47 protein-coding genes and 1 tRNA gene (2 of these 48 only partly in view) are annotated in these 57,671 nt (G+C 59.9%); 20 read left to right on the top strand and 28 right to left on the bottom strand.

What is annotated here, in order from left to right:
* Positions 1-90 carry the final stretch of a hypothetical protein gene (locus IE166_RS05305; protein ID WP_189502254.1) on the top strand. It extends 153 nt beyond the left edge of the window, so only the last 90 of its 243 coding nucleotides appear in the window; the start codon falls outside the window, past its left edge; the stop codon is at positions 88-90.
* A gap of 67 nt (positions 91-157) precedes the next feature.
* Here IE166_RS05305 and IE166_RS05300 read toward each other — a convergent pair whose 3' ends face one another.
* The 5 genes from IE166_RS05300 to IE166_RS05280 form a co-directional block, all read right to left on the bottom strand.
* Positions 158-451: a DUF1971 domain-containing protein gene (locus IE166_RS05300; RefSeq protein WP_189503328.1), complete on the bottom strand. Its 294-nt coding sequence runs from the start codon at positions 449-451 to the stop codon at positions 158-160.
* A 23-nt stretch (positions 452-474) separates the two neighbouring features.
* The gene (locus IE166_RS05295) at positions 475-897 is read right to left on the bottom strand and encodes a group III truncated hemoglobin (RefSeq protein WP_189502252.1); all 423 of its coding nucleotides are present in this window, start codon (positions 895-897) and stop codon (positions 475-477) included.
* A 540-nt stretch (positions 898-1,437) separates the two neighbouring features.
* Positions 1,438-1,513 (bottom strand) — tRNA-Glu (locus tag IE166_RS05290).
* 77 nt (positions 1,514-1,590) lie between these two features.
* On the bottom strand, positions 1,591-2,754 hold the full coding sequence (locus tag IE166_RS05285) for a YcbK family protein (RefSeq protein WP_189502250.1): 1,164 nt from the start codon (positions 2,752-2,754) through the stop codon (positions 1,591-1,593).
* 312 nt (positions 2,755-3,066) lie between these two features.
* A complete protein-coding gene (locus tag IE166_RS05280; protein ID WP_189502248.1) occupies positions 3,067-4,923 on the bottom strand; it encodes a PHA/PHB synthase family protein in 1,857 nt (618 codons plus the stop codon).
* Positions 4,924-5,025: 102 nt separating this feature from the next.
* Between IE166_RS05280 and IE166_RS05275 the strand changes: the two genes are divergently transcribed.
* The 4 genes from IE166_RS05275 to IE166_RS05260 all read left to right on the top strand — a co-directional run bounded on the left by IE166_RS05275 (position 5,026) and on the right by IE166_RS05260 (position 9,061).
* Positions 5,026-5,535, top strand: a complete 510-nt coding sequence (locus tag IE166_RS05275; protein ID WP_189502246.1) for a hypothetical protein — start codon at positions 5,026-5,028, stop codon at positions 5,533-5,535.
* Positions 5,536-5,623: 88 nt separating this feature from the next.
* Positions 5,624-6,844: an LL-diaminopimelate aminotransferase gene (locus IE166_RS05270; RefSeq protein WP_189502244.1), complete on the top strand. Its 1,221-nt coding sequence runs from the start codon at positions 5,624-5,626 to the stop codon at positions 6,842-6,844.
* A 30-nt stretch (positions 6,845-6,874) separates the two neighbouring features.
* Positions 6,875-8,188, top strand: a complete 1,314-nt coding sequence (locus IE166_RS05265; RefSeq protein WP_189502242.1) for a homoserine dehydrogenase — start codon at positions 6,875-6,877, stop codon at positions 8,186-8,188.
* Between the two features lie 78 nt (positions 8,189-8,266).
* On the top strand, positions 8,267-9,061 hold the full coding sequence (locus tag IE166_RS05260; protein ID WP_189502240.1) for an ATP12 family chaperone protein: 795 nt from the start codon (positions 8,267-8,269) through the stop codon (positions 9,059-9,061).
* Positions 9,062-9,096: 35 nt separating this feature from the next.
* On the opposite strand, the gene IE166_RS05255 is transcribed toward IE166_RS05260, so the two are convergent.
* Positions 9,097-9,285 carry a DUF2735 domain-containing protein gene (locus tag IE166_RS05255; RefSeq protein ID WP_189502238.1) on the bottom strand — a complete coding sequence of 63 codons (189 nt, stop codon included), beginning with the start codon at positions 9,283-9,285 and terminating at the stop codon, positions 9,097-9,099.
* Between the two features lie 330 nt (positions 9,286-9,615).
* Here IE166_RS05255 and IE166_RS05250 point away from each other — a divergent pair, with 330 nt between their 5' ends.
* Together IE166_RS05250 and IE166_RS05245 are read left to right on the top strand one after the other, a co-directional pair.
* A complete protein-coding gene (locus IE166_RS05250; RefSeq protein ID WP_189502236.1) occupies positions 9,616-10,656 on the top strand; it encodes a glutamine synthetase beta-grasp domain-containing protein in 1,041 nt (346 codons plus the stop codon).
* Positions 10,657-10,809: 153 nt separating this feature from the next.
* Positions 10,810-11,508: a DUF899 family protein gene (locus tag IE166_RS05245; protein WP_189502234.1), complete on the top strand. Its 699-nt coding sequence runs from the start codon at positions 10,810-10,812 to the stop codon at positions 11,506-11,508.
* 55 nt (positions 11,509-11,563) lie between these two features.
* Here the strand turns inward: IE166_RS05245 and glnA are convergent, their stop codons facing one another.
* Positions 11,564-12,973 carry a type I glutamate--ammonia ligase gene (glnA, locus tag IE166_RS05240; protein ID WP_189502232.1) on the bottom strand — a complete coding sequence of 470 codons (1,410 nt, stop codon included), beginning with the start codon at positions 12,971-12,973 and terminating at the stop codon, positions 11,564-11,566.
* A gap of 41 nt (positions 12,974-13,014) precedes the next feature.
* Positions 13,015-13,353 carry a P-II family nitrogen regulator gene (locus tag IE166_RS05235; protein ID WP_189502230.1) on the bottom strand — a complete coding sequence of 113 codons (339 nt, stop codon included), beginning with the start codon at positions 13,351-13,353 and terminating at the stop codon, positions 13,015-13,017.
* A gap of 303 nt (positions 13,354-13,656) precedes the next feature.
* On the opposite strand from IE166_RS05235, the gene IE166_RS05230 reads away from it, so the two are divergent.
* The gene (locus tag IE166_RS05230) at positions 13,657-15,141 is read left to right on the top strand and encodes an NAD(P)H-hydrate dehydratase (protein ID WP_189502228.1); all 1,485 of its coding nucleotides are present in this window, start codon (positions 13,657-13,659) and stop codon (positions 15,139-15,141) included.
* Here IE166_RS05230 and IE166_RS05225 read toward each other — a convergent pair.
* Both IE166_RS05225 and uvrA read right to left on the bottom strand, forming a co-directional pair.
* Positions 15,131-15,937: a DUF72 domain-containing protein gene (locus IE166_RS05225; protein WP_189502226.1), complete on the bottom strand. Its 807-nt coding sequence runs from the start codon at positions 15,935-15,937 to the stop codon at positions 15,131-15,133. The two genes, IE166_RS05230 and IE166_RS05225, sit on opposite strands and share 11 nt — an antisense overlap.
* A 19-nt stretch (positions 15,938-15,956) precedes the next feature.
* Positions 15,957-18,881, bottom strand: a complete 2,925-nt coding sequence (uvrA, locus tag IE166_RS05220) for an excinuclease ABC subunit UvrA (RefSeq protein ID WP_189502224.1) — start codon at positions 18,879-18,881, stop codon at positions 15,957-15,959.
* Between the two features lie 709 nt (positions 18,882-19,590).
* Here uvrA and ssb point away from each other — a divergent pair.
* Positions 19,591-20,121 carry a single-stranded DNA-binding protein gene (ssb, locus tag IE166_RS05215; protein WP_280514857.1) on the top strand — a complete coding sequence of 177 codons (531 nt, stop codon included), beginning with the start codon at positions 19,591-19,593 and terminating at the stop codon, positions 20,119-20,121.
* A gap of 62 nt (positions 20,122-20,183) precedes the next feature.
* Here the strand turns inward: ssb and IE166_RS05210 are convergent, their stop codons facing one another.
* Complete coding sequence (locus tag IE166_RS05210) at positions 20,184-21,284, bottom strand: catalase family protein (RefSeq protein WP_189502222.1); 1,101 nt, start codon at positions 21,282-21,284, stop codon at positions 20,184-20,186.
* Between the two features lie 147 nt (positions 21,285-21,431).
* Here IE166_RS05210 and IE166_RS05205 point away from each other — a divergent pair, with 147 nt between their 5' ends.
* Positions 21,432-21,629 (top strand): hypothetical protein, encoded by a 198-nt coding sequence (locus IE166_RS05205; RefSeq protein WP_189502220.1) that lies wholly within the window; start codon positions 21,432-21,434, stop codon positions 21,627-21,629.
* A gap of 80 nt (positions 21,630-21,709) precedes the next feature.
* Here IE166_RS05205 and IE166_RS05200 read toward each other — a convergent pair whose 3' ends face one another.
* The 8 genes from IE166_RS05200 to IE166_RS05165 form a co-directional block, all read right to left on the bottom strand.
* Entirely contained in the window at positions 21,710-24,028 is a 2,319-nt protein-coding gene (locus IE166_RS05200) for an FdhF/YdeP family oxidoreductase (RefSeq protein WP_189502218.1), read from the bottom strand.
* Between the two features lie 36 nt (positions 24,029-24,064).
* Complete coding sequence (locus IE166_RS05195; RefSeq protein WP_189502216.1) at positions 24,065-25,183, bottom strand: acyltransferase family protein; 1,119 nt, start codon at positions 25,181-25,183, stop codon at positions 24,065-24,067.
* A gap of 140 nt (positions 25,184-25,323) precedes the next feature.
* A complete protein-coding gene (locus IE166_RS05190; protein ID WP_189502214.1) occupies positions 25,324-27,828 on the bottom strand; it encodes a cellulose synthase in 2,505 nt (834 codons plus the stop codon).
* Entirely contained in the window at positions 27,825-28,889 is a 1,065-nt protein-coding gene (locus IE166_RS05185) for a glycosyl hydrolase family 8 (protein ID WP_189502212.1), read from the bottom strand. The genes IE166_RS05190 and IE166_RS05185 overlap by 4 nt, the downstream gene beginning before the upstream one ends.
* On the bottom strand, positions 28,886-31,342 hold the full coding sequence (locus IE166_RS05180; protein WP_189502210.1) for a cellulose biosynthesis cyclic di-GMP-binding regulatory protein BcsB: 2,457 nt from the start codon (positions 31,340-31,342) through the stop codon (positions 28,886-28,888). The genes IE166_RS05185 and IE166_RS05180 overlap by 4 nt, the downstream gene beginning before the upstream one ends.
* Positions 31,339-33,528 (bottom strand): UDP-forming cellulose synthase catalytic subunit, encoded by a 2,190-nt coding sequence (gene bcsA, locus IE166_RS05175; RefSeq protein WP_189502208.1) that lies wholly within the window; start codon positions 33,526-33,528, stop codon positions 31,339-31,341. Before bcsA ends, IE166_RS05180 begins: the two co-directional genes overlap by 4 nt.
* A gap of 226 nt (positions 33,529-33,754) precedes the next feature.
* Complete coding sequence (gene bcsN / locus IE166_RS05170; RefSeq protein WP_189502206.1) at positions 33,755-34,717, bottom strand: cellulose biosynthesis protein BcsN; 963 nt, start codon at positions 34,715-34,717, stop codon at positions 33,755-33,757.
* Positions 34,718-34,964: 247 nt separating this feature from the next.
* The gene (locus IE166_RS05165; protein WP_189502204.1) at positions 34,965-35,711 is read right to left on the bottom strand and encodes a glucose 1-dehydrogenase; all 747 of its coding nucleotides are present in this window, start codon (positions 35,709-35,711) and stop codon (positions 34,965-34,967) included.
* A 296-nt stretch (positions 35,712-36,007) separates the two neighbouring features.
* On the opposite strand from IE166_RS05165, the gene IE166_RS05160 reads away from it, so the two are divergent.
* From IE166_RS05160 to mazG, 9 genes are all read left to right on the top strand, one after another.
* Positions 36,008-37,126 (top strand): septal ring lytic transglycosylase RlpA family protein, encoded by a 1,119-nt coding sequence (locus IE166_RS05160; protein ID WP_244641333.1) that lies wholly within the window; start codon positions 36,008-36,010, stop codon positions 37,124-37,126.
* 63 nt (positions 37,127-37,189) lie between these two features.
* On the top strand, positions 37,190-38,374 hold the full coding sequence (locus IE166_RS05155; RefSeq protein WP_189502200.1) for a D-alanyl-D-alanine carboxypeptidase family protein: 1,185 nt from the start codon (positions 37,190-37,192) through the stop codon (positions 38,372-38,374).
* A gap of 80 nt (positions 38,375-38,454) precedes the next feature.
* Entirely contained in the window at positions 38,455-39,123 is a 669-nt protein-coding gene (gene tmk / locus IE166_RS05150; RefSeq protein ID WP_189502198.1) for a dTMP kinase, read from the top strand.
* Complete coding sequence (locus tag IE166_RS05145; protein ID WP_189502197.1) at positions 39,116-40,156, top strand: DNA polymerase III subunit delta'; 1,041 nt, start codon at positions 39,116-39,118, stop codon at positions 40,154-40,156. Before tmk ends, IE166_RS05145 begins: the two co-directional genes overlap by 8 nt.
* Complete coding sequence (metG, locus tag IE166_RS05140) at positions 40,048-41,769, top strand: methionine--tRNA ligase (protein WP_280514865.1); 1,722 nt, start codon at positions 40,048-40,050, stop codon at positions 41,767-41,769. The genes IE166_RS05145 and metG overlap by 109 nt, the downstream gene beginning before the upstream one ends.
* 2 nt (positions 41,770-41,771) lie before the next feature.
* Positions 41,772-42,563, top strand: a complete 792-nt coding sequence (locus IE166_RS05135) for a TatD family hydrolase (RefSeq protein WP_189502193.1) — start codon at positions 41,772-41,774, stop codon at positions 42,561-42,563.
* 4 nt (positions 42,564-42,567) lie between these two features.
* Complete coding sequence (locus IE166_RS05130; RefSeq protein WP_189502192.1) at positions 42,568-43,386, top strand: MBL fold metallo-hydrolase; 819 nt, start codon at positions 42,568-42,570, stop codon at positions 43,384-43,386.
* A 132-nt stretch (positions 43,387-43,518) separates the two neighbouring features.
* Positions 43,519-44,724, top strand: a complete 1,206-nt coding sequence (locus IE166_RS05125) for an ABC transporter substrate-binding protein (RefSeq protein WP_189502190.1) — start codon at positions 43,519-43,521, stop codon at positions 44,722-44,724.
* 201 nt (positions 44,725-44,925) lie between these two features.
* Positions 44,926-45,765: a nucleoside triphosphate pyrophosphohydrolase gene (gene mazG / locus IE166_RS05120; protein WP_189502188.1), complete on the top strand. Its 840-nt coding sequence runs from the start codon at positions 44,926-44,928 to the stop codon at positions 45,763-45,765.
* On the opposite strand, the gene hflX is transcribed toward mazG, so the two are convergent.
* The 9 genes from hflX to dusB all read right to left on the bottom strand — a co-directional run bounded on the left by hflX (position 45,748) and on the right by dusB (position 57,066).
* Positions 45,748-47,103 carry a GTPase HflX gene (hflX, locus tag IE166_RS05115; RefSeq protein WP_189503248.1) on the bottom strand — a complete coding sequence of 452 codons (1,356 nt, stop codon included), beginning with the start codon at positions 47,101-47,103 and terminating at the stop codon, positions 45,748-45,750. The two genes, mazG and hflX, sit on opposite strands and share 18 nt — an antisense overlap.
* A 9-nt stretch (positions 47,104-47,112) precedes the next feature.
* Positions 47,113-47,361, bottom strand: a complete 249-nt coding sequence (gene hfq / locus IE166_RS05110; RefSeq protein WP_189502186.1) for an RNA chaperone Hfq — start codon at positions 47,359-47,361, stop codon at positions 47,113-47,115.
* A 119-nt stretch (positions 47,362-47,480) separates the two neighbouring features.
* Complete coding sequence (locus IE166_RS05105) at positions 47,481-48,341, bottom strand: D-amino-acid transaminase (RefSeq protein ID WP_189502184.1); 861 nt, start codon at positions 48,339-48,341, stop codon at positions 47,481-47,483.
* Between the two features lie 11 nt (positions 48,342-48,352).
* The gene (trkA, locus tag IE166_RS05100; RefSeq protein WP_189502182.1) at positions 48,353-49,729 is read right to left on the bottom strand and encodes a Trk system potassium transporter TrkA; all 1,377 of its coding nucleotides are present in this window, start codon (positions 49,727-49,729) and stop codon (positions 48,353-48,355) included.
* 19 nt (positions 49,730-49,748) lie between these two features.
* Complete coding sequence (gene ntrX / locus IE166_RS05095) at positions 49,749-51,113, bottom strand: nitrogen assimilation response regulator NtrX (RefSeq protein ID WP_189502180.1); 1,365 nt, start codon at positions 51,111-51,113, stop codon at positions 49,749-49,751.
* Positions 51,103-53,421: a sensor histidine kinase NtrY-like gene (locus IE166_RS05090; protein WP_385965108.1), complete on the bottom strand. Its 2,319-nt coding sequence runs from the start codon at positions 53,419-53,421 to the stop codon at positions 51,103-51,105. Before IE166_RS05090 ends, ntrX begins: the two co-directional genes overlap by 11 nt.
* Positions 53,422-53,489: 68 nt before the next feature.
* Positions 53,490-54,944 (bottom strand): nitrogen regulation protein NR(I), encoded by a 1,455-nt coding sequence (gene ntrC, locus IE166_RS05085; RefSeq protein WP_189502176.1) that lies wholly within the window; start codon positions 54,942-54,944, stop codon positions 53,490-53,492.
* Positions 54,941-56,074: a two-component system sensor histidine kinase NtrB gene (locus IE166_RS05080; RefSeq protein WP_189502174.1), complete on the bottom strand. Its 1,134-nt coding sequence runs from the start codon at positions 56,072-56,074 to the stop codon at positions 54,941-54,943. The genes ntrC and IE166_RS05080 overlap by 4 nt, the downstream gene beginning before the upstream one ends.
* Complete coding sequence (gene dusB / locus IE166_RS05075) at positions 56,071-57,066, bottom strand: tRNA dihydrouridine synthase DusB (protein ID WP_189502172.1); 996 nt, start codon at positions 57,064-57,066, stop codon at positions 56,071-56,073. Before dusB ends, IE166_RS05080 begins: the two co-directional genes overlap by 4 nt.
* Positions 57,067-57,183: 117 nt before the next feature.
* On the opposite strand from dusB, the gene IE166_RS05070 reads away from it, so the two are divergent.
* Positions 57,184-57,671: the beginning of a bifunctional 2-C-methyl-D-erythritol 4-phosphate cytidylyltransferase/2-C-methyl-D-erythritol 2,4-cyclodiphosphate synthase gene (locus IE166_RS05070; protein ID WP_189502170.1), read on the top strand. It continues 736 nt past the right edge of the window; 488 of the gene's 1,224 nt are visible here — the first part of the coding sequence; the start codon lies at positions 57,184-57,186; its stop codon lies off the right edge, out of view.

Genomic DNA, 57,671 nt, shown 5'->3' with positions numbered 1-57,671 from the left:
GCTGCAGAGGCAAAAATCGCTGCCGCCGATACCAAGCGCAAGCCGAAAACCCGCGCAAAGTCAGCTGCCTCCGCTTCGGCCGCCGCCTAGGCCATTCGATAAAGGCCTCGACAGGTCTCATCAATCTGCGAGCCGCATTAGAGATGCGGTTCGCGCTTCAGGTCCTGTCGGTCGAATTTTCCCGGTAGAACTCGACGAACATCCGAACATCTCCGAGCGGATGCACTTCATGTAGCTCCGCTGGTTTCACCACGCCCGGCGTGCCAGGTTCCAGAATCGTCTCGCTTGCCAGCTCCATCACTCGGTAGAGCAGCTTTCCTTCGAGGACGTGGATCAGCGCCCAAGTGCCTGCCTTAGTGCTGTGGTTGCGCTGGAGGGCAGGTGGAATCGTATCCTGATCGAACTCAGGAGAGCGACTATACGCGACCAGGTCCGGTGGTAATGCGCTCACAATCCATGCTCGCGGTCTGCGCCCTAGGCCGATACTGACGGACCCGCTCGTACAGGGAAATGCAAAGCCTTGGGGCCTATGTTGAGGCCAATTTGCAGGCTGTCGGCAATGCGATGTGCACGGTCGATAAACAGAGCGGCAGCCGGCCCGGCACATAGATCCCGCACCGTCGCTTCGAACAGTGCGAGCCAGCGCTGAAAATGCGCTGCTTCCAAATCGAGATTGTGATGAGCGGCATGCGGCCGACCGGCATAGCGGCCGGTTCTAAGTGCGATAGAGGACCAGAAATCCACCAGCTTCCCGAGATGCTCATCCCAACGTCCCGCCAGCCGTGCTTCGAAGATCGGACCCAGCACTTCGTCGGCGCGAACACGACCATAGAAGGTGTGAACCAACGTCTCGACCAGCGCTTCGGAAATGTCGTGAGGTAGGGTAGCGTCGTTCATCAAGTGTACCGATGAGAGCCTCTGCGATTATCCTTGACCTAAGTGGCGGCGCCATGGGTGTAAATGCGTCCTTTGGACCAGTCAGTGGGCAGGGCGGTCACTGTTTGATATGCGAGCGCAGCTCTGTGCGAGGGGGCTATAAAGCGCCAAGACGATCACCGCGTTGACAGGGCGTTGTTGAGCGCGATCTCGCTTCTGACTAGCTGACCTAGTCGGGTTCACGCGCAACGCGTGGCAAGGTGGTCAATGATTCTAACCGGCTTGTCGGTGAGCAACGGTCCAACCGGTGGATCAGAGATGATTCTTCTTGCTGAAAGTGCGGGGTCCGCCGCTCGGCACCCGCATCCAGATAGAAACCGATCGCTTAGCTGACGCGACGCCTAGCGGCACAACAATCCTCGAGAACCAAAGGGGTGAGGTAGCTGCTGTCTTCGAAGGTGGGAAACTAATGAGCTCTGCAGCACCACTTCTTACCAGAGCCTAATCCAGGCCGGAGCCCCTCAGGGTAGCTCTGCATCCCGTTTAGGATGAGAGAAGATGTGGCACGCCCAACGGGAATCGAACCCGTGTTTCCGCCGTGAAAGGGCGGCGTCCTAGACCGCTAGACGATGGGCGCGGGGAACGAGGGGGTGTATAGTCGGCGTTTTCGAAACCGGCAACCCACTCAATGCCGCTTTGAAGAAGTTTTCCCGATTATTTTCTACGGCTGCAGCGCCAGTTCCAATCACGCTCCGGTCCAACATCGATATGGACCGCATCCGTGTGACAATAGGTGCCCACTCCACCGCGTCCCGGCATCGAGCGGACATAGGATGCGAGCTCGAACTTGCTGACGCCTTCGATCTTCACGTCAGCTGCTGCGCAATACATGTGCAGGGAGTTGCGGGCGCCGCGGGCACGCTGGTTGCGAGAGGGATCGCGGTAGCCTGAGGTGATCACGGCCTTCTTGCCGTAGTGCTGCTCCACGCTCTTCAGCACGCGTACCAGCGAGGGCTTCAAGCAGGCCGTGTCCACGTCGGCCGTCTGCTTCAGCAGGCCATTAGGCGCGAGGCGGGCCATACCGGCAGCGGACGCGACACGTACGGGTGATTCGTCGCCTTCATGCACGTCCACGTCGCTGTCGTCGTTGATGCCCGATTTGCGGGTAATCTCGAACAAGGCGCTGGTACGAACGCCCGGCAGGCTACTGCCGCTGTCGTTGCGCACGGCACCGGTTGATTCGCTAGGCGAGATGGATGCGAGCTGTACCTTCGGCTCCGTTTTCGCCTGGGCAGTGCGGGATGTGAGTTCTTTCTGCGCAATCATCGGCGCACGGGCCGCTTCGCGAATGGGCGCAGGCGCGTTGCCGGACTGGGTGGCGCTGAAAAAGCCGGACAGGAAGCCGCGCTTCTCGTCGGACGGCTGCGCTGAGGCCATGACGACCGGACGTGCAGCGACAGCAGGGCTGGTGCCGTGCGCGATACCAACGCGATTTTCGATCGACGGGCTGGAAGGTGCCGTGCTGACCACTGGAGCCGCTACCGCAACCGCTTGCGCAGCAGGCTCTGCCGCTGGCGCTTGTTCAGCGGGAACTTCTACCGCCTTCGTTTGTTCTTGAACCACGGGCTTCGGCTTTGCGGCCGGCACCGTCAGGGTTGCGGAAGCCAGGCTCGGCACACCATCATTCGTCTGCGCAAAGCCGGCGATGGCCGAGCGCGACAAAGACGTTTCCTCACCTGCGAACGCGACAGTCGAGGGCAGCGCTTCATCTTGGCTCTGCGCGGCAACTGGGCTGGAAGCGGGCTTCGGTGCGGGAGCAGGAGCGGTCGACTGGATGTAAGCATCCTGTTCGCCCGCCAGCGAATTGGTCCGAGCCATCGGCTGATCGACAGACTGGTTAGCTGCGAGACCAAGCGTCGGATCACTTGAAGTGGCGCTACAGGACGCTATTAAGACGGAAAAAAGAAGTGCCGAAACACAACGAATTGGCAGAACAGCCGCGCGTGGCGTCTTAGCTGTCAAAGCGGATTCCTTTCGGTCGATTCCGGCTCGGCATCGGCATGCCCCTGAAACTATCAGCCGATTCCCCTCTCCAGAAGAACCAACCCATGGAAACAAATCCGAGCATCCGGCTATTCACGAAATAAGGCAAGATCATGGTTCAGCAAGAGCAATGTTGCTGAAGATGGATCAACCCTTTCCATGAACGTAAGTGCCGGGTGCAGCAGTTAAGACTGGTGTGCTTGTGCCGGGCTTACGGGCCTCGACGCGCTCATTATTTTGTTGCTCGATCCACGCATGCCAATGCGGCCACCAGGAGCCCGTATTCTGCGTCGCATTCGTGACCCAATCGTCGAACGCGCCGATCGGCTTTTCGCCCGTCCAGAACTGGTACTTGTTGGCGGCCGGCGGATTGATAACGCCGGCAATATGGCCTGAACCCGCCATGACGTAATCCACCGGCCCGCCGAAGAACTGCGACCCTTCGAATACCGAGCGCGCCGGCGCGATGTGATCTTCGCGCGCGGCCAGGTTGTAGACGGGGATTGTGATGTCGTGCAGCGACAGGGTTCGGCCATCCAGCTTCATCTCGCCGCGGGAGAGTCGATTATCGAGGTAGCAGTTGCGCAGATAGAACGAATGGTTCGCCGCGGTCATGCGCGTTGAATCCGAATTCCAATAAAGCAGGTCGAAGGGCAGAGGATCCTTGCCGCGCAGGTAGTTGTTGACGACGTAGGGCCAGATCAGATCGCCGGCGCGCAGCATGTTGAAGGCCGTCGCCATCTTCGAGCCATCCAGAAAGCCACGCGCGCTCATGGCCTCTTCAACGGCCTTGATCTGTTCGGGATCGACGAAGACCTTCAGGTCGCCGGCATGAGTGAAATCAACCTGCGTGGTGAAGAAGGTCGCCGCGCGAATGCGTTCGTCGCCATTCTGCGCCTGCTGAGCGAGTGCCGCAGCCAGCAGCGTGCCGCCGACACAATAGCCGATCGCGTTGACCTCGCGTTCGCCGGTTGCCTTTTCCACCTGGTCGAGGCCAAACTGGATGCCGTCGCGGATATAATGCTCCCAGCCGAGCTTGGCGTGGCGCTCGTCCGGGTTGATCCAGGAAATCACGAACACCGTATGGCCCTGGCTAATCGCCCAGCGGATGAACGACTTTTGCGGGTTGAGGTCGAGGATGTAGTACTTGTTGATCCAGGGCGGAACAATCAGCAATGGCCGCTTCAGCACCGTGTCGGTCAACGGCGCATATTGGATGATCTCGGCCAGATCGTTGCGCGCGATTACGCTGCCTTCGGTGGTGGCTATGTTCTCGCCGACACGGAACTGCTTGGCATCGGATTGCCGCAGCTTCAACTCGCCGCCGCCGGCCGCAATGTCTTCGGCCAGCATGCGCATACCGCGCACCAGGTTCTCGCCGTTGGACGCTACCGTCTCACGGAACAGTTCGGGATTGGTCAGCACGAAGTTAGACGGCGAAATCGCGCTGGCGACTTGCTTGACGTAGAAGTTCGCCTTCTGCCGCGTGGCCGGATCGAGATCAGCCGCTTGATCCACGAGGTCGGCTGCCCATTGCGAGAGGATCAGATAGGCCTGCTTGAGGAAGTCAAAAAAGGCGTGGCGACTCCAATCGGGGTCCTTAAAGCGCTTGTCGCCTTGATCGAGCGGGATAATGTCGGGCGTGGCGGCATCGTTCAGCTTCTGCAGCGAATTGGCCCAAACGCCCATGAAGCCCGCAAACAGCTTGGTTTGCGCTTCAAAGGCGCGCGACGGCTCCGCCAGCCAGTATTCCGTCACCTTGGAGAAGGTCCGAACCATGTCCGACAGCGGTTCGGCTGATGCTGCGGGGAGTTCGCCGCGTTCGCGCGGACCGGCCCAGGCAGCGGCGGCCTTGCCGGCTTCTTCCACCATGCGCGCGAGATTGAGCGCGAAACTTTCCGGGTTCTTGATGAGGAACGGCTCGACTGATGCCTTGTCGAAAGTCTTGGATCCGGCTGCACCGCCGGTGCTGCTTTCTTCGGTTCGTTCCGGCCTTTCCGTCATGACACCGTGCTCCTCCCGAGCGTGTTCTTGACACATTATCATGGGACGACCATAGCGGTCCAACCAGACCTTGCCCCTGTTGAGGGTGGATGGGGAGATTTCATGACCTTCGGCCGTTCTTTCGCATCCGTTTGTTCCACGTCAGCCGTTTCCATGGCCGTTGCTGCGATGGCGACGCTCGCTGTTGCGGGTTGCACGACCCGTGACATGACCAATGCGATGGCGCCGGTTGCCCAGCCTGCTGCCTTGCCGCAGCCCGGCTCCACCACTTTGGCACCGTCGAATACGCAGGATGTCGCGCAGGAAAGGGGCGCGCGTGACGCCCAAGCGCGCCGTGCGTCGATCAACGCCCAATCGGCTTCTCAATCGACTGGCGTGCAGAATACCGGCGCTTTTCCCAACCTGAACCAGCGCCGCGCAGCCGCGAATACACAGCTTACGCCGGAAGAAAGTGCGGCCCTCCTCGCCGATCTTCGCTCCACGCAAGGGCGCGTGAGCCGCACGAATGCCGCTGCCGCGCGCAGCGTACCGACGCCCGATGAGCTTCGTCGGATCGGAGCGAGCCATGGCGACAACACACTGCAGGCCATTTCGGCTGAATCGGCGCAATAGCTCACTTTGCCGCCTTCTTACCTCGACCCTGCGGTGAAATCGGTATAGAGCCGCAAGCATCGCTTTCTGATCGCGCGCGAGATTTGCCATGGAAGAGTTCCACAAGGTTCGGCGGCTGCCGCCTTATGTTTTCGAACAGGTCAATCGACTGAAGGCTGACGCGCGCGCCAAGGGCATCGACATTATCGATCTCGGCATGGGCAATCCTGATCTACCGACGCCACAAGCCATTGTCGACAAGCTGGTCGATACTGTGCGCGATCCGCGTACGCATCGCTATTCCTCGTCGCGCGGCATTCCGGGCCTGCGTCGTGCCCAGGCCAATTATTATGCGCGGCGTTTCGGCGTAAAGCTGAACCCGGATACGCAGATCGTCGCGACGCTCGGCTCCAAGGAAGGCTTCGCCAACATGGCGCAGGCGATCACCGCTCCAGGCGATGTCGTGATCTGCCCGAACCCGACCTATCCGATCCACGCTTTCGGCTTCATCATGTCGGGCGGCGTGATCCGTTCGATCCAGGCAGAGCCAGATGCGAGCTTCATTCCGGCGCTGGAACGCGCGGTGAAGCATTCGATCCCCAAGCCGATCGCACTGATCCTCAACTATCCGTCGAACCCGACCGCGCATGTCGCGACGCTCGACTTCTACAAGGATGTCGTTGATTTCGCGAAGAAGAACGACCTGATCCTACTGTCCGATCTGGCCTATGCCGAAATCTTCTTCGATGGCGCGCCTCCACCGTCGATCCTGCAGGTGCCGGGCGCGATCGATGTCGCTGTCGAGTTCACTTCGATGTCGAAGACCTTCTCCATGCCTGGCTGGCGCATGGGTTTTGCCGTCGGCAACGAGCGTCTGATTTCGGCTTTGACGCGGGTGAAGTCTTATCTCGATTACGGTGCATTCACGCCGATCCAGGTGGCCGCCAGTGCTGCGCTGAACGGCGACGGCTCGGACATCGAGGAAGTGCGCTCCATCTACCGCAAGCGCCGCGATGTCATGGTGGAATCGTTCGGCCGCGCCGGCTTCAACGTTCCGCCGCCGGCTGCCACGATGTTTGCTTGGGCGCCGATCCCCGAGCAGTATCGCGCCATGGGCTCCCTGGAATTCTCCAAGCTCCTCATCGAGCATGCCGATGTGGCGGTCGCGCCCGGCATCGGCTTCGGAGAACATGGCGATGATTATGTGCGCCTTGCCTTGGTGGAGAACGAGCATCGAATCCGCCAGGCTGCGCGCAACATCAAGCGCTTCCTGCAGGCGAGCGCCGAAGGCCGTTTTGACAATGTGATACCGCTCAGCGCCCGCCGCTAAGCCCAACTCTATTTCCAGGACGTTTTGATTATGACGGAAGCATTGCGCGTCGGCATCGCTGGCCTCGGTACGGTTGGTGCCTCGGTGGTGCGGGTGCTGGCGGAAAAGGCTGCCGAACTGCAGCGCCAATGCGGTCGTCCGATCAGCGTGACCGCTGTTTCAGCGCGTAACAGGGACGCCGATCGCGGTGTGGATCTGTCCGGCGCCCAGTGGTTCAACGATCCGGTCGCGCTCGCTAAAAGCGCTGAGATTGACGTCTTCGTGGAATTGATGGGCGGCGACGAGGGCCCGGCACGCGACGCCATCAAGGCCGCACTCGATGCGGGCCGCCATGTTGTGACGGCCAACAAGGCGTTGCTCGCCAAGCACGGTGTGAACCTTGCGGAAACGGCCGAGAAGAAGGGCGTGTTGCTCAACTACGAAGCAGCGGTCGCCGGCGGTATTCCTGTCATCAAGACGATGCGCGAAGCGCTCGCCGGCAACAGCGTGTCGCGTGTGTTCGGCATTCTCAACGGCACCTGCAACTATATTCTGACCCGGATGGAAGCCGAGGGCCTGTCCTTCGAGGACTGCCTCGCCGATGCGCAGCGTCTCGGCTATGCCGAAGCCGATCCGACCTTCGACATTGAGGGTAACGATACCGCGCACAAGCTGTCGATCCTGACCAGCCTAGCTTTTGGCTCGAAGATCGCGGCCGACGACATCTATCTCGAAGGTATCAGCAATATAAGCCAGGCCGATATCCGCGCTGCGGCGAGCCTTGGCTATCGCATCAAGCTGCTTGGCGTTGCCGTGCGTACCGACAGCGGCATCGAACAGCGCGTGCATCCGACCATGGTGCCGACCCAGTCGGTGATCGCGCAGGTGCATGGTGTGACGAATGCGGTGGCGATCCAGAGCGACATTCTTGGCGACCTGCTTCTGGTAGGTCCAGGCGCTGGCGGCAACGCCACGGCTTCAGCTGTGATCGGCGACATCGCGGATATCGCCAAGAGCCAGCCTGGCTTCCAGCATGGACCGGTGTTCGGTCGGCCGGCCAAGGAGTTGAAGCCCTACAAGAAAGCCAAGATGCGGTCGCATGCGGGCGGCTATTTCATCCGCTTGACCGTGCATGATCGCACCGGTGTTTTCGCAGCGATCGCCAAGCGCATGGCCGATGCCGATATTTCGTTGGAGTCGATCGTCCAGCAGGCCGACAGTGGGCTGGACGCTGATGTGAAGACAGTGGTTCTGGTTACGCATGAGACCACGGAAGCCGCTGTGCGCCGTGCAGTGGAAGGCATCACCAAGGACGGTCACCTCACAGACAAGGCGCAGGTCATCCGCATCGAGCGCGCCGAATAAAAGTCGGTCGACACAATCGCAGTAGCGAACCAGGACCCTCATTCCTATCTGTTCGGCTTTCTGTAGAGGCGAGTGACCATGCGCGACATCCTGAACGATCTTGAAGGCGGACCGGTCCACAACGATGAGGATCCGGTGAAGCGGGCGCAAAGGCTCACCAAACCGGTGATGCCGAAGCGGTTCTATAAGGACGTTGGTGTTGCGCAGTCGGATGATGGGTGGGTCATCGAGCTGGACGGCAAAGCTATCCGCACGCCTGGTCAGCGCATCATCACCTTGCCGACAGAGGCTGCTGCAGCACTTGTTGCGGAAGAGTTTCGGGCTCAGCAGGACGTGGTCAATCTCGCGACCATGCCGGCTTATCGTCTCGTCAACACCGCGGTGGATGGCGTGGCGAATGATCCGCAGGCGGTGATCGAAGACATCATGCGCTTTGCGTCGTCCGACCTGGTGTTTTACCGCGCAGATACGCCGGAAAAGCTGGTGTCACTTCAATCCGAGACTTGGGATCCGGTACTGGATTGGGCGCGCGCAACGCTTGGCGCTCGCTTCTTCCTGTCAGAAGGCGTGATGCATGTCGAGCAACCGAAGGAATCGGTGGCGGCGGTTGGGTTTCATCTCAAGCGTGATGCCGATCCATTTCGCTTGGCATCGCTCCATGTCATGACGTCGATCGCCGGCTCGGCTTTGATCGCATTGGCATTGGAGGCCGGTGAACTCAGCTTCGAGGAAGCGTGGAAGGCGGCCCATGTCGATGAAGACTGGAACATCGACCAGTGGGGCGAGGATGAGGAAGCCCAGGCACGCCGCGCGTTCCGCCGCCGCGACATGGAAGCGGCGCACTCGCTGCTGCAAACGCGGGGATCGAACTAGCCGCGCGCCATGAAGCGCTTTCTCGGCGCTTAGGCCTAGTTCTTCTGCGGAACGTCTTCCTGCGTTGCCACATCGTGGTACCAGCCGCTTTCCGGCATGATCACCGGAGCGACTGCTGGCGGCTGTGACGCCTTCTCCCAGCTGCGAAGGCCTTTAGCGCGCCCGGCGCGGCCCCCAACAGGAAACTCGTAGATTGTTGCGGAAGCAGTATGGGAAGCCGGCATTGCACTTCCTTCCAAATCGATGTGGCGTTCGAAAACGATGTAGATGAAATATAGGGGCTGCAAATGAATTGTGCAACGAAGCCTCTTTTTTGAGCGGTCTCGTGCAGAACAAGCCGGCAAACTCACCGGACAACTTCTCAACGGCGTTGCCGGACGCAGGTTCCGCCCATGCGCGGCCTTGTTTGTGCAGGAAAACTATAGCCGACTTGCTCCCGGGAGAGGTGTCCGCGCCTAACTGGCACGCCGTTTGCAAAGCTTGAACTGAAGCCGTCGGTCCCTTCACGGCCGCACCGACGTGGGCGCTTCAGGTCGTGGTTACGAGAGGCCAGAATGACAAAGTACAAGCTCGAATATATTTGGTTGGACGGTTACACTCCGGTCCCGAACCTGCGCGGCAAGACGCAGATCAAGGAGTTCGCCTCCTTCCCAACGCTTGAAGAGCTTCCGCTGTGGGGCTTCGACGGTTCGTCCACGATGCAGGCTGAAGGCCATTCGTCGGACTGCGTGCTGAAGCCCGTCGCCCTTTACGAGGATCCGGCTCGCACGAACGGCGTGCTCGTCATGTGCGAAGTCATGATGCCGGACGGTGTCACTCCGCACGTCTCCAACAAGCGCGCAACCATCCTGGACGATGACGGCGCGTGGTTCGGCTTCGAGCAGGAATACTTCTTCTACAAGGACGGTCGTCCGCTCGGTTTCCCGGAGTCTGGTTACCCAGCTCCGCAGGGCCCGTATTACACTGGCGTCGGTTTCAAGAATGTGGGCAACGTCGCTCGCGAGATCGTCGAAGAACATCTCGACCTCTGCCTTGCGGCCGGCATCAATCACGAGGGCATCAATGCCGAAGTGGCCAAGGGTCAATGGGAGTTCCAGATCTTTGGCAAGGGCTCCAAGAAGGCTGCCGACCAGATCTGGATTGCACGCTACCTGCTTCTGCGCCTGACGGAACAGTACGGCATCGACATAGAGTTCCACTGCAAGCCATTGGGTGACACCGACTGGAACGGCTCGGGCATGCATTGCAACTTCTCGACCACTTACATGCGCGAAGTGGGCGGCAAGGAGTACTTCGAGGCGCTCATGGCTGCGTTCGACAAGAACCTCGATGATCACATCGCCGTCTATGGTCCGGACAACGACAAGCGCCTGACCGGCAAGCACGAGACTGCGCCGTGGAACAAGTTCTCCTACGGTGTTGCCGATCGCGGCGCCTCGATCCGCGTGCCGCATTCCTTCGTGAACAATGGCTACAAAGGCTATCTCGAGGACCGTCGTCCGAACTCGCAGGGCGACCCCTACCAGATCGCATCCCAGGTGCTGAAGACGATTGCCGATGTCCCGGTCGAGGGCATCAAGAAGGCTGCTGCTTAAGACTGCTGATAATCCGAAGGGGAACAGCAAAGAGGCTCGGCGGGAAACTGCCGGGCCTTCTTTCTTTCCCAGTGCCCGCATCGACAATGATTGACGGCGTGTCGGTTAGCGCTTGATAGTTTCGTCCTTGTATCTGTTTGGGAGGACATAGCTGTGACTGAACTGTCAGACGCCAACCAACTTGCCACGACGCGGCGACCTGTCTTCACGGAAGAAAGTGCGGCATACGCGAAGGCCAGGATGGCCTTGCTCGCGGACGAGATTGAACTGCGCAGGCACATGACGCGTGTGGCCGAGCAGCGGCGATCGTTGCCGCCGGGGCCGATCATCATGAAGGACTACCGCTTCCTCGATGCCGACAATCGTCAGTTGCGTCTCCTTGATCTCTTCGGCGACAAGGACGCGCTCGTCACTTACTTCTGGATGTACGGGCCTCAACGCAAGCGGCCTTGCCCAATGTGCACGAACTGGTTGGGTGGTGTGAACGGCAACGCTGCCGATATCAGACAGAATGTTGCACTGAGGATCCTCGGGCGCAGTTCGGTCGAGCGGCAGCAAGCCTTTGCCCATGAGCGCGGCTGGCGCGACCTGGACTTCGTACAGACGATTGGCGATGACTACGCCAACGATCTCGGCCTGATCAATGAAGACGGGAGCGAGAATCCGGCACTGCTCGTTTTCAAGCGGGACGGCGAGGAGGTGCGACTTTTTTGGAAAAGCGAGATGACGGCCGAGATGGCTGACCCTGGTCAAGACCCGCGTGATGCGCCAGATATCGCACCACTGTGGTCGATCCTTGATCTGACGCCTGATGGCCGCCGCAGCGAATGGTATCCGAGCTTGAGCTACTGACGACAACAAAAAACCCGCCTTCGCAGGCGGGTTTTTTCGTAATCTGGCTGATGGATCAGACCGAGTAGTACATGTCGAACTCAACAGGGTGCGGCGTCATCTCGAAGCGCATGACCTCGGCCATCTTCAACTCGATGAAAGCGTCGATCTGGTCGTCATCGAACACGCCGCCAGCCTTCAGGAAGCCGCGGTCGCGGTCGAGGTTCTGCAATGCTTCGCGCAGGGAACTGGCTACGGTTGGGATCTTCTTCAGCTCTTTCGGCGGAAGGTCGTAAAGATCCTTGTCCATCGGCTGGCCCGGATGGATCTTGTTCTTGATGCCGTCAAGACCAGCCATCAGCAGCGCAGCAAAGGCGAGGTACGGGTTCGCGCCTGGGTCAGGGAAGCGGACTTCCACGCGCTTGGACTTAGGCGACGAGCCGAACGGAATGCGGCACGATGCCGAACGGTTTCGCGCCGAGTAAGCCAGCAGAACCGGCGCTTCATAGCCAGGCACCAGACGCTTGTAGGAATTCGTCAGCGGGTTAGTGAAGGCATTGATCGCCTTGGCATGCTTGATCACGCCGCCAATGAAGAACAGGCAGTTCTCCGACAGGCCAGCATATTCGTTGCCCGCAAAGGTCGGCTTGCCGTCGCGCCAGATCGACATGTGAACGTGCATGCCCGAGCCATTGTCGCCGAATACAGGCTTCGGCATGAAGGTCGCGGTCTTTCCATAGGCGTTGGCGACCTGATGCACGACATATTTGTAGATCTGCATCTTATCGGCATTGCGAACCAGCGTGTCGAACTTCAAGCCGAGTTCGTGCTGGGCGGCGGCCACTTCGTGGTGATGCTTTTCCGTGCGAACACCCATTTCGGTGAGAACGGTCAGCATTTCGGAGCGCATATCCTGCGCGGAGTCGATCGGCGGAACCGGGAAATAGCCACCCTTCACGCGGGGGCGGTGACCCATATTGCCAGTCTCGTAATCGGTGTCGTCATTCGACGGCAGCTCGGTCGAGTCCAGCTTGAAGCCGGTGTTGTAGGGATCTGCCTTGTACTTCACGTCGTCGAAGATGAAGAACTCGGCTTCCGGACCAACGAAGATCGTGTCGCCCACGCCTTCAGCCTTCATGTAGGCTTCGGCCTTCTTGGCCGTACCACGCGGATCGCGATTGTAGGACTCGCCCGAGACCGGATCGAGGATGTCGCACATCACGACCATGGTCGACTGAGCGAAGAACGGGTCCATGTGGACCGTGTCCATGTCCGGCATCAGCACCATGTCGGACTCGTTGATGGCCTTCCAGCCGCCGATGGAGGAGCCATCGAACATGACGCCGTCGGCAAACATGTCTTCGTCAACTTCCACCACATCCATCGTGACGTGGTGCATCTTGCCCTTCGGATCAGTGAAGCGCAGGTCAACGAACTTTACCTCGTTGTCCTTGATCTGCTTCATGATGTCATTGGCTGTCGTCATGTTGTCTTTCCTGTCTCCGATGGGATGGTTGCAGCCGTCGTTCAGATTGCGTCGATGCCGGTTTCGCCAGTACGAATTCGCACGACTTCTTCGATATTGGAAACGAAAATCTTGCCGTCGCCAATGCGGCCGGTTTGTGCTGCATTGCGGATAGCCTCAACCGCTGCGTCAACCGCCTCGTCATTGAGCACGACTTCGATCTTCACCTTTGGCAGGAAGTCCACGACATATTCCGCGCCGCGGTATAGCTCGGTATGGCCCTTCTGACGCCCGAAGCCCTTGGCTTCGGTGACGGTGATGCCTTGGAGGCCGACTTCCTGGAGCGCTTCCTTGACCTCGTCCAGCTTGAACGGCTTGATGATGGCTTCGATCTTCTTCATGGCGCCTGCCTCCACTGTACTGACTGCGCGTCGTTGGCCGCTCGCAATGTTGTAAGCAGGAAGCGTGCCAAAGCCTAGCCTTTCCGATCGCTTCCAACAGGCTTCGCGCGAAGCGGTTCTATACCTAACGTGTAGCGCGAAACGGATGTGCAAGATAACCGTTCTGCAAAGAAGACAAGCAAACCGCTACGTTTGTGGTGCTGCAAATACGTTTGTCGTGCTGCAAAATTGAGCGGGATGCTCGTCAAAGCAGCATCCTGGAAATGCGGAATGGGTGTTAGCCGCTTTGCCGCAGGAGGTTCGATGGAAATTTTGACGCCAGCCGAGATGGCGCAAGCAGATCGCAATGCGGACCGAGCCGGCGTCGCGACCTGGCAGCTGATGCAGGCGGCCGGTGAGGCTGTCACTTCCGAGGCTCTGAAGAGGTTTCCCGGGGCGGCTCGGATCGCGGTTCTGTGCGGGCCCGGCAACAATGGTGGAGACGGCTATGTTGCTGCGGCCTGCTTGCTTGCTGTTAGCGGCTTGCCGGTCGAGGTCTGGCGAAGCGGTGAGCCGCGTGCTGATAGCGACGCAGCGAAGGCTGCGGGCCAGTGGGTAGGCGCTGTTGGTGAGCTGGAAGAATTTTCGCCGCAGCCTGACATGCTGGTCATTGATGCGCTCTACGGTGCCGGTTTGGCGCGTGAACTCGAAGGCAACGATCGGCGGGCATTGGAGAGGGTGAGGGCCGCCGGTAGTCAGGTCTTGGCGGTTGATCTGCCGTCCGGTCTATCGGGGCTTAGCGGAGCAGTTCTTGGATACGCGCTGCAGGCGGATTGTACCGTAACGTTCTTTCGCCCGAAGCCTGGCCATCTGCTTTACCCTGGGCGAAGCTTGTGTGGCGAGCTTGTGGTGGCCGATATCGGCATTCCAGCAGGTGTTCTGTCGGACATTGGCTCTCGGCTGTGGGGGAACGCGCCTGAGCTATGGCTGCATGCCTTGCCGCGTCCGTCTGCACTTGCTCATAAGTATCAGCGTGGTCACGTGGCTGTTTTGTCCGGCAAAATGTCGGCGACTGGGGCCGCGCGGCTTTCGGCGGAAGCGGCGGCGCGGGCAGGGGCTGGCGCCGTCACCGTCTTGTCGCCGCCCGATGCGCTGGCTGCTCTTGCCACGCATCTCACTGCAACCATGCTGCATCGCTTCGATACACCTGACGATGTTCTCACCTTTGTTGAGCAGCGTAAGGTGCAGAGCTTGGTTTGTGGGCCGGGATTTGGCACTGGCGAGAAGCAGATGGCGGTCATCAGTGCGCTGCTCCAGCAGGTTGAAACGCCGCTTGTGCTTGATGCCGATGCCATCACCTTACTGGCGAAAGAACGGGAGACGTTCCTGAAGGCTCGTACGGGCGAGAAGCCGACTTTGGTTCTTACTCCGCACGAAGGCGAATTCGCACGTTTGTTTCCGGATCTTGCGGAGGGCGAGACTCTGTCGAAGGTGGAGCGAGCGCGGACGGCCGCCAAACGCGCGATGGCGGTCGTGATCTACAAAGGCGCCGACACCGTTATTGCCGCACCTGATGGCCGTGCGGTGATCAACACCAATGGCACAGTGTGGCTTGCAACCGCTGGCTCAGGAGATGTGCTTGCCGGCCTTGTCGCTGCACTGCTGGCACAAGGCATGCCACCCTTTGAAGCCGCATGCGCAGCCGTCTGGGTTCACGCCGAAGCAGGCAGGCGGGAGGGCTTCGGCATGACAGCTGAGGATCTGCCGCAAGCGGCCCGCAAGGTGTTGGCGAAATTGATCAATCGCTAAGCTTCTGCTGAAGCGCCATTGCGGCTTGAGGCGCGCGGATCTTCCCTTCGTGAATGAAGTAGACGAAGACGTCGCGCGCCATCTTCTTCGGCTCGCGATCCGGCGCGGCCAGATTCAAGCCCGCCGGCTGTTCGCCCTCAGCCCAAGCCTTGGCTCTTTCGGCCCAAGCCCCGATAGTCTGCTCCGGATAGGCAGTCGGGATTTCGTCCTCGCCCTTCTGCAGGCGGGAATAGACGAAGTCAGCCGTGACATCCGCGATCTCAGGATAATCATGATGGTCGGCGTGGCAGATCGCAGCCTTGTACTTCTCCGCCAATGCAACGAAGGCGGGGTCGATGAAGCTGGCATTGCGGACTTCAAGCACATGGCGCAGCTTCAACCCGCCGCTGTCGGACGGCAGCAGCTTTAGAAATGCCTCAAAGTCGTGGGGCTCGAACTTCTTGGTGGGTGCGAACTGCCAGATGATCGGCCCGAGCTTATTACCGAGTTCATGAACGCCGGTGTCGAAGAACTTCTTCATCGATTCTCCGGCCTCACCGAGAACCTTCTTGTTGGTGACGAAGCGGTTGCCTTTTACCGAAAAGACGAAGCCATCCGGCACATCCGCCGCCCATTTCGCGAAGGTCGCTGGCGTTTGGCCGCGATAATAGGTGCCGTTGATCTCGATGGTCCGGAGCTGTGACGAGGCGAATTCCAGCTGCCGCTTCTTTGGCAGGTCGTCGGGATAGAACGTGCCTTCCCATGGTTCGAAGGTCCAGCCGCCGATACCGGCACGGATTGTTCCGCTCTTGCTCATCCTCGCCTTCCTCCTGAGATCATTCTGCAGCTTCAGCCTGGCGTGCGCCGGGCCGGCGTTCCAGAAGCTCCTTGAGGAAGCGGCCGGTATAGCTGCGCTCCACCTTCACCACCTCTTCGGGCGTGCCGCTGGCAACCAGCTCACCGCCACCGTCACCGCCTTCAGGACCAAGATCCAGCAGCCAGTCTGCGGTCTTGATGACCTCCAGATTGTGCTCGATGACGACGACCGTGTTGCCCTGATCCACCAGCTCCTGCAAGAGTTCGAGCAGTTTGGCGACGTCGTGGAAGTGCAGACCGGTCGTTGGCTCGTCCAGGATGTAAAGCGTCTTGCCGGTGGCTTTACGCGACAATTCCTTGGCGAGCTTGATGCGCTGAGCCTCGCCGCCGGAGAGTGTCGTCGCCTGCTGGCCGACCTTTATATAGCCGAGGCCAACCTGCTTCAGCGTTTCCAGCTTGTCGCGCACTACCGGCACCGCAGCGAAGAAGTCGACGCCTTCTTCGACGGTCATGTCCAGCACATCCGCGATCGACTTGCCCTTGAACGTCACGTCGAGCGTTTCGCGATTGTAGCGCTTGCCGTGGCAAACATCGCAGGTGACATACACGTCCGGCAGGAAGTGCATCTCGATCTTGATGACGCCGTCGCCCTGGCAGGCCTCGCAGCGGCCACCCTTGATGTTGAACGAGAAACGGCCGGGCTGGTAGCCGCGCGCCTTCGCTTCCGGCAGACCCGCGAACCAATCGCGGATCGGCGTGAAGGCGCCGGTGTAGGTCGCAGGGTTGGAACGCGGGGTACGGCCGATCGGCGATTGATCGATGTCGATGACCTTGTCGATAAACTCCAGGCCCTCGATGCGATCATGCTCCGCCGGAAGCTCGCGCGAGCCCATGACGCGGCGGGACGCAGCCTTGAACAGCGTCTCGATCAGGAAGGTCGACTTACCACCGCCCGAAACACCCGTAACAGCCGTGAAGGTGCCGAGCGGAATTTCACCGGTAACATTGCGCAGGTTGTTGCCGCGCGCGCCGATGACCTTGATCGACTTGCCCTTCTTGGCTTTGCGCCGCTCCACCGGCAGGGCGACTTCCAGCGCGCCGGACAAATATTTGCCGGTCAGCGACTCGTCGCTCGCCATGATGTCGGAAGGCGTGCCCTGTGCGATGATCTGGCCGCCGTGAACGCCGGCCGCCGGCCCAATATCGACGACATAGTCGGCTGTGAGGATCGCGTCCTCATCATGCTCCACCACGATTACCGTGTTGCCGAGATCGCGCAGGTGACGCAACGTATCAAGTAAGCGCGCATTGTCGCGCTGATGCAGGCCGATTGAAGGTTCGTCCAGAACGTAGAGCACGCCGGTCAGACCGGAGCCGATCTGCGAGGCCAGGCGAATGCGCTGGCTTTCGCCACCAGACAGCGTGCCGGAATTGCGTGCCAGGGTGAGATATTCCAGCCCGACATCGTTGAGGAAGCGAAGCCGCTCGCGAATTTCCTTGAAAATGCGATAGGCGATCTCATTATGCTTGGTGCTGAGAGACTGCGGCAGGTCCTCGAACCAGCCGACTGCGTTGCGAATGGAAAGCGCCGTTGCTTCGCCGATATGCTTGCCGGCGATCTTTACGGCCAAGGCTTCCGGCTTCAGCCGATAGCCTTTGCAAGCCGGGCAAGGCGTTGCCGACATGAAGCGCTCGATCTCCTCGCGCATCCAGGCTGATTCCGTTTCCTTCCAGCGGCGCTGAAGGTTGGGGATCACCCCTTCAAAGGTCTTTGTGGTCTTGTATGCGCGCAGGCCGTCATCATAGCTGAAGGCAACCTGACGATCGCCCGTGCCGTGCAGAACAGCCTGTTTGGCCTCATCGGAAAGGTCGCGCCAGCGATCGACGAGCTTGAATCCGTATTCCTTTCCAAGACCCTCCAGTGTCTGGCCGTAGTAAGGTGAACTCGATTTGGCCCAAGGAGCAATCGCGCCTTCCTTCAGGCTGACATGATCCTCGGGAACCACCAAGGCTGGATCGATCGCGCTTTGGCTGCCGAGACCGTCGCAGGTCGGGCAAGCGCCGAACGGGTTGTTGAACGAGAACAAGCGGGGCTCGATCTCGGGAATCGTGAAGCCGGAAACCGGGCAGGCGAACTTCTCCGAGAACAAGATGCGTTCATGCGTTTCGTTCTTGGACTTGTTGACGGCGTCAGCACCGGTCCGCTTACCGTCCAGCGGCTTGTCTGCAAATTCGGCGACTGCCAAACCTTCCGCGAGCCTTAAACAGGTCTCAAGGCTGTCGGCCAGACGTGCCGCGATGTCGCCGCGCACCATGACGCGATCCACCACGACGTCAATGTCGTGCTTGTACTTCTTGTCGAGCGCAGGAGCTTCCGCAATTTCGTAGAACTCGCCGTCGATTTTGACGCGCTGGAAGCCTTTCTTCTGAAGCTCGGCAAGCTCCTTCTTGTACTCGCCCTTTCTTCCGCGAACCATTGGCGCCATGATGAAGAGGCGCGAGCCTTCTTCGAGCGCCATGACGCGATCGACCATCTGGCTGACCGTCTGGCTTTCGATCGGAAGGCCGGTGGCGGGTGAGTAGGGAATGCCAACGCGCGCATAAAGCAGGCGCATATAGTCGTAGATTTCCGTTACCGTGCCGACCGTGGAGCGCGGATTGCGGCTGGTGGTCTTCTGCTCGATCGAAATGGCGGGCGACAAACCATCTATCTGGTCGACATCCGGCTTCTGCATCATCTCTAGGAACTGGCGCGCATAAGCCGACAGGCTCTCGACATAGCGGCGCTGCCCTTCCGCATAGATCGTGTCAAATGCCAGCGATGACTTGCCGGAACCCGACAGACCGGTCATCACGATGAGGCTGTCACGCGGCAGATCGAGGTCGATGTTCTTGAGGTTGTGCTCGCGCGCGCCGCGAATGGAAATGTGCTTGTGGTCGGCCATGCCGCCTCGCAAATAAGATGTGACGGAGGTTGCGCGACGAGGCTCGCACACGCATCCCGCATGTAGGTTCGTGGTCCCGATCTGTCCACGTCTCCGCACAGCATTAACCTCTTCCGTCTGCCGTGCAAGCAAAAAGAACAAACAAGGAACTTTGCTTTCTGTGTTTCAGCCGATCACATTTTGCCGGCGTAGTTGACGCCTATGCAGGAACGGCGCATCCTCCAATCAGTCGATCGGCAATGCCACAGCGGCGGCTAGAGAAGCGTCAGGCACAAAGCCGGATCGACATGGCAACAGGCGAGGAGACAGGCATGACTCCACCGGACTGGAACTGAGGGGCTCTGCTTTATACAGGGTCCCGCCGACGCGAGACTTAAAACGCCATAGCGTACGGCAAACCGACAATCAGAGACGGCAGTCGGATCGCGGTTAACCGCATAGCATCCGAAACAGCGTCGGGAGCTCCGTCCCGACCGGAGGCTTAGACCTCATATCAGGCTCCGTGTTCTTCCTAGATGGAAGCGCGGAGCCTTCATCATTTTAGAGGTATGACACGCATTTTCCGCTTGCGAAAAAAGCACTGGCATATAGAACAAAAAGAGAACATCGTTCTGGCGGCGGACCGTGGAAAAGCGTGACGCGGCGGGCGACATAACGCGAAGGCTCCTATAGGGTCGCCAGCGATTTCGGATGAGCACGGAGTAGCATCATGGCGGGTAGCGTCAACAAAGTCATTCTGGTGGGAAACCTCGGAGCTGATCCGGAAATTCGTCGTCTCAACTCAGGCGATGCCGTCGTCAATCTGCGCATTGCGACCTCCGAGACCTGGCGCGACAAGAACTCTGGCGAGCGCAAGGAGAAGACCGAGTGGCACAGCGTTGTGATCTTCAACGATAACCTCGCCAAGGTTGCCGAGCAGTACCTGAAGAAGGGCATGAAAGTGTACCTGGAAGGTTCGCTGCAGACGCGCAAGTGGCAGGACAAGGACGGCCAGGATCGTTACAGCACCGAAGTCGTGCTGCAGAAGTTCCGCGGTGAATTGCAGATGCTGGATGCCCGCGGTGGCGGTGGCGGCGATGTTGGCGAGTATGGCGGCGGCTCGAGCTATAGCGGCGGCGGTAGCGGCGGCGGACGTCGTGGCGGTTCCGACTTCGGTCAGTCGAGCCCATCGGATGATCGCGGCGGTCGCAGCGGCGGCGGTAATTTTTCGCGCGATCTCGACGACGAAATTCCTTTCTGATCAGACAAACAAAAAGGCCGGCAATGAGTGCCGGCCTTTTTGTTTGATGCAATCGCCTCACTTCAGGGCAGGTTGAGCGCTTTTGGCTCCTGCACCGGCGTTCCGTTTCGCGCGCTGCGAAATTGCTGAGAGTGCCTGTAGGCATCTTTGCGCATACGCATCAGCGAGCCGAGCGGCTTGTGAGCCTCGACACCGTTCCAGGGATTGAAGCCCATACCGTCATCCACGACCCGCGAGCGCTCTTCACTCCATGCTCGCTGTGGCTTCGCCGTGATGATCCCAAGGCGAACATAAGGGCTTTCTTCCTCGCTCCATTCCTTGTTGGCAGGTTCGATCGGCATGTCTTCAAGGTTGGTGCAGAGCTGTGCGCGGATTTCCCACACAGCGGTCTGGCTCGCGAAGAACTCTAAAACCGCCTCTCGGATGCCATCCGGCACGCCGTTGACGTTGAGCGACTGGTCGGTGAGCGCGCGCAGGTTGTCGGAAAGTGGGGCAATGGAAATTTTGGCAATATAATCGCCGAACCGGACAGGAAGCTGGCTGAAGAAGCTGTCGCCAAGAATGTGGGTCTCGAGCTGCCCGCCCATGCTCTTCAGCATCGCGCTCTCACCGCCAACAGCTTCCACGACTGTCTCGATGCCGCGTGCGGCCGCCGATACGACCTTCTTCAAGCCTTCCACGCGATCGGTGGTTGCTGCGATAGGCTTCAGGCTGCCGAGAAAGGCTTTGCCGTCTGGTGCCTGGAAGGTTGGACCGTTGACCATGATGAAGTCTTGATTGCCGCTTTCTTCCGCATCAGGCAGCCGCTCGCCTTCAACGCCGAAAATCTTGATGGCCACGCCGCGCGGCGTCGACACACTATCTGGAAGGATGTCGCCGGGAATGGTGGAGAATCGCATCAGAACGTCGTGGCGACCGGGATGCGCAAAGATGCCCTGTGCAAGTACGTCCGGCAGATTGCCGTCGATCTCCAACTCAGCCTGGAGAATGCCATGGCTTTTCGCGTGAACGCTGCGGATCGCGCGACCGGAATCTTCAAACGTCTTTTCCCGGACCTTGCCCATCGTCTCGTCGATCTTGCGGCCGACTTCAGCTTCTTCGGGCGTGGGCTTATCGACGGCTGGTGAGTAGCGCTGCGGGGAAAGGGGTGACTGGCTCGACATAGCGGGCTCCCGAAATGATTGTGTTACGCTGAGCACCGTCACAATTCCCAGGATGCCTTGTGGTTGCTTCCGAGTTGGAAGCGGAACCGGATCATGCCTTGGTTGTTCGAGATGACCTTCCTCAAGTAACGCTATGGAGCTTACATCATGCAGCGACGCGAAATTTGGATCCTGGTGCTGGTTGTCGTGCTGATCGGCGCGGTCTGGACCGTGCACAGCCTGCTCGACAGTCAGGTGATAACCGAAACAGCGCCGGTGGAGCGTTCCGATCAGCAGAATTCGGGTACAAATGCGCCGAGCCAACAGGTTCCTGCTGCAGGAACAGGTGGGACGACCAATCCATAGTCGTTCGTTAGAAAAGCGATCCCTCCTGATCGGGATCGCTTACCTCCGTATCATCCAATGACAAACACCGCGGCTCAGCCTTAGGCGGCTGTTTGATCCATAGCGGCTTGCATCTTCACGACGCGAACAGGGACGGATTTTGCGGCCGGAACCTTGCTCTCGTCGGCATGCTGCCACAACGGAATGAGCGCATTGCACTCTGGATAGTATGCGCCGACGCAGCCCGAGGGAATGTTGTAGTTCACGACTTCGAAGCCTTCCATGCGACGATGCACGTGGTCGTTCGCTTTCGTCTCCATCGCGACGATCTCGCCGTTTTGGATGTCCAGCCTCTCCATATCTAGTGTGTTCATCAGAACCACCATGCGCGTGCCGTTGATGCCGCGGAAGCGATCCGAATAGCCATAAACCGTGGTATTGAACTGGTCGTTGCTGCGTAGCGTGATTAGCCGCAGAACGTCCGGCTCGGTCCCCGTCTGGAAGCTGGCCGACAGAGCTTCAGGCACCACAAAATTTGCCTTCCCGTTCTCGGTGTTCCATTCGCGATGCCGCGCTGCGAGCGGCTTAGGAAAGCCGCCTGGCGTAAACATACGCGCGTTAAAATTCTCGAAGATTTCAGGGTAAGTGTCTTCGATCGCATCACGCACTTTGCTGTAATCGTCGACCCAATCACTCCAGGGAACGTGGATCGCGTCGGGCAACGTAGCCTTCGCAATTTCCGCGACGATGCGCGGTTCAGACAGCAGGTGCTCGCTCGCAGGTTTGGCGAAGCCGCGAGAGGCGTGAATACAGGACGTACTGTCTTCCATCGTCACCACCTGCGTGCCGCTTGCTTGCTCGTCGATCTCGATGCGTCCGAGACACGGAAGGAGATAAGCGACCTCACCGTTGAAGAGCTGCCCCCGGTTCAGCTTGGTGGCAATCTGGACGGTCAGCCGCATCTTGGGCCACGCCTGTTCCATCAACTCGCGCTCGGGCACGGCACGGAGGAAGTTGCCGCCGAGCCCGATAAAGGCGCTCACCTCACCGCGGATAATCGCACCGCATGCATCCACCGTGCTGTAGCCGGTCTCTGTTGGGGGTTCGAAGTGGTAGAGTGCCTTAAGCTTGTCGAGAGGAACAAGCTCAGGTTTCTCCGAAATGCCAACGGTGCGCTGCCCCTGCACGTTGGAGTGGCCGCGCACGGGACAGATGCCAGCGCCATCCTTGCCGATGTTGCCGCGCAGGAACAGGAGATTGGCGAGCATTCGAACGGTGGTGACGCCGAGCTTATGCTGAGTCAGGCCCATGCCGTAAACGCCAATAACACGCTCTGCCTTGGCGTAGGTCGTGGCGGCGCGGGTGAGCGCCTCGCTCGTCAGGCCTGAATGGCGTTCGAGCTCATCCCAGTCGCTAGACTTCACGTAGTCGAGGAACTCGCTTGAACCGTGCGTGTGCTCGCTCAAGAAGGCGTGGTCAAGCAGGCTTTGCCGGCCGGCTTCAACAGCTTGCGCATCCATTTCAAGAAGCGCTTTGCAGATGCCGGTTATAGCGGCGATGTCGCCGCCGGCCTTCACCTGATAATATTCGCTGCTGATGCGCGTTTCGCTTCCTGTCGCCATCTCGATGGGCGACTGCGGATTGGTGAAGCGCTCCAGCCCTCGCTCTCTCAGCGGATTGAAGCTGACGATCGGAACGCCGCGTTTGCTTGCTTTTTGCAGATCATGAAGCATGCGAGGGCTGTTCGAGCCGACATTCTGACCAAAAAAGAAGATGGCGTCAGTCTTTTCGAAATCATCCAGGCGGACGGTGCCGACCGGTACGCCGATGCTTTTAGGCAAGGCCACCGAAGTGGATTCATGGCACATGTTGGAGCTATCAGGCAGATTGTTGTTGCCGTAGATACGCGCCATCAGTCCATACATGTAGGACGTTTCTAGCGAGGCACGGCCGGACGCGTAGAACACAGTTTTCTTCGGATCGTCGGCGCGGATGGCAGAAAGCTCGCGTCCAATTTCTGCGAAGGCCTTGCCCCAGCTGACTGGCTCATAGCGATCCGTTTCGTGGTTGAAGCGCATCGGGTGTGTAAGCCGACCAGTGGCTTCCAGATCGTAATCCGGCCAAGTCTGGAGTTCCGTGGCCGTGTGCTGTGCAAAGAAGTCCGGTCCGGCTCGCTTGGTGGTCAGCTCCCAGAAGGTTGCTTTTGCTCCGTTTTCGCAGAACTCGGCCGGATGCGGATCCGCCGGTTTTGCCCAGGCGCAGCTGACGCACGCGAAGCCATCAGGCTTGTTCTGTTTGGCGAGAATGGCTGAGTTCTGAAGAACATGTCCTTCTTCCAGCGCATACTTAGTCAGAGACTGAACCGATCCCCATCCGCCAGCCGGTCCTTCATAGGGTTCATAATGGTCGCTGTCGCGCATGTGCTGTTCCTGGCAAGAAGGCTGGAACTGGCACAATCAGGCGGATACGGCTTGGTTCCCGGCCGCATTGTCGCTGCTGCCATCCGGGATCACAGGATGCGCACGGAGCTTGCCTGCTAGCCAGCGCCGTGCGGTTAGTTCGATCCAGCGAAACACAAGGTAGGCCAACGCTACCATGGCGATCACGACCACCAACGATGCTGTCCAGCGACCCAGAAGAGGGCTTAAACAATTGAGCGTGATGTAGCCGATGTTCTGGTGCAGCAGGTAAAGCGGGTAGGTCAGACCGCTGATTGCGAGCAGCAAGGGAGTGGAGCGCAAAGCGCCGCCGAAGCGCACCGTCGCGATGAAAATGGCAGACAAAGCAAGGACGGCCGCGATCAACTGCGTGTCTTCCAGTGCAACACCATAATGGTCCACCATCCACTCTTGCCCGCGGAACGATGTGGCGGTCGCAAGAAGCATGGCAGCGATCAACAAAACAAATGCGTAAAACGATGATCCCACTGTCCGGAGGCGATGCATGAGAATGCCGACGGCGAACCAACCCGAATATTCCGTGATGAGCAGCACACGCAAAGCGCTGCTGTTCAACACGAACTCGTTGATGGCCGATATGAGCATCCAACCTGCAACCAGGATCAACGGGCGCGTTTTGAAGAGGCCAGTTGTAATCCCCAGGGTCATCCAGCCGTAGAAGATCAGCTCCAGCACGATCGACCAATACACACCATCAACGAAGGGCTGCCCAGCTGCCGGGGAGAAGATGAAGAGATTTGCCAGCCACTGTGCGGCTGAAACAGGAAAGCGCGGGTCGGCAGCGGTGAATGCCACAAGGCACGTCAGACTCATGCAAACGGCGAAAGCGGGATAGATACGCGCAAAGCGGAGCAGGGCAAAGGTCACGGCACCACGTCCTTCCGCCGACCAGGCAATGACGAAGCCGCTGATCATAAAAAACAGGTTGACCCCGAGATAGCCGTACATCGCCATGCCGGCGACTTCCGGGTAGCCGACATCCAGGAAGACAGGAGCAGAGGAGCCACGAAAGAAATAGTGGAAGGCAAGCACGCTTGAAGCGGCAACAAAGCGCAACGCGTCCAGTGCGGCGAGGCGGTCGTGGTTAGGCAGGGATGCGCCGGAAGGAGTGCTCATGCAACTGCACTAGCCTTGATCGGATGTCACGAACACACGCGGCAGGGAAAACCTTAAAAAAAGTAAATGCCGTCGCGACCTTAAACGCTGCGCATCCACGTTCTTTCAGGGAAAAAGCTGAGCCTCATGTCCAATCATGATCAGGGCAGTCGCCTAACGTCGCGGATCGTAGCCAGGCCCTTGTAGCCTTCTTTGCTTCCGACAGCCGCCATCGCATTGAACACCCGCTCCGCGTCGCCAAGGCGCTTGAGGTTGAGGTAGGCGTAACCCCGGATGGCCATGAGATCGACCCGCTCTGTCGCGATACGCGAGCGTTGGTCGAGGGCTAGAAGGGCCTCGTTGTAACGCTTCTGTTCATAGAAGCCGAGGGCGCGCTGGGTGAGGATGTCGACCTCCAGTTGATGCGAGCGCTTGGGGTCTTGCGCGGCCTTGCTGGCAGACAAGGCCGCATCGTCCACCATGTTACGGCTTAGATAGGCGAGCGATTGGCCATAAGCGGCTTCACGCTGAACGGCGGCGTTTCCGGTTCGGATCGCCTGTTCGAAGGTCGCCGCGGCCTCCAGCGGGCGGTTCATCTCCGACAAGCACCAGGCACGAGCAAGAGCGGCTTGACCGGTCAGCTCGGTGTATTGGTCAGTCGTCGAACAATTGCGACCTTGAGGTGCACGCCCACCGCTTCGGGACTCAGCGCTTTGCCGTGGCTCGGCGCTTGCGACTGCTGCATTTCGGGTCCGGGTCGTGGTGTAAGCCTCTTGTATGGCCGCGCCGCGATTTGCGTCGTTGACGTCGGCGGGCGCCATGCGGTCAGACATAGCAATATTGGCTCCGGTGGGACCCTGAAGTGGCGCAGCGGAATAGGCTCCGGTCGCCGTCGTTGTTTGGGTTGCCGGGCCTGTATAAGCGGAGATCGTTGCTTGAGGGGCCGTCGTTGAGGCTGTCAACGGTGCGCTCGCCGGTCCGGTCAAAGGCGCGTCCGTTGGCGCAGGGATGCGCCGATTGGCTTGTGTCTGCTCAACCGGCTCGCCCAGATTGGCGATGCGTGTGGAATGCCCAGCCCACAGCCTCTGGATCTCGCGAACGCCGGCCTTGTCACCGAGCAGGTTGCGCGTCAGCACCAAGCCATAGGCGGATGGCTCGTCGTCGGGCTTCCATTGCAGCGCCGTCGTGAACCACTGAGCAGCGGTTTGATGTTGGTTGAGGTCGCGCGCATACCAGCCGAACTGCTGGGCAGCTGCGGGATCACGCGTTTCGGCAGTTTCCTGCGCCATACGCGCCAGAATGGCAGGATCAATCGCGACGCGCGGCTCACTCGCAAGGAAGTTGGCGGTCGCCGCCATGTAGACCTTGCGGATGTCGTCGCTCTCGTCGCGATACTTGTAGAGAATGTCTTCGGCTTCACCCGGCTTGTTCAAGGCGATCTTAGCCAATGCCAAGCCCTGCGAGGCTTCGGCACTTTCTTCGCGATCGCGCGATTTGGTGAACCAGAGTTCGGCATCCTGCGGCTGGTCACGGCGGATGTAATACCAGCCAAGAAGGCGCGGGTCGGAGGCGTTGCCAGTATCCGGTTCGGCAACGGCCTTCACGGCATTGAGATCCGCTGGCGGCACAACAAGCTTGGGATCTTGGCCTGCATTGGCGACGGTCTGGCGGGACAGAGCCAAACGAGCTTCCTGGAACTCACCCTTGCCGTCTGGACCGGTACGTTCCGTTGCAAGTAGCTGATCCACCAAAGGCTTGGGCAGAAGTGGGATCGCCTTTTCCACCGTTGCCAGACGCTGTGCGGGATCGGTGCAGCTATCGAGCACGTATTTGTAAGCGTCGCGTGCACGTTCCGGACGCTCAGTTTTCGCGAAGGCTTCTGCAAGCCGCCAAAGCACGTCGACTTCAGCGCAGGTCAACAGGCTCGGCGTTTCAGCCGCAGTGCGCACAACGGTTTCGTATTGCTTGAGATCGGATGCGTTGATCAGCCGTTCGCGCGCTTCGGCAACGCTCAAACGTTCGAGCATGTCCGCCGGCACCTGCCAGCTGGGATCCGCTGTCTGGCGGTCGGCGATCGCTTTGCGCATCTCGGCATATTTGCCCTGAGAATAAAGCTGCCACATAGCATCGAGCTGCGGATCGCCGACGTTGGGCACGGCCAGGGGATCTGCCGGCGGAGTCCAATCAGGATACAAGGCACGAAGGCGAGCAATTTCCGCATCGAGACGGCGCTGATCTCCCTGACGGGCGAAATAGCGCAACGCACTCTCATCGATAGCAGGCTTGGCTGCAACGGCTGCCGGGGCAGGCACAGCGGGAGCGGGTACACTGCCATTCGGAGACGTGTCAGCCTGTGCGAGCAAGATCGGCTGATCGTCCGGCGCCTCGCTGGCATAGGCTGCAAAAAACGAGGTCGAGCGAACATGCTTGACCGGCAAGCCGGAGAGCCTGTCGCTTTTGCCTGGCGACGTAAGACCCAGGCGGTCGTCTTTATTGCTCTGCGCTGCAGCTGGCGGGACTGAACCGGTTGAACGAAAATCCACCAGGGGTGCAGGCGCCGGTGCAAGGCTGACCTGAGGGGACTCGCGCATCGAGTCCCGTACCTGCAGCAAGGCTGTGGTGCTGAGGCTGGTGAGGATCGCAGTTGCGACGATCGCCGTTTTCACGCGCAGCCTCCGGGGATGTTCCTCAGGTAAGACAAGGCCAGCAACTGGAGCGTCGATGGGTAATAGTCGGTCGGCGTGAAGCGCAGTAGATCCTGCGGCAGCGGCTTCTTGTCGACTACACAGGCAACCAGAGACGGGATGATCCTGTATCCCGGGTCACTTAGCGTGGCGCTGACCGCGCCGCTCTTCAACTCCACCAGGGACAAGCCTGGCCCGCCCGCATCCGCCATGAACGGCCGCAGAAGGTTGCGATCGGTGATGCCTGCGCGCACCATGTAGAGCGGTATGCGGATGGCGTTGTAGCTGAACTCCGCAGGAAAGCCTTCTGCGGGCACTGGGCTTTGTTTGATTGAGACCCACTCTGCCGGCAGCTGGCGATCACCGAACCGAGCCGTTTGCACCAGGGCCTGGCCAGACCGCGATAAGGCCTTCCAGTCCGTCGCCTTGTCTCGTGTTGCAAAGCGCGTCATGGCTTCGAACACCCAATAGGAAGGATTGACGACCGGGCCATCCTCGCGCTCGGTGCTCTTGAACCCGGTCACGCCGGGGAGCAGCGTGATACTTCCTCCTGGCGTACCCACCACGACATGCTTGCCGATCGCAGCGATCATCGACTGAGCTGCACTCGTCAGATCCGGCCGCTGCCAGGTTTCTCCGGCAAGAGACAGCGCATAGGCGATCAGGATATCACCGTCGCTGGCATTGTTGGCATCAGTAACGTGAGGCGTCTTAGTGGGATCCCAGCGCCAAACGGCCAATCCGTCGTCGCGAAGCAGCAACTCGGTCTTGGTAAAGGTCCAGATCTGGTCGAAATCCGCGACGCTGTTGGCGAGAAACGCCAGGATGAGACCGTAGCCTTGACCTTCCGAATGGCTGATGTTGCCATTGGCCGTGTCGATGATGCGACCGCTCGGATCAAGGAACTTCGCCTTGTAGGCGGTCCAGTCCTCGACGCTGATAGTCCCTGCTGTGGCGGTGGCGGTTTGGGTTTGAGCCTGGGAAGGCACGGCAAGTCCGATCATCAGGGCGAGGGCGGAAGCCGCAAGCAAACGGAGGGTCATTGGCGCCTTCCCAGGTTCTTCAGGAGGGTCGCCGTGGCGATCCCCAAGAGCATGCACATGACAGACAAACCAGCGGCGTAGGACAACACGTTGCCTGACAGCCAATTGGCTATAATCAGACGGTAATTGGCGACCGAGAATGGTTGCGTTTCGCGGAACTCGAAGGTGCTGACATCGCGCGTCGAGGTGATATCGCCGGTCGCGTTGTAGAGCGTCATCTCACCGCCCACCTTGTTCCACTGATCGGTGTGGACGAGACCATCCGCGCCTTGCCACAAGGCGTCAGCCGTCGGTGCGGCCACCATCGTCCAGATGTGGCGCTCGTCGGGGCCGGGGCGCTGCGCGACCACGAGCGACGCATCTGCCGGCGGGGTGATCGGTTCTGCCGTGCGCGGCGTCAGGCGCAGCGTGTCGAGCGAAATGTCGAACTTGCTGTTCAGCCATTCGCTGAAGCTGCTGACCTGACCACGCCAACCGGCGCCGGAAAGTTGGTCCCGCCACTTGTCAAAGGTAGCCGTAGTCTGGCCGGCATTGCGATTGTCTGTAGGAAGATTGGTTTCCTGACCCCAGCTTACCCGGCTGTCCGCCGTCAAACCGACCTGCGTCAGTACTTCAGGGTCGAACCGACCGATCGGACCGAAGAACATGGCATCCCGTTCGCCGATCGCCTGCACGGATGTAATAGGCTCGATGGCAAATGGGCGGCCGGCTGCGAGCGTCATCTTGGCGAGAAAAGTGGCCGCCGTCGAAAGCGAACCGACCTCACTCTTGTCGACCATGACCGGGATCGGCGCAGTCGAGCGGTTGTAAGGAAAGCCGGTTCCGGCCGTGCGCGCGAGGTTGGGCAATTGGGCCATTCGGGCAAAGCGGGGCATCTCGAAAGCCGACGTATCGAACAGCACGAAGCGCGAGTCGGTTTGCCCTGACGCGCCTGGCGCGCAAACTGCGTCCTTTGCAGTCATAAGCACTGCTTCAAGGGCAATCGTGTTCGTGCCTGGCCGGAAGTGGCGCATCGTTACCGGAACGGGCAGCTTGCGCAAAATGGCGCCGCCGGCGTTGGTGATCGGCACGGTCGCGGCAATATTGCCGTTGACATAAACGTCGATGTGGCTGCCCGGCTGGACCTCAGCGGAATAAGCGGCGTCCAAAAGCAGGCGTGCCTGACCGTAATCGTTGGCGTAAAAGTCTGACGGAATGCCGATCAGAAAGTCGGTACGGAAGCGACGGCCGGCAAACTCCTCGGTTCTCAACCCAAGCTGAGCAAAGGATTGCTGGCCAGCCTCGAAAAAGATCGGTGCATCGGGGTAGTGCCACGCTTCCGTCGAGAGGTTGGTCCGCGTGCTGTCCAGAGGCCGATCCGCAGGAGCGATGACGCTTTCCACCGAGGAAGCAATTGACTGCCAGGTCGGACCGGTGACCACCATCGTGCTCGGGCCGGTTCGCTGATCATCAACAAAGGTGATCGTCGGCGAAACGGTTGCTCCATCGGGCACGGTTTGAAGGATCTTGGATATTTCGGCAGGCAAGCCAACCACAATGTTGAGAGTGCCTTCGGCCAGATTGGCCTGCGGCTCGCGCGACACGGAAATGCGCTGGTTCGGCATGTTGGCGAAAACAGCCAGGCCCTGCGACAATCGAAGGACAGGCCCGGTGGCAGCAGGACTGTCGATGCCGGGCGCGATAATGTTGAAGCGCGTGCTGCCTTCTTCATCGACACCGATCGTCGCAACATCCTCGAAATTCGTGATGCGGCGCGACGCATTCTGCCCAAAAGTCAGGAACGTACGCTCGGGCGCAATCTCAGACCATAGTTCATAGGTCGATTGGATGGTGCAGTCGGTTCGATGGCGCTGTGAGACTTCGAACGAGATGAGGTTCTTCCCCGCCCGCGTCACATCCTGCGGCAGGTTCACGGTAACGTCGCTGACACCCTCAGACGACTGCACCGGCTGGTCCAGAACAGTGATCCCGTTCATCACGACTTTCAGTCGCGACAGCTCTGGCGCGATCACAAGGGCGTTCTGGTAGCCGAGATGAAACTGCGTGGCGGTGCGTGCTTCATCCGCCGTGAGTTGAACGGTCCATTGCTGACGTGCAATTTCGCCATTGAGCGACATCTTATCGCTAGGAATAAGGAAGCGCCGCAGGCCGCCGCTCGGCGGCTGGGTCGATGGCGACGACACCATGGATGCCGACGGCAGAGGTGTCGTCGTGGCGGCAGGCGCGGTTGATCGTGGATGCGCCAGCGGAACGGCGGCTGGTGTTGTTGGTGGCGTGGGCGTCGTTGCAGGCGGAGCAACTGGAGGCTGCGTCGGCGCGACAGGCGTGGTGGGCGCCGTCGGTGCTTGCGGCTCATCCTTCCGCTCGGTCGACATGTCGAACGGCACCGACTGGCCGGATGCCAGCGAGGTGGTGACCAAAAGCAACCCGACGATGGTGGCTGTGCGCATCATCGGGCGGCCTTTGCAACTGGCTTGGCCGGGCGAGCCGAGCGCGCCAGATAAACCAACCCCCGATAGGTCTGGAACAAGGCCAGACCGAAGAAGCGAACGCTGCCTTTCAGCAGGCCCGGGTTGCCGCGGCGCGACAATTGGAACTGGGTCCACTGGCTGGAATCCGCGAACACCAGATCAGAGATGAGCTTCTGGTGAAGCGGCTCCTGCGGTGCAAACAGGCAGCCGATCGCCGTGGTCTCGCCGAGCGTTTGCACATTGCGAATGTTCATCGGGAGGATATGCGGCTGCTGGTCGAAATAGGTCTTGAAGCGAACGCCGGAAAGATCGTTGACCTTGGCTGTGGATGCCTCGTGGCCGTAGAGCACGATGCGCACGCCATAAACCGATACGTCCTCGATCGTGCCGGGCAGCCAGTTGTCGCCGAACTGGAATTCGCAGCGACGGCTCACCTTGATGCGGCGGGTAATCTGACGCTCGCCGCGTTCCGACACCACGCCAAGTGCGGCGCCTGCCATGATCAGGTTCAGCAAGTTCCAGCCGCCCACGACGAGCGTCACGTCCGCCTTAAAAGGCTCGGTGTAAACGCGGTAGATCGTGACGAAGACCGCCACAACAAGAACGGCGAAGACGATGAAGAAGGGTGTCGAGATTTCCGACAAGCGGCTGGTCGAGATGGACTCATCCTTGGCCGTAACCTTGAAGGTGGGCTTGCTCGGATGGAGGATCACGGAAATGACGGCCGGCAGGAGATGCACGGTCTGCACATATTCGTAAAGTTCGGAAATCCAGGGCCAGCGGAACGCGCCATAAAGGTAGTTCTGCATGATCAGGTTCACGACCATGTAGGTCAGCGTATAGGCCATGAACTCGCCGCCCGAGGCGGTGAAGATTTCGAGATCGAAGAACAGGTAGAACAAGGGCGCGACCAGGAAGATCGCGCGCGGGAACGGAAACAGCCAAAACAGCGTCGACGACATGTAGCAAAGGCGCTGGGGCAGCGAGAGCCCACGCTTCAAGGGCGGAAAGCGATAACGCAGGATCTGCATCATGCCTTGAGCCCAGCGGCTGCGCTGCCCGATGAAGCTCGCAAAGGTGGCAGGCTGCAGACCGGCGATCAACGGCTTGTCGATATAGATCGACTTCCAGCCTTTGCCGTGCAGCGCAAGGGCCGTCTCGCAGTCTTCGGTGATCGAAATACCACTGAAGCCGTCGGTTTCAGCGAGCGCCTTGCGTGACAGTACGGCGGCAGAACCGCAGAAGAACGATGCGTTCCACTTGTCGAGGCCGCGTTGAATGATGCCGTAGAACATCTCGTTCTCGGACGGCATTTTCTCGAAGGTCTGGAGGTTGCGCTCCAGCGGATCGGGATTGAGGAAGAAGTGCGGCGTTTGAACGAGGAACAGTTTGTCCTCTTCGGCGAAGTAACCCACCGTTTCCAGAAGGAAGTCGCGGGCAGGGGCGTGATCGGCATCGAAGACGGCAATCAGATCGCCGGTCGAATGCTCCAGCGCGTTGTTGAGGTTGCCGGCCTTGGCATGCTCGTTTCGCTCGCGGGTGATATAAGTCGCACCGAGATCTTCCGCCAGCTTCTTGAGCTCGACATAGCGGGCTTCGGCCGCATGCGCGTCGGTTATTTTAGCCGAGTTGCGCTTCTGCACCGAGCCGCCGTCATCAAGCAGCCAGACTTTGAACTTATCGGCCGGATAGTCCATCGAGACGGACGCGGCGATCGTCTTCGCCAAGAGGTCGGAGTCTTCGTTGTAGGTCGGAATAAAGACGTCCACGGTTGGCAGATCGTCCCATTTCTCGCGCTGCTCCTTTGCCCGCGACGGCTTTGCAGGCAGCGGCAGAGCAACCACGAAAAGGCTGATCGCCAGCATCATCACGCTGTACATTTCCGCGAGATACAGCAGCAGACCGGGAATGAAATCTTCGAGCTGATTGACCGGCGGCAAGGTGCTGGTGGTGCGCCAGTAGACATAGCGCATGACGATCGCCGTACCGAAAGCCAGCGAGATCAGTCGCCAGATGCCTTCCGCGCTGATCGACTTCAGGATCATCATCACGGACAGCACGAACAAGCCGGCGATAAGCTGCGTCCGCAAGCTGATCGGCAGCGTAACGAGCGCGATCACGGCTACCGACATGGCGGCCCAGAATGCTACGATGACGAGCTTGCGCATCAGCGCTTGTTTCCTTTTAGCAGTGCTTGGAACAAGGCAACGAACCGCTCGATCGTGCTTGTCTGCATAAATACCTCAAAGCTATGAGGGTTAATGCGTGGTGAACTTTCGTTAACCTCGGTCGAAAACCTCCATGACCGTGTATAAATCCTTGCTGTACCACGAGAATTCGCAGCCGCCCTGCGATGCATCCGGTGTTCCAGATCAACGCACGGCATGGCAAGCGCTACCGATTCTCGGGGGGCGGAGGCACAGCTCCGAACCCGCTTGAAGCAGATGGCGACGCAATCGGCACGGCAGCTCGCGGCGTGGACGGTGCGGGCCTGGATGCAGCCGGCACTGTCGGCAGGAGTGTAGACACCGAACGTGTAGGGGCGGTGTTCGAAGCAGCTGGTGAGCTTGGCGTTGCAGCGGCAGGACTCGTTCTAACCGCAGCGGGTGGCGGCGGAACGGCTGGTCCGACAGGTTGCGGGAGCTCGACAGGGGCTGCAACGGCGGGTGCTACTGTGCGTGTCCGACGCGGTGTGCGAACAACAGGTGCGGCTGGCGCCGGCGGCAGGACCGGCTCGAGCTGTCCCATTGCAGTCGGGTAAACATCAGGACCAGGCGAGCCCAGGCCTTCGGGAACCGCTGCTGGCTGACCATAGGGGTTCCAGCCCGCCGCATCCACGAACACATTGGCCGTGTAACCATACATGACAGCCAACAGCTGCGCTTCGGTGGCGCCTGTTTCGCACAGCCGCAGGCGAATATCGATCGACCCGCGGTCGTTCCATGTGAACTGCCGCGAGCGAATGTTCTGGAACCCATATAGACACGTCTCGCGGCCCTTGCGGCCAACCGCATAGCCGAAGGCACCGTAGCGGTTCTGAACGTAGAAGGGCGCGCGCTGGAGGGGCATACCCGGAACAACGCGCCGCACTTCACTGTCTATGTTGCGCAATGGCTGGAACTGCTCCGGCATGGCCGTCTGGCCTTCGGCCACTGCTTTGATCGGCCCATAGAGACGAACGCGAAACCCGTTCTGAACCGGCAGACTCGAGTTTGTAGCTAGCGCGATATCCTGCTGTATGCCGTTCGTGTAAGTGCGCTCAGTGACCGCTACAACTGCGGGTCCACCCGGCGGCGGCAGGATGTAGGCGGAGCTGTTTGCGACGGTGCGCTCGCTCGACGACGTTCCAACCTGCATCGTCCGCGTGCAGCCGGCCGTCGCGAAAACTGCTCCGGCTGCCAGGAATATCAGCCCTAATCGGCCCGCGGTGGTCGAGTTGCTGCGCTTCATGGCCGATTTTCATAGAAGATTCGGCAAGGAGCATGAAGGGTAGGCGGATCAAACTATCCAGACCGGCGCAAGTTTCGCGTAGGCTTGGGCGCGGGGTGTAAGTGTTTATTGTAGCTCGCAAATCTGCTGGCACGTCATCGACCTGATGCGAGCATCAGATGCAGCGGCCGCCGTCCACTTCCATGGCTACGCCCGTGATCATGCTGGCCTCGTCCGAGCACAGGAAGGCAGCTGCGTTGCCCATGTCCTCCGGCGTCGAGAAGCGGCCGATCGGGATTGTCGACAGGAACTTGGCACGGATGTCCGGCGTGTCTTCGCCCATAAAGGTCTTGAGCAAGGGGGTGTCGCCGGCCACAGGATTGATGGCGTTGACCCGAATGCCGAAGGGGGCGAGCTCGACCGCCATGCCGCGTGTGGCCGTAATGGCCCAGCCCTTCGATGCATTGTACCAGGTCAGGTTCGGACGGGGGCTGACGCCACCGGTCGAGGCGACATTCAGGATGGCGCCATATTTTTGTGCCTTGAACAGCGGTACTACGGCCTTCGCGCCGAAATAGATCGCCTTCATGTTAACGGCTGCGACACGGTCGAAGACATCCTCTTCAACGGACTCAAGTGGCTGGGGCAGGTGGCCGACGCCGGCATTGTTGACGAGGATGTGGATGCCGCCGAACGCCGAATTCGTGGCTTCGACGATCGACTCGAAGCCGCCTTGTGAAGCAACATCCGCTTCAAAGGCTTTCGCCTGCTCGCCAAGAGACTCGGCGACGCGTATGGCACCTTCGAGATTGCGATCCGCGATTAGCACCCGGGCGCCTTCCGCTATGAACTTGCGCACGATGCCTTCGCCAAAGCCCGATCCACCGCCCGTGACGATGGCGATCTTGTCTTGAAGACGCATGAGGTTGCTCCCTGCTGCATGCCGATGCTAGTTGATGGCTTAGAGTGCGCATCGCGCTTTCTTGTCAACCGGCAGCTGCGACTCACACATTTGCCATTTTGCTGCCGCATTTCGTTAATGCAGTACTAAGGGTTGGTTGTGCACAACAACAGTGAAGGCGAAGGCTCAGGGACGGGCGCCGCCGAACCACGATCCGGGTGTATGCCGGTATGAGTAGTGTGTACGTGGGGACAAACAGGATGCGAGTGGCTTCCGTAAACGGGGTTCGACGTATCACGGGCGTAGTTGCAGTTTCGATGCTGGCCGTTCTGGTCGCATCCTGCGCAAGCCAGCAGAAAACGTCTTCCAAGAAGACGCGGTCCAAGGAATATTTCGCCGAATCCGTGTATGGCGTGAAGGCCAGCCCGCGCGTCAGCAACCTGCGCACCAAGCTGCCGCGCGGCGGCGGTCGGGATCAGACCGGCAAGCCCTACATGGTGAAGGGTCGCTGGTATTATCCCAAGGAAGAAAAAGGCTATTCCAAGATCGGTGAGGCCTCTTGGTATGGTTCGGCCTTTCACGGCCGCTTAACTGCCAACGGCGAAATCTACGACATGACGCATCTCACCGCTGCGCATCCCACGATGCCGCTGCCGAGCTATGCTCGCGTCACTAATACGAAGAATGGCAACTCCGTCATCGTGCGCGTCAACGATCGCGGTCCCTACGAGAAGGGTCGCGTGATCGATCTGTCGCAGAAGGCTGCGGAGATGCTCGATTACGCCCATACAGGCATGGCCGCCGTGAAGGTGGATTACGTCGGTCGCGCCCCGCTTGACGGCAAGGACGACAGCTTCCTCATGGCGTCGTATCGCCCTGGCCGTGGCGCGCTTGATCCAAGCGATGGCATGCCGACCGGCGTGATGGTCGCCATGAATGGTTCGACGCCGAGCAGCTCTTCTTCAAGCGTTTCGACGGTCGCTTACCCGAATGGTGGTTTGGCTGCCTTCGGCGCGATGTCGGTCGCATCCGTAGTTCTGCCGGATTATGGTCCGATGGCGCCGGATCGCCCGGGCGCGTTTCAGGTTGCCAACACAAGCATGCCGGTGCTTGGTTACGCCGAGCAGCGCTCCGCCAAGGCAGCCGCTGCCTTCTCCGCACTGGGAGGCAAGGCGCCCGTTGCCGCTGCCGTCGCACAGCAGTGGAAGCAGGCACTCGATGGCTTGAACGAGTATGTCGCGGTCGGCACTTATGCCACTCAGGCAGAAGCGCTTGAGCAGTCGGCAGCCCTGTCTTCCCTCGGCAAGATTGGCTTCGAATCGTCCGACGCTGGCGTTGCACTCACGCTCCGCCCGGATGGCCGCGCCGCCATCGACGATTTGCTGCAGGCTGCCTGGGAAAACGGCGCACCTGATGCATTCGTGATCCACGACTGACATGTCGTTTACCTCCGTCTGCTAGGACACAGGAGGACGAACCTCCTTGAAGGGCAGACGAGGATGGCAGTGTTGACCCTAAGACGTCGCGGCAGCCTGACTGCTCTGAGCCTTGCTCTCGTACTGCTTACGCCAGCGGCCTGGGCCCAAGGCGATGGCCCCAAGCCGTTTGAGACAAAGGCACCGCAAGCCTATCTCATGGAAGCGAAAACTGGCACGGTCCTGTTTTCCAAGCAGCCGGATACGCTGATCGCACCGGCAGCCCTTGCCAAGCTCATGACCATGGAAGTCGTGTTCGACGCGCTGAAGACGGGGCGCGTCAAGCTGGACGACGTTTATACGGTCAGCGAAAACGCCTGGCGCAAAGGCGGCGCTCCGTCACGCGGCTCCACCATGTTCGCCGCACTCAAGTCGAAAATCGCGCTGAACGACCTTATCCAGGGTGCGATCGTTCAATCCGCCAACGACGCCTGCATCATCATCGCCGAAGGCATGGCAGGGTCGGAAGAAAAGTTCGCCGAGCTGATGAACCAGCGCGCGCGTGCGATCGGGCTCAAGCAGTCGGTCTTCAAGAATGCCACCGGACTGCCGGCTGAAGGGCAGGTGGTCAGTCTCAGCGAACTTGCATTTCTCGGGCGTCACATCTGGCAGACTTATCCTGAATTCTACCGCATCTATGCGCAGCCGGAATTCACCTGGAACAAGATCACCCAGCGCAATCGCAACTCGCTGCTGTCTTACGGCATAGGCGCGGACGGTCTCGGCACCGGCTACACGGAAGCAAGCGGCTACGCGATCCTAGGGTCGGCCGAGCAGAATGGCCGCCGCTTGTTTGCGGCCATGAGCGGCATGACGAGCGAAGCAGAGCGCGCGCAAGAAGCACGCAAGCTTCTCGATTATGGGCTGAACGGCTTCGAGGATGCGCACCTGTTCGATGCCGGCGCCATCATCGGCACGGCGCGTGTTTATGGTGGCATGAAGCAGGAAGTGACGCTGAAGGCGCTCGATCCGGTCGAGGTGTTTGTGCCGCTAACTGACAAGGATCTGGTCAAGGTTCACCTCGTCTATGACGGACCGTTGCGCGCGCCCATTACCTCGGATCAGCCGATCGGTTCGCTCCAGGTCTGGATCGGCGACAATCTCGCTAAGAGCTTTCAGTTGGCTGCAGCCGAGGATGTGGCACTCGGCTCGCTCAGCAGCCGCGCGGCGGATGCCGCCCATGAGCTTGCCTTCGGATGGCTACGCTAGATCCAGTCACCCGCGGCTGGATATGCTCCGGCGTATAGCTTAGATGTCCGGCAGGCGGATTGGCTGCCAGGACGGCATCTTTGGCAAACGGGTTTTTCATCACATTTGAGGGCGGCGAGGGGGCAGGCAAGTCCACCCAGATTCGCCGCTTTGCCCAGCGGCTGGAAGCGGGCGGCCGCGAGGTCGTGGTGACGCGTGAACCCGGCGGCTCACCCGGTGCCGAGGCTGTCCGCCATGTGCTTCTGTCAGGCGCTGCCGAGCCGTTCGGGCCGAAGACCGAGGCGATCCTGTTTTCTGCCGCACGTGCCGATCACGTCGATACGGTCATTCGCCCAGCCGTGGAAGCGGGTAAGGTCGTGCTCTGCGACCGCTACATGGATTCGTCGCGCGTTTACCAAGGCGTCACCGGCAACCTCGATCCGGCCTTCATGCAAGGGCTGGAAGCCCTAGCAATTGATGGCATGCTGCCAGACCTCACGATCATCCTGGATATCGATCCGCGTCTTGGCCTAACGCGCGCCAATCAGCGCCGGGGCAGCGATGTGGCTGATCGCTTCGAGAAGGAAACGCTGGCGATCCACCGCGCCCGTCGTGATGCCTTCCTTGCTATTGCCCGCGCAGAACCCGACCGGTGCGCTGTGGTCAATGCCTCGCAAGATGTCGAGCGGACCGCGCAAGGCATTTGGCAGGCCGTGCAGGAATGTCTCCCGGAGCTTGCACAAGCCGACAGGGTGGGCGGCGATGTATGAACGCCTCGCACCGCTGACGCACGACTCGCTGGACGACATTCCGGAGCCATCCGAGACTTTGCGCCTCGTCGGGCATCATGAAGCGCGCGAAATGCTGCGTTCCGCCCATGCTGCGAGCAAGCTCCACCACGCCATTCTGCTGTCCGGTCCGCAGGGCATTGGCAAGGCTACGCTCGCCTTCCAGTTTGCGGCCCAGTTGCTGGGCGAGAGCATGCCCGGCGGCTTCGATGTCCGCGACCCCGCTGGTGCACTCTACCGCCAGATCGCCAGCGGCGCGCATCCCGGAGTCCTTCATCTCAGCCGCCCTTACGACGACAAGACAAAGAAATTTCGCACCGTCATCACGGCCGACGAGATCCGCCGCGTCAGCCGGTTTCTGTCGCTGCGCACCCATGATGGCGGCTACCGTGTTGTGATCGTCGATCCTGCTGACGACATGAATCGCAGTGCGGCCAATGCCTTGCTGAAGAATCTGGAAGAACCACCTTCAAAGGTGCTGTTCATCCTGATCTCGCATTCACCAGGTCGGCTCCTTCCCACCATCCGCTCGCGGACGCAGGTCATCAAGTTCCACCCGCTGGGCGCAGACGAACTGTTCGAAGCGATGGGCTCGTTCGCAGCCGCGCTGCCGAACACGGCGGAGGAACGTGCTGAACTCGCACGTCGTGCCGGCGGCAGTCCAAGGGCGGCGATCCTTCTGACGCTTCATGGCGGGCTTGAGATTGCGCAAGCGACCGACCAACTGATTTCTGGCCGCTCGGATGATGTTGCGGCTGCCTACAAGCTGGCGGATGCTGTCACCGGCCGTGAAGCCGGCATGCAATTTCAGCTTTTCAATGCTTATGCACTGGAGCGCTTGTCGGAAGCGGCAACGACGCTCGGGCGCGAGGGGCACGCTGCGGCGGCGGCTCGGCTTGCCGATGCCTGGAACGATGCCACGCGGCGCGTCGGAGAAACGGAAGCCTACAATCTCGACAAGAAGCAGCACGTGATGTCCATGCTTCAAACGCTTCGCGAGCAGCTTGCGGCCTAAGCGTCTGGCCATCTGGGCAGGGATGGTCTAGGAGGCAGGCTTTCCCAATTGGCCGCACCCGCATGTCCGAAAAATACTACATCACGACCGCGATCTCTTATCCCAATGGCAAGCCGCATATCGGCCACGCCTATGAACTGATCGCCTGTGATGCGATGGCTCGCTTTCAGCGCAAGGATGGCAAGGACGTCCTGTTCCTGACGGGCACCGATGAGCACGGTATCAAGATGCTGCAGACCGCGCGCAAGGAGGGTATCCCGGTGCGCGACCTCGCGGACCGCAACGCTGCCGAATTTCAGCGCATGGCCGCATCTCTGAACGCATCCAACGACGACTTCATCCGCACCACGGAAGAGCGTCACAAGATCGCTTCGCAGGCGATCTGGAAAGCCATGGAAGCCAATGGCGACATCTACAAGGGTGGCTACGCCGGCTGGTATTCCGTGCGCGACGAAGCGTACTACGGTGAGGAAGAGACCGAAGTTCGTCCCGACAATGTCCGTTATGGCCCGCAGGGCACGCCGGTGGAATGGGTCGAGGAGGAAAGCTATTTCTTCCGCCTGTCGGCCTATCAGGACAAGCTGCTCGCGCTCTACGAGTCAAATCCCGCCTTCATCGCACCGACTGAACGCCGCAACGAGATCACGAGCTTCGTGCGTTCCGGCCTCAAGGACCTGTCGATCTCGCGCACCACCTTCGACTGGGGCATTCCGGTGCCGGGCGACGAGAAGCATGTGATGTATGTCTGGGTCGATGCGTTGACCAACTACCTCACGGCGGCCGGCTTCCCCGATGTGAATGCTTCTCGATGGAAATACTGGCCGGCCGACGCGCATGTTATCGGCAAGGACATCACGCGCTTCCATGCGGTGTATTGGCCGGCATTCCTGATGTCGGCTGGCATCCAGCTGCCGAAGCGCGTTTTCGGCCATGGCTTCGTGTTCAATCGCGGTGAGAAGATGTCGAAGTCGGTTGGCAACGTCATTGATCCGATGGCGCTGGCCGAGCATTATGGCCTGGACCAGCTCCGCTATTTTCTTTTGCGCGAAGTGCCGTTCGGCCAGGACGGCAACTACAGCCATGAGGCCATCGTCAACCGCACCAATGCGGATCTTGCGAACGACCTCGGCAATCTCGCGCAGCGCTCGCTGTCGATGATCGCCAAGAACTGCGAGGGCAGGGTGCCGTCGCCTGACGCGATGAACGACACTGACCGAGCTATTCTTGCGCAAGCAGATGCGGCGCTCGCGACTGCGCGTGAAGCGATGGCAGGACAGGCGACGCATCATGCGCTGGCTGCGATCTTTGCTGTGGTATCGGACGCTAACCGCTATTTTGCCGCGCAGGAGCCTTGGGCCCTGAAGAAGACCGATCCCGCTCGCATGGAAGCCGTGCTCTACACGACGGCGGAAGTCATCCGGCGGATCGCTATTCTGTGCACGCCGTTCATCCCGGCTTCGGCCGACAAGCTGCTCGATCAATTGGACGTGCCGGCCGACAAGCGCAGCTTTGCTGATCTGGGTGACCCTGGCGCGTTGAAGGCCGGTGCAAGCTTGCCGGCTCCACAAGGCGTGTTTCCGCGCTACGTCGAAAGCGAGACCGAGCAGGCCTGATCATGCTGGTTGATAGCCACTGCCACCTCGATTTTACTGACTTCGAGGCCGAGCGCGACGCGATCGTTGATCGCGCTCGTGCGGCGGGCGTCGGCACGATGGTGACCATTTCCACACGTGTTCGGCAGTTCGACCGACTGCGCGCCATCGTGACTGCTTATGATGATGTCTGGTGTTCGATCGGCACGCATCCGCATCAAGCCGGCGAAGAAGCGAATGTGACGCTGGACGAGATCCTGCGCATCGCCGAGGAGCCGAAAGTCGTGGCGATCGGCGAAGCGGGTCTCGATTACTTCTACGACAAGGCGCCGCGCGACCTGCAGGCGGAGGGTTTTCGCACGCATATAGCTGCCGCACGGATCACGGGATTGCCGCTCGTGATCCACGCCCGCGATGCCGACGAGGACGTGGCGACCATCCTGCGCGAAGAAAGCGAAAAGGCTGCCTTTCCGTTCATTCTGCACTGCTTCTCATCCGGTCCAGAACTTGCTCGGGTCGGTGTCGAACTCGGCGGCTACGTCTCATTTTCCGGCATTCTGACCTTCAAGAAGTCGGAAGCCTTGCGGGAGATCGCAGTCGACGTCCCACGCGACCGCCTGCTCGTGGAAACGGATTCACCCTTCCTCGCGCCGCTTCCACATCGCGGCAAGCGCAACGAACCATCCTTCGTGGTCAACACTGCGCGGGTACTGGCTGGGGTTCAGGGCGTATCACCGGAAGAAATGGCGGACACCACGACAGACAACTTCTTCCGTTTGTTCGCCAAGTGCCGGCGTCCAGCGGACGCTGCCTGATCGCATGGCTGATCGGCTGCGCCTGACGATCCTTGGCTGCGGCTCATCGCCCGGCGTGCCGCGTCCGAACGGTGATTGGGGCGCCTGCGATCCTTCGAACCCGAAGAACAAGCGCAAGCGCGCTGCCGCTTTGGTCGAGCGCATTTCTGATCGCGGCATTACCCGCGTCGTCATCGACACCGGTCCCGACTTTCGCGAGCAAATGATCGCCGCAAAGGTCGACTTCATCGATGCCGTCGTTCTGACCCACGCCCACGCCGACCACATTCACGGCATCGACGATCTGCGCAGCTACTACCTCGACAAGCGCCAGTTAATCGATGTCTATGCCGATCAGATGACTTTCGAGCGCGTCGATCAGGCGTTCGATTATTGCTACACGACACCGCCCGGCAGCAGCTATCCGCCAATCCTGCGCGATCGGCGCATTGAACATTTCGAGCCGTTCACGATTGAAGGGAAGGGGGGTGCTCTCACCTTCGAGCCCCTGCCGCAACAGCACGGCGACATCGTCTCGCTCGGCTTCCGGCTCGGTTCGATCGCGTATTGCTCGGATGTCAGCCAGTACCCTGACGCAACCGCCGATCGCCTGCACAGTCTGGACTGCCTCGTGATCGACGCACTGCAATATCGCAGCCATCCCAGCCACTTCTCCTTGAGCGAGGCGCTTGGCTGGATCGAGCGTCTCGCGCCAAAGCGCGCCGTGCTCACCCACATGCACGTTCCGCTCGACTATGACGTGGTCGAGCGTGAAACCCCTGATCATGTTTCGCCGGCCTTTGATGGTTTGGTGATCGAAGCGGATTGCATGGATCAACCCTGAGCGATCCCGCTCACTGGTCTTGACAGCATCGCCTTTGCGGTGACGTCATACGTTTGGCCAATTGTTTGTTTGAACGCGCTGATGGAGGTTCGGCGCGTCCATCTTTGATGGCTGCAATTTTGGGAGGAATTGATGAAACGTGCTGCTCTGGCTTCGAGCCTGGCTTTGCTTCTTGGCGCGAGCCCGGTTTTCGCGCAGGAAATTTCCGATGACGTCGTAAAAATCGGAATTTTGAACGACCAATCCGGAGTTTACGCCGACTTTGGCGGCAAAAATTCCGTAGAAGCGGCCAGAATGGCCGTCGAAGACTTCGGCGGAACAGTGCGTGGTAAGCGGATCGAGATCGTTTCGGCCGACCACCAGAACAAGGCCGATATCGCCGCAAACATCGCGCGCCAATGGTACGACCTTGAGCACGTCGACACCATCATGGACCTGACCACGTCCTCAGTAGGCCTCGCCGTGCAGGCTTTGTCGGCCGAAAAGAAAAAGATCACCATCAACACCGGCGCCGCAACCGCGGAGCTGACGGGCAAGCAATGCACGCCATACGGCTTCCATTGGGCCTATGACACGCATGCTCTGGCCGTGGGAACAGGCGGTCAGCTGGTGAAGGAAGGCGGCGATAGCTGGTTCTTCATCACGGCCGATTATGCGTTCGGCCATTCCTTGGAACAGCAGACCGGCGATCTCGTAAAGGCCAGCGGCGGCAAGGTCGTGGGTGCGGCGCGCCACCCGCTCGGCACAAGCGACTTCTCGTCCTTCCTGCTGCAGGCGCAATCATCCGGCGCAAAGATCGTTGGCCTGGCCAATGCTGGAGCCGACACCGCCAACGCCATCAAACAGGCCGCAGAGTTCGGCATCGTGGAAGGCGGACAGCGCCTCGCCGGATTGCTTGTCACCCTAGCCGAAGTGCATGGGCTGGGCCTAGACACCGATCAAGGTCTGGTTCTCACAGAAGGCTTTTATTGGAAACGGACGCCCGACACGGAGAAATTCAGCAAGCGCTTCTTCGATCGCACAAACGCGATGCCAAACATGGTGCATGCCGGCACTTACTCGGCCGTTCTGCAATACCTGAAAGCCGTTGACCAGACAAAGACCGACGGAACCGAAGCCGTTGCGAACGCACTGCATGAGATGCCGGTCAACGACATTTTCGCAGAAAACGGCAAGGTCGGCGTGAACGGCCGGATGTTCCACGACATGTATCTCATGCAGGTGAAGAAGCCCGGGGAAAGCGATGTGCCGTGGGATTACTACACGGTGCTGGCCACCGTGCCGGCTGACCAAGCTTTCGCCAAGCCTGAGGAAAGCGGCTGTCCACTGGTGAAATAATCCGGATTTGCGGCGGGGTAGCAGATGCTCCGCCGCAGCCTCAAGGTCGTAGCCCCCCCACCCAAATCTGTTCCATAATCGATCTTATGTGATCTCGGTGATGCCGTTACATTAAGGTGCCTGCCGCGTTCTAATGTGGATAGATCGCCCTTGTACTCCGGCATCCTTGCCGGGTCTCCGTTGCAAGGGCTACGGTCGGGCATGAAGCCCAGCAAAGACATATCCCGACTTCTCGAAATCATGGCTGCCCTGCGGACCCCGGAGACCGGTTGCCGGTGGGACATCGAACAGGACTTCGCGTCCATCGTGCCCTACACGATCGAGGAAGCCTACGAGGTCGCAGATGCCATCGAGCGCAATGATCTGGAAGATCTCCGTGATGAACTCGGCGACCTTCTCTTGCAGGTCGTCTTCCATGCGCAGATGGCGAGCGAAGGCGGTCACTTCGGCTTCGGCGATGTGGTTGAGGCTATTACCACCAAGATGATCCGACGGCACCCACATGTCTTTGGCAATGCGCGCGCCGCCGATGGCGGCATGGCTAAGGGTCAATGGGAGCGCATCAAGGCTGAGGAAAAAGCGGAGAAGCGTGCGCGTCGCGTGGCGCGTGGTCTACCGGCCGAGGACCATGGTGCCGGTTACCTCGACTCCGTTCCCGTCAACATGCCGGCGCTGACGCGAGCGATCAAGCTGCAGCAGAAAGCCGCAAAGGTCGGGTTCGATTGGGCTGAGGCCGAGCCGATCCTGGCTAAGATAGAAGAGGAAATTGGCGAATTTCGTCAGGCACTTAGGGAAAATGACGCTTCTGCGAAGGCGAATGAGTTTGGCGACGTTCTATTCTCGCTGGTCAATCTTGGCCGGCACCTCGACCTCGATCCGGAAAAAGCTCTCCAAGGCACGAATGCCAAGTTCAAGACGCGTTTTCACGCGATTGAAGATGCGCTGCAAGCGGATGGTCGCACGCTGAGCGACAGCAGCCTCGAAGAAATGGAAGAGCTTTGGCAGAAAGCCAAGACGCTGCCGTCAGGCAGCGCCACCTAGGCGCGTCTCGATCTCGGTGCGGCGTGCCTGTGTAGCGCGCAGCATCAGCGCTACAGACCCGTCTTCTCGATCCTCACGCTCAACAACATCGCCGCCTCGATAGATCCAGTCGAGAAGCCCGAGCTGATCGTTGCGAAGCACGACCTCGATATTGGCCAGCTTGCCGGCAATGCGGGTTTCGATCAGCTCGGCAAGTGCCGAGATGCCCTCGCCTGTGATGGCTGAAACCGAAATTGGCGGTCCATCGGTCGCCTGCAGAAGCTGTTCACGGGTCGCGTCATCGATCAAATCGACCTTGTTCCAGACTTCCACGACGTGCTCGGCATCCTCCGCATCGATGCCGAGATCCGATAGGATCTGCTCGACATCCTCCGCCTGCGCAGCCGTGTCTGGATCTGCAATGTCACGGAGATGGATTACGATATCTGCTTCCACGACCTCTTCGAGCGTTGCGCGGAAAGCAGCCACGAGGTGCGTAGGGAGATCGGAAATGAAGCCGACCGTATCCGACAGGATGATCGTCGTGCCGTGCGGCAGCTGTACACGCCGAAGCGTCGGATCGAGCGTGGCGAACAGCATGTTCTCGGCGAGCACGCCCGCCCCTGTCAGGCGGTTGAACAGCGTGGATTTGCCAGCATTGGTGTAGCCGACGATCGACACGATCGGGAACGGTACCTTGCGACGCTTGGCACGATGTAGGTCACGCGTGCGGCGAACCGTTTCTAGCTCGCGCTTGAGCTTGATGATCTTGTCTTGCAGAAGGCGACGATCGGCTTCGATCTGCGTTTCACCCGGACCACCAAGGAAGCCAGCGCCACCGCGCTGACGTTCAAGGTGGGTCCAGCTGCGAACGAGACGGCCGCGCTGATAGTTCAGATGCGCGAGCTCGACTTGAAGCGAACCTTCCTTCGTGCGCGCGCGGCGCCCAAAAATCTCAAGGATCAGACCGGTCCGGTCAAGGACCTTGATGTTCAGCTCTTTTTCGAGATTGCGCTGCTGCACCGGCGTCAGCGGATGATCGATGATCGCAAGGTTGGCTTTCGCTTCCTTCGCGATCTCAGCCAGTTCAGCGACCTTGCCAGACCCGAACAAGGTGCCGGGCCGAGGATCAGCCAGCATGACGATGTCGGTGAAAACGGGTTCGAGGTCGATGGCTTGTGCCAGGCCGACGGCCTCTTCAAGGCGCGCTTCGGGAGAGCGGCCTAGGCGCGGCCGGCCGGTATGCTCGTCCTCATGACGCTGATGACGCGTGAGAACGGGAACGATGACGAGGGTGCGTCCTGTTGAACCGCCCTCGCCGGTTTCGATAAGCGGACGCTCGGCGCCCGACGTTCTTATTTCAGCCAATCAGGCGTCCCGGCCTGCTTCTTCACCATCGAACATCTGAACCGGCTGGCTCGGCATGATGGTGGAGATTGCGTGTTTGTAGACGAGCTGCGAATGCCCATCGCGGCGCAAGAGAACGCAGAAATTGTCAAAGGACGTTACCACGCCCGTCAGCTTCACGCCGTTAATCAAAAAGATCGTGAGCGGGTTTTTGGTCTTGCGAACCGAATTGAGGAAAAGGTCTTGAAGGTTTTGTGCGCGTTCGGCCATTGTTCTTATCTTTCGCCGGTCTCGTAGAGAGGATGATGCCGCGCTTCGCAGAAGCTGGCACAAGAAAGGTCATCCGCGAGCAATATTGCGTTCGACCTTTCTTCCCCTCTTTGCGGGTATCAGGCCTTGATTTTTTCCGCAATGTCAAAAAACGCCTGACGAAGCGAGGAAGCGATCGAACCGGGGTGACCGTTGGCGATAGAGCGATCATCAATGGTCACGACAGGTGTCACCAAGGTTGTTGCCGAGGTGATAAAGGCTTCTCGCGCATCATAGGCTTCTTCGACGGTAAAAGGCCGTTCTTCAATAGACAGGCCATGCTTTTTGATGATGTCGAGCACCGTTGTGCGCGTTACGCCGCGCAGAATGCCCGTATCAGCCGGCCTTGTAACCAAAACGCCGTCCTTGGTGATGATCCAGGCGTTGGTTGAAGCCCCTTCTTTCACAGTGCCGTCTGGATCAACGAACCAGGCTTCCTGAGCGCCGGCTTCCTTGGCCTGCTGCTTGGCCAAAACATTGGGCAGCAGTCCGACCGACTTGATGTCGACGCGCTCCCAACGGTTCTCCGCAACGGTGATGACCTTGATCCCGCTTTCCGCGCGCTTGATGCCGCCCAGCGGATCAATCCGCTTTGCAGTGATAACGAGGCTTGGCTTCGTATCGGCTGGAAAAGCGTGGTCGCGCGGGGCAACGCCGCGTGTGACCTGAAGATAAACCAAGCCATTCTCAACCAGGTTACGACGGATGACCTCGCGCATGACCGTCAACAATGGCTGCCGCGCCATGGGCGAAGCGATCTTCAACTCGCGGAGCGAGCGATCTAGTCGGTCCAGGTGGCGCGTTGAATCGACAATGTAGCCCCGCGCGATCTCGCAGACTTCATAAACGCCATCGGCAAACTGGTAGCCGCGATCTTCGATGTGAACGGCAGCATCGGCGTGGGCGGTGTAGCGGCCATTGACGTAGGCAATTCTTGGCACGGTATTATCCCTCAGAAAAATTCGAGGCTGACACGGAACATCTGTTCCACACTTTTGACGCCCTCAGCCAGAGCGAACATGACGACGCGATCCTTCGCCTTGATCTGAAACTCGCCGGACGGCCGCAATACAGCGCCATTGCGATAGATGGCGCCGATACGGATGCCCGACGGCAGGTTGAGGTCGCGCAAGGCCGTTCCCACCAGTGGTGACGTTTCCAGCGCTTCCGCCTCGATGATTTCGGCAGCGCCCCGCCCGATGCTGTGAACGGCGCGAATACGGCCGCGGCGGACATGCTGCAGCACACGCGAGATCGTCACGGATCGCGGGTTCACCTGTGCATCGATCCCGAGCGTATGGGTGAAATCCTGGAACGACGGATTGTTGATCAGGGTCAGATTGGACCGACAGCCGAGACGCTTCGCCATGATGCTGGACAGGACATTGACCTGATCGTCATTGGTCAAAGCCACCATGAGATCGGTGTCGTCGATATCGGCTTCCGTGAGCAGCTTCTGGTCAAGCGCGCTGCCATGCAGAACAACGGTCCGGCGTAGCTCGTCGGCGATGGCTATGGCGCGCTCGCGGCCGCTCTCGATGATCTTCACGCGCGTACGGCTTTGGCGTTTCTCAAGCGTCTGCGCGACGTAGAGACCGATATTCCCGCCGCCGGCGATGACGATGCGCGTGGCTTCCTGTTTGTCGTGCCCAAACAGGCCAAGCGTACGCCGTACGTGGTCTTTGGCCGTCACGACGTAAGCGAGATCGCCGGCTATCAACTGATCGGATGAGCGCGGAACGAACAAGCGCCCTTCCCGGCTGATGGCCACGACTGTGGAAAGCAGGTCGGGAAAGAGTTCGCTCAGTTGAGCGAGCGGTGTGCTGATGACCGGACATTCATCGAGGCATTCGATTGCCACCATGGCGATTGCGCCTTCGGCGAACCGAACGACATCCGTTGCGCCCGGGAGGGCGATACGTCGCAAAACGAGTTCGGCCACCTCACGTTCCGGCGAAATGATGACGTCGATCGGCAGCTGTTCGCGGGCAAACAGATCCTGATACTGCGAAAGAAGATAGGATTGTGCCCGTATGCGGGCGATCTTGGTCGGCACGTTGAAGAGCGAGTGAGCCACCTGACAGGCCACCATGTTGACTTCATCGTAAAGCGTCACCGCCACGATCATATCGGCATCCTGCGCACCAGCACGCGCGAGAACGTCGGGATGCGCACCGTGGCCGACAAAGCCTTTGGCATCCAGCGTATCGCGGACGTTGCGGATAAGCTCAGGCGAGACGTCGATAACCGACACGTCATTGCGTTCGGCCGCCAGACGTTCCGCGATACCGTATCCGACTTGGCCGGCACCGCAGATAATGACCTTCATGGCAGACCCTGTTCAGGAACTAGACGCCGAGCGATTTGAGCTTCCGGTGAAGCGCTGAGCGCTCCATACCAATGAACTCGGCGGTACGCGAGATATTGCCGCCAAAACGATTGATCTGCGCGATCAGATATTCCTTCTCGAAGTGCTCGCGTGCTTCGCGGAGCGGCAGCGCCATGATGTGCTGATCCGACTGGTTTGGAGCACGCGGCATCATGTCACCGATTTCCGCTGGCAGTAGGTCAGCGGTGATGGGTGCACTCTCCTCACCATCACGCGACAGGATCAACAGCCGCTCAATGTTGTTGCGAAGCTGGCGCACGTTACCTGGCCAATTATGAGCCTGTAGCACGGCCATAGCGTCATTGCCGATCTGACGCGGCCTGATGCCTGCACTGCGGGCGGTCTGACGCATGAAGCTGTCGACCAGGAACGGAATGTCTTCGCGACGTTCTGCCAAGCCGGGAACGACGACCGGAACCACGGCGAGGCGATGGTAAAGGTCCTCTCGGAAGCGGCCTTGCGCCGTCATCGAGTCGAGGTTGTGCGCCGTGGAAGAAATAATGCGCACATCGACCTTAACGCGCTTCGTGCCGCCGACACGTTCGAATTGCTGATCGACCAACACCCGCAGGATCTTGTTCTGTGTTTCGCGCGGCATGTCGGCGACTTCGTCGAGGTAGAGGATGCCTCGATGCGCTTCTTCAAGCGCGCCAACCTTGCGCCCACCACCATCCGACGACTCGGTGCCGAACAGTTCAATCTCCATGCGGTCCGGCGTGATCGATGCCGCGCTGAGAGCCACGAAAGGTCCGTTCTTCCGCGCGGAATGCGCATGGATGGCCCGCGCCACCATTTCCTTGCCCGAACCGGAGGGCCCTAGGATCATTATGCGGCTGTTGGTTGGCGCGACCCGATCAATCGTCTGCCGCAGCTGATTCATTGCAGCCGACGTGCCGATGAGATCGAAGTTGTCGCCGCTGCGCTTTTTAAGGTCGGACACCTCGCGCTTCAGCTTGGAGGCTTCCAAAGCGCGTTCGGCAATCAGGATGAGGCGGTCGGCCTTGAACGGCTTTTCGATGAAATCATAGGCGCCGCTGCGGATAGCAGACACAGCCGTTTCGACATTGCCGTGACCCGAGATCATCACGACCGGCAGATCAGGATGCAGCTTCTTGACCTCGGCGAGCAGTTCAAGCCCGTCGAGGCGCGAACCCTGCATCCAGATATCTAGGAAAACAAGCCGCGGGACTCGGTCGTTGATGGCCGCGAGCGCGCTGTCGGCATCATGGGCCGTGCGGGTCTCGTGCCCCTCATCGTCCAGAATGCCTGCAACGAGGTCGCGGATGTCGGCTTCGTCGTCGACGATGAGGATATCAGAGGCCATCGATCACCTTCTCGGATACGGGTTGCGTCGCGGTGCCGGCTGGAACTTGGTCGACCTGATCCACTGCCGGCAGAACGATACGGATCAGGGCGCCCCGGCCTTCGTGGAAGTCCTTTGGGGCGTCATGCAGTTCGAGATGGCCGCCATGGTCCTCGACGATCTTCTTGACGATCGCGAGGCCGAGCCCCGTCCCCTTCTCGCGTGTGGTCATGTAGGGCTCGAGCAGCCGTTGACGATTTTCGCGCGGCAAACCTTTGCCGTTGTCCATGACATCGACCTGGATAATTGCGCCTTCACGTCTGGCTGCAACGCGGATGACACCGTCGGTCCGCTCCGCGCCGTCGATCGCTTCGGCCGCATTCTTGATGATGTTGCCGAAAGCCTGGCTAAGGAGCCGGCTATCGAACTGGCCCTTCAATGGCAGAGGACCAAAGTCGCGTTCAAAGCTAATTTCTGAACGGCTGACCTCAACAAGGAACGAGGCTTCATGCAGGGCTTCGCGCAGGTCGATGAGCTTCAGCTCCGGCTTCGGCATACGTGCAAAGGCCGAGAACTCGTCCACCATCCGTCCGATATCGCCGACTTGGCGAATGATCGTGTCGGTACATTGGTCAAAGACTTCGCGGTCTTCTGTAATGACTTTGCCATAGCGCCGCCGGATGCGCTCGGCCGACAGCTGGATCGGCGTCAGCGGGTTCTTGATCTCATGCGCGATGCGGCGAGCGACGTCCGCCCATGCCGAAGAACGCTGCGCCTGAACGAGATCGGTAATGTCATCGACTGTCACGACATAGGAGCGTTCGTTCTCCTCGCCGCTTTCTTCGATCGTCACCTGGACGTTGAAGGTGCGCTCGGCACCGGCACGGAAGAACGTTACTTGCTCGCGGTAAACCGCACGGCCAAGGTCTCGCGCCGTGTTCAATACGCCTCCGACATGCGGCAGGACTTCGGACAGGTTCCTCCCAATCGCGGTCGCAACAGGCAGAGCCAGCATCGTCAAGGCAGAACGGTTGACGACCTGGATTTCGCCTTGAGGATCAACGCCGATCACGCCGGCGGTCACACCGGACAACACGGCTTCCGAGAAGCGGCGCCGATCTTCGGCATCATCGCGCGCCGAAAGGATTTCGTTGCGCTGCGATTTCAACTGCTGAACCATCTTGTTGAACGTGTCGCCGAGCGAAGCCACATCGCCATCGGTGGCGCGGACCTGTACGGCAGCATCCATGTTGCCGCTTGCAACCTTGTCCGCCGCGCCGATCAACTGACGGATTGGGCGTACAAGACGGTCGGCTACCGCAATGCCGGTCCAGATCGCAGACAGGACGATGATCAGCGTTAGACCGATATAGATGAGGGCGAAGGCAATCTGCGTGGTGCGGCGATTGTTGCCGAGGTCGCGATAAGCGTCGGCATTGGCGCGCACGATCTGACGAGCACGAATGACCTCGGGATCAACCAGGCGGATAGTGTAGAGGTAGAGGTCCGGAAGCTCTTTCAACCGGATGATCGCGCCGACGATGTTCTGGCGCAGCGGTGGAATGAGAACAGGTTTCCCGTCCACAGCCGTTTGGACAGCTTCGATGGGCGGCGGTGGAATTTCGAAATTGTTGTTCGGCGCATCGGCCGACATCTCGAACGAACCATCGCCCCGGATCAGCACTGCACCCGCCAAAGCGCGGCCCATCACATGCCGTTGCATCAGATCCCTGAACCCGGTGCGGTCGAGATTGTATACTGACCGCGATTGATCGAGGTCATGGGCCATCGACAGCGTCGTGCCCTGCAGGTTGCGGGCATTCTCCTGAACATAGGCTTCGGCGATCGATAGCGAGGTGTTGATGATGGTCTTGGTGCGAATTTCAAACCACCGGTCGAGACCGACATCCAGCGAGATCGACGCGACAACTGCCACCAAAATCGCGGGAATGGCAGCAACCAGCGCAAACATCGCGACAATGCGGACATGGAGCCGGGAAGCCGCCCTGCCGGCCCGACGCGCGCGATAGATGCGGTAAATTTCACGGCTGATCAGGCCGAATAGCACCAAGACCGAAAGCGCGTTGGCGCCTATCAGCGCAAGGACCGCCTCTTCATTCGGCTCGATGGGCGTCAAACCCATCAGGATCGTAAAGGAGATACCGCCGATGACGAGCGCGCAAACAACAGCAATCACGCCCGGTAACAGACTGACGCGCCTGCTCTCAGACGTGTAAGTCTGTCTCAACAGCGGACCGGATGCGGCTGGTGCCTGCGCTGTCATGTGGTTGCAAATCATCCTTGACTCCGTTGCACTTATGCAACGCAATGTGGCGAGATTGCAACAAACGCCTGTGTGAAGCGCGTCCATCAACAGCCGCTTAGGCGAACCGACGCTCAGCGGCCGCCGCGATAAACATTGACGCCTAGTTCTCGGATCTTCTTGCGCAGCGTGTTGCGATTGAGACCGAGAAGCTCAGCCGCCTTGATCTGGTTGCCGCGCGTGGCTGTCATCGAAGCCAGCACCAGCGGATACTCGACCTCTGCCAATAGCCTTTGATACAAGCCCGGCGGAGGAAGGTCGGTGCCGAATTCAGCAAAGTAGCGCTGGAGGTAAATTTCCACGGCTTGACCGATAGAAAGGTCGTCGGGCAGGCCGGTGCTGATCCCACCGCCGCTTACGGCATCCCGCGTCCGCAATTCTTGTTCGATGATCTCGGCCGCAATCTCGTCTTGGGGATACAGCGCGGCCAAACGGCGGATCAGGTTTTCGAGCTCGCGCACGTTACCCGGCCACGGATAGCGCTTCATAAGATCATAGCCGGCGGGAGAAATCCGCTTCTGCTGCAGCCCTTCGCTTTCCCCCTGCTTGAAGAAGTGCCGCACCAGATCCGGAATGTCTTCGCTGCGCTCGCGCAGAGGCGGCAGCCGCAAGGGTACGACGTTGAGGCGATAGAACAGGTCCTCGCGGAACAGACCCTGATTGATCAGCGTGCGCAGATCCTTGTTGGTGGCGGCGACAATGCGAACATCGGTCTTGATCGGCGTGCGACCGCCAACCGTCGTATATTCACCCTGCTGAAGCACACGCAGCAAACGTGTTTGCGCTTCCATCGGCATGTCGCCGATCTCATCAAGGAACAGCGTGCCACCTTCCGCCTGTTCGAAACGCCCCGTCGAGCGGTTCTGGGCGCCCGTGAAGGCGCCCTTCTCGTGGCCGAAAAGCTCAGACTCGATCAGGTCGCGGGGAATGGCCGCCATGTTGATGGCGACAAACGGTCCATTGCGACGCCGGCCATATTCATGCAGCGCGCGTGCTACCAACTCCTTGCCGGTGCCGGACTCGCCTGAAATCATGACGGTTAGATCCGTCTGCATCATGCGTGCAAGCATCCGGTAGATGTCCTGCATGGCGGGCGAGCGCCCAACCAGTGGCATCGAATCCGGCTGCTCTTCCAGATTGCGGTCGTGGCGCGGCTTCTTCGGCTCTGACAGTGCGCGGTTGACGATGTTGAGCAGTTCGGTGAGGTCGAAAGGCTTCGGCAGATACTCGTAAGCGCCGGACTCCGACGCGCGGATCGCGGTCATGAACGTGTTCTGCGCGCTCATGACGACGACCGGCAGATCCGGCCGGGCCTTCTTGATGCGCGGCAGCATGTCGAAGGCGTTCTCGTCCGGCATCACCACGTCCGTGATCACCAGATCACCATCGCCTGCCGACACCCAGCGCCACAGTGTTGCGGCGTTGGAGGTCACGCGCACATCGTGGCCGACGCGTGACAGCGCCTGGTTTAGCACCGTGCGAATAGCGGCGTCGTCATCGGCGATCAAGATGCTGCCTTTGACTGTCATTGTGCTTGGTTCCCGTCGGAGAAGGATTGCCTGGGATGATCGTCTTTCCAGGCAGGCATCAGAATGCGGAATGAGGTGCCGCGCGGTGTGGAGTCACATTCGATCACGCCGCCGTGCTCGCCCACGAGCTTCGCAACCAGCGCAAGGCCGAGACCCGACCCGTTGATCTTGGTGGTGATGAAGGGATCGAACAGGATCGGCAAAATGTCCTCGGACACCCCCGGCCCATTGTCGATCACGCAGAATTCGAGCGGCAGCGAAACGCGGTCGCGCGAGCCGGGAGCCATGACGCGAATGCCTGGGCGAAACGCAGTCGTCAGCGTGATCTCGCCCTGCGGATCATTACCGATCGCCTCGGCCGCATTCTTCACGAGATTGAGGAAGATCTGTACTAGCTGGTCGCGATTGGCATAAACCGGCGGCAAGCTTGGATCGTAGATCTCGTTGATCTTGATGCGGCGCGCGAAGCCATTTGCCGCGATGGCTTTCACACGATCGAACACGACGTGGATGTTGACCGGCTGGCGCTCGATGGGGCGCTCGTCGGAAAAGACTTCCATACGATCGACCAGAGACACGATGCGGTCGGTCTCTTCGGTAATCAATCGCGTGAGCGAACGGTCTTCATCAGACACTGCGGTTTCAAGAAGCTGCGCCGCACCGCGGATACCCGACAGTGGGTTCTTGATTTCGTGAGCCAGCATCGCAGCCAGTCCGGTGACGGAACGCGCGGCGCTGCGATGCGTCATCTGGCGCTCGATCTTGTCGGCCATCGAGCGTTCCTGCAGCATCACCACTACGGAGCCGGATATCTCAGGAACAGGCGCCACGTAGACATCGACCAGCTTTTCCAAACCCAGACGCGGGCTGGAAACATCGACGCGATACTCGTTGACGGGTGCGTTGCGCTCGCGAACCTGATCTACGAGCGTCAACAAGGGACTGCCGAACGGAATCAGTTTGGCAAGCGAGGTTTTGGCAAGAACGGCAGCGCTCGATCGGAAGAAGTCCTCGGCCTCTGCATTCGCGAAGCTGATAAGCCCGTCTGCGTCGACCATCACCACCGGCCGACGGATGGTGTTCAGGACAATGTTTGCAGGATCCACCGCAGAAGACATATCGCGGTTCATGCAACCATCTCCAAGTTGGGTGAGGAGGCAAAAGCCAGACGCAGTTCTCGGATCACCACGGCAGGATCGAGGCTGGTCATGATGGCAGACTTTCTTGCCTGAGTGGTGTGACAGGCATGGCGATCGAGATACCAGCCGAGATGCTTGCGGGCCTGCCGAAGCCCGCTTTCGCGACCATAAAGGCTCAACATATCCTCGTAGTGAGCAATGACGTAGCTGGCTAAGTCAGCCGGCTTTGTATCTCTGTCGCTCGCGACGTGACCGGCCGCCCAAGGCGCCCCATAGTGGGCTCGACCCATCATCACGGCATCAGCACCGGACGCTGCCAGTGCAGCTTGTGCATCAGCCTGCGTTTCAATGTCACCGTTGACGACAACCGGCAGAGACACCGCGGCCTTCACGGCAGCAACCGCGCTCCAATCGGCCGCACCCTTGTAGAACTGGCAGCGCGTGCGCCCGTGCACTGTGACCATCGAAACACCGGATTGCTCGGCGCGTGCGGCGAGTTCAGGTGCGTTGCGCGAATCGTCGTCCCATCCGAGCCGCATCTTCACCGTGACCGGTACGGGCACTGCGGCCACGACGGCATCGATCAGGGAAACCGCATGATCAAGGTTGCGCATGAGCGCCGACCCACAATAGCCACCGGTCACCTTCTTCGCCGGGCAGCCCATGTTGATGTCGATGATGTCTGCGCCCTCGCCTGCTGCCACCCTCGCCGCTTCGGCCATGGCGTCGGCTTCTCTGCCGGCAAGCTGGATCATGTGGACGGGCAGGCCGGAATGGCGTAGGCGTCTGCGTGAATCCTCATGGCCCTTGACGAGTTCGCCGCTGGCGACCATTTCGGCCACCACAAGTCCCGCGCCATGATCGTAGGCGCGCTGCCGCAACGGTTCGTCGGTCACACCCGACATAGGAGCCAGAAACACGCGATTGCGCACGACCGCTGAGCCGATCGTGAGAGGTGCCGCTAGAATGTTCAACTCGGTCATGCTCAAAAACCAAGCAATGGCGTGGGATGCTTGTTCTCTAACCAGCTTTACCGCCTGTCGCAATGGTGCTGCGTGCATTCTGTGCAGCATTGCTGATGCAAGATCCTCCAAGACCGCATGCGTCCAAGCTTGAACAACCCATCTCGCATACCATCTGAGATCGCCGTTGTTATCCTCGCGGCCGGGCGAGGCGAGCGAGCGGGGCAGGCTGAGGGCCCGAAGCAATACCGCATGATTGGCGGCAAAGCTGTTGTTGCGCACACTTTGCAAGCGTTCCTGAATCATCCGGCCGTCGGGCAGATCATCGTTGCGATCCACCCTGATGACGACGCCTTGTTCCGCAAGGCTGTGGGTGAAGGCGCTGAGCGCGTGAAGCTTGTTCACGGCGGGGCAACGCGCCAAGCCTCGACACGGTTGGCCTTGGAGGCTCTGGCGGAAAGTTTCCCCAAACACGTCATGATCCACGACGCCGCTCGGCCCTTTGTGGATGCTGCTCTCATCGATCGCGTTGCATCCGCTCTTGTCGAAGCCGAAGCGGTTCTCCCCGCCCTGCCCGTTTCAGATACGATCAAGCGTGCAGACTCTGAGATGAACGTGTTGGAGAC

Origin of the sequence: Tianweitania populi (assembly GCF_014652875.1) — a bacterium.
Taxonomy (GTDB): domain Bacteria; phylum Pseudomonadota; class Alphaproteobacteria; order Rhizobiales; family Rhizobiaceae; genus Tianweitania; species Tianweitania populi.
Note: the sequence above shows the minus strand (reverse complement) of the source record. Positions and strands in the feature narration are given on the sequence as shown.

Bases quoted from the DNA above. Each gene is read 5' to 3' on its own strand.
- IE166_RS05295 (WP_189502252.1), bottom strand. From the start codon at position 897: ATGAACGACGCTACCCTACCTCACGACATTTCCGAAGCGCTGGTCGAG.
- IE166_RS05285 (WP_189502250.1), bottom strand. From the start codon at position 2,754: ATGGCTCGGACCAATTCGCTGGCGGGCGAACAGGATGCTTACATCCAG.
- IE166_RS05280 (WP_189502248.1), bottom strand. From the start codon at position 4,923: ATGACGGAAAGGCCGGAACGAACCGAAGAAAGCAGCACCGGCGGTGCA.
- IE166_RS05275 (WP_189502246.1), top strand. From the start codon at position 5,026: ATGACCTTCGGCCGTTCTTTCGCATCCGTTTGTTCCACGTCAGCCGTT.
- IE166_RS05270 (WP_189502244.1), top strand. From the start codon at position 5,624: ATGGAAGAGTTCCACAAGGTTCGGCGGCTGCCGCCTTATGTTTTCGAA.
- IE166_RS05265 (WP_189502242.1), top strand. From the start codon at position 6,875: ATGACGGAAGCATTGCGCGTCGGCATCGCTGGCCTCGGTACGGTTGGT.
- IE166_RS05260 (WP_189502240.1), top strand. From the start codon at position 8,267: ATGCGCGACATCCTGAACGATCTTGAAGGCGGACCGGTCCACAACGAT.
- IE166_RS05255 (WP_189502238.1), bottom strand. From the start codon at position 9,285: ATGCCGGCTTCCCATACTGCTTCCGCAACAATCTACGAGTTTCCTGTT.
- IE166_RS05250 (WP_189502236.1), top strand. From the start codon at position 9,616: ATGACAAAGTACAAGCTCGAATATATTTGGTTGGACGGTTACACTCCG.
- glnA (WP_189502232.1), bottom strand. From the start codon at position 12,973: ATGACGACAGCCAATGACATCATGAAGCAGATCAAGGACAACGAGGTA.
- IE166_RS05235 (WP_189502230.1), bottom strand. From the start codon at position 13,353: ATGAAGAAGATCGAAGCCATCATCAAGCCGTTCAAGCTGGACGAGGTC.
- IE166_RS05230 (WP_189502228.1), top strand. From the start codon at position 13,657: ATGGAAATTTTGACGCCAGCCGAGATGGCGCAAGCAGATCGCAATGCG.
- IE166_RS05225 (WP_189502226.1), bottom strand. From the start codon at position 15,937: ATGAGCAAGAGCGGAACAATCCGTGCCGGTATCGGCGGCTGGACCTTC.
- uvrA (WP_189502224.1), bottom strand. From the start codon at position 18,881: ATGGCCGACCACAAGCACATTTCCATTCGCGGCGCGCGCGAGCACAAC.
- ssb (WP_280514857.1), top strand. From the start codon at position 19,591: ATGGCGGGTAGCGTCAACAAAGTCATTCTGGTGGGAAACCTCGGAGCT.
- IE166_RS05210 (WP_189502222.1), bottom strand. From the start codon at position 21,284: ATGTCGAGCCAGTCACCCCTTTCCCCGCAGCGCTACTCACCAGCCGTC.
- IE166_RS05205 (WP_189502220.1), top strand. From the start codon at position 21,432: ATGCAGCGACGCGAAATTTGGATCCTGGTGCTGGTTGTCGTGCTGATC.
- IE166_RS05200 (WP_189502218.1), bottom strand. From the start codon at position 24,028: ATGCGCGACAGCGACCATTATGAACCCTATGAAGGACCGGCTGGCGGA.
- IE166_RS05195 (WP_189502216.1), bottom strand. From the start codon at position 25,183: ATGAGCACTCCTTCCGGCGCATCCCTGCCTAACCACGACCGCCTCGCC.
- IE166_RS05185 (WP_189502212.1), bottom strand. From the start codon at position 28,889: ATGACCCTCCGTTTGCTTGCGGCTTCCGCCCTCGCCCTGATGATCGGA.
- IE166_RS05180 (WP_189502210.1), bottom strand. From the start codon at position 31,342: ATGATGCGCACAGCCACCATCGTCGGGTTGCTTTTGGTCACCACCTCG.
- bcsA (WP_189502208.1), bottom strand. From the start codon at position 33,528: ATGCGCAAGCTCGTCATCGTAGCATTCTGGGCCGCCATGTCGGTAGCC.
- bcsN (WP_189502206.1), bottom strand. From the start codon at position 34,717: ATGCAGGTTGGAACGTCGTCGAGCGAGCGCACCGTCGCAAACAGCTCC.
- IE166_RS05165 (WP_189502204.1), bottom strand. From the start codon at position 35,711: ATGCGTCTTCAAGACAAGATCGCCATCGTCACGGGCGGTGGATCGGGC.
- IE166_RS05160 (WP_244641333.1), top strand. From the start codon at position 36,008: ATGCTGGCCGTTCTGGTCGCATCCTGCGCAAGCCAGCAGAAAACGTCT.
- IE166_RS05155 (WP_189502200.1), top strand. From the start codon at position 37,190: ATGGCAGTGTTGACCCTAAGACGTCGCGGCAGCCTGACTGCTCTGAGC.
- IE166_RS05145 (WP_189502197.1), top strand. From the start codon at position 39,116: ATGTATGAACGCCTCGCACCGCTGACGCACGACTCGCTGGACGACATT.
- IE166_RS05135 (WP_189502193.1), top strand. From the start codon at position 41,772: ATGCTGGTTGATAGCCACTGCCACCTCGATTTTACTGACTTCGAGGCC.
- IE166_RS05130 (WP_189502192.1), top strand. From the start codon at position 42,568: ATGGCTGATCGGCTGCGCCTGACGATCCTTGGCTGCGGCTCATCGCCC.
- IE166_RS05125 (WP_189502190.1), top strand. From the start codon at position 43,519: ATGAAACGTGCTGCTCTGGCTTCGAGCCTGGCTTTGCTTCTTGGCGCG.
- mazG (WP_189502188.1), top strand. From the start codon at position 44,926: ATGAAGCCCAGCAAAGACATATCCCGACTTCTCGAAATCATGGCTGCC.
- hfq (WP_189502186.1), bottom strand. From the start codon at position 47,361: ATGGCCGAACGCGCACAAAACCTTCAAGACCTTTTCCTCAATTCGGTT.
- trkA (WP_189502182.1), bottom strand. From the start codon at position 49,729: ATGAAGGTCATTATCTGCGGTGCCGGCCAAGTCGGATACGGTATCGCG.
- ntrX (WP_189502180.1), bottom strand. From the start codon at position 51,113: ATGGCCTCTGATATCCTCATCGTCGACGACGAAGCCGACATCCGCGAC.
- ntrC (WP_189502176.1), bottom strand. From the start codon at position 54,944: ATGACAGTCAAAGGCAGCATCTTGATCGCCGATGACGACGCCGCTATT.
- IE166_RS05080 (WP_189502174.1), bottom strand. From the start codon at position 56,074: ATGAACCGCGATATGTCTTCTGCGGTGGATCCTGCAAACATTGTCCTG.
- dusB (WP_189502172.1), bottom strand. From the start codon at position 57,066: ATGACCGAGTTGAACATTCTAGCGGCACCTCTCACGATCGGCTCAGCG.